Source organism: Agathobaculum sp. Marseille-P7918 (genome assembly GCF_900625105.1).
GTDB lineage: Bacteria > Bacillota > Clostridia > Oscillospirales > Butyricicoccaceae > Agathobaculum.
Window position 1 is genome coordinate 576717 of sequence record NZ_UYYD01000001.1, and the last position, 57671, is coordinate 634387.

Annotated in this window: 53 protein-coding genes, 1 other RNA gene and 2 pseudogenes (1 of these 56 only partly in view); 21 read left to right on the top strand and 35 right to left on the bottom strand. The window is 56.0% G+C overall.

Translation table 11 applies throughout. The features are described 5' to 3' along the window. Position 1 precedes the first annotated feature (1 nt). From EJL02_RS14390 to EJL02_RS02790, 4 genes and pseudogenes are all read right to left on the bottom strand, one after another. Positions 2-664, bottom strand: a complete 663-nt coding sequence (locus EJL02_RS14390; protein ID WP_243114382.1) for a nucleoside triphosphate pyrophosphohydrolase — start codon at positions 662-664, stop codon at positions 2-4. A gap of 3 nt (positions 665-667) precedes the next feature. Next, positions 668-2665 (bottom strand): phospholipase D family protein, encoded by a 1998-nt coding sequence (locus EJL02_RS02780; RefSeq protein ID WP_125114877.1) that lies wholly within the window; start codon positions 2663-2665, stop codon positions 668-670. Between the two features lie 21 nt (positions 2666-2686). After that, on the bottom strand, positions 2687-3076 hold the full coding sequence (locus EJL02_RS02785; protein ID WP_125114878.1) for a (deoxy)nucleoside triphosphate pyrophosphohydrolase: 390 nt from the start codon (positions 3074-3076) through the stop codon (positions 2687-2689). Further along, a pseudogene (locus tag EJL02_RS02790) lies at positions 3077-6037 on the bottom strand (DUF3427 domain-containing protein). Positions 6038-6488: 451 nt separating this feature from the next. Between EJL02_RS02790 and EJL02_RS02795 the strand changes: the two are divergent. After that, positions 6489-6962 (top strand): hypothetical protein, encoded by a 474-nt coding sequence (locus EJL02_RS02795; protein WP_125114879.1) that lies wholly within the window; start codon positions 6489-6491, stop codon positions 6960-6962. A gap of 242 nt (positions 6963-7204) precedes the next feature. On the opposite strand, the gene EJL02_RS02800 is transcribed toward EJL02_RS02795, so the two are convergent. Continuing rightward, the gene (locus EJL02_RS02800; protein ID WP_125114880.1) at positions 7205-7411 is read right to left on the bottom strand and encodes a helix-turn-helix domain-containing protein; all 207 of its coding nucleotides are present in this window, start codon (positions 7409-7411) and stop codon (positions 7205-7207) included. 90 nt (positions 7412-7501) lie between these two features. On the opposite strand from EJL02_RS02800, the gene EJL02_RS14085 reads away from it, so the two are divergent. Next, positions 7502-7669 carry a hypothetical protein gene (locus EJL02_RS14085; protein ID WP_164510242.1) on the top strand — a complete coding sequence of 56 codons (168 nt, stop codon included), beginning with the start codon at positions 7502-7504 and terminating at the stop codon, positions 7667-7669. A 212-nt stretch (positions 7670-7881) separates the two neighbouring features. Here the strand turns inward: EJL02_RS14085 and EJL02_RS02805 are convergent, their stop codons facing one another. The 8 genes from EJL02_RS02805 to EJL02_RS02840 all read right to left on the bottom strand — a co-directional run bounded on the left by EJL02_RS02805 (position 7882) and on the right by EJL02_RS02840 (position 15438). After that, positions 7882-8655: an SDR family NAD(P)-dependent oxidoreductase gene (locus EJL02_RS02805; protein WP_125114881.1), complete on the bottom strand. Its 774-nt coding sequence runs from the start codon at positions 8653-8655 to the stop codon at positions 7882-7884. A gap of 30 nt (positions 8656-8685) precedes the next feature. Further along, a complete protein-coding gene (locus tag EJL02_RS02810) occupies positions 8686-9729 on the bottom strand; it encodes a zinc-dependent alcohol dehydrogenase (RefSeq protein ID WP_125114882.1) in 1044 nt (347 codons plus the stop codon). 32 nt (positions 9730-9761) lie between these two features. Beyond that, the gene (locus EJL02_RS02815; protein WP_125114883.1) at positions 9762-11045 is read right to left on the bottom strand and encodes a TRAP transporter large permease; all 1284 of its coding nucleotides are present in this window, start codon (positions 11043-11045) and stop codon (positions 9762-9764) included. Positions 11046-11048: 3 nt separating this feature from the next. Continuing rightward, the gene (locus tag EJL02_RS02820; protein WP_125114884.1) at positions 11049-11537 is read right to left on the bottom strand and encodes a TRAP transporter small permease; all 489 of its coding nucleotides are present in this window, start codon (positions 11535-11537) and stop codon (positions 11049-11051) included. Beyond that, positions 11521-12552, bottom strand: a complete 1032-nt coding sequence (locus EJL02_RS02825; protein ID WP_125114885.1) for a TRAP transporter substrate-binding protein — start codon at positions 12550-12552, stop codon at positions 11521-11523. The genes EJL02_RS02820 and EJL02_RS02825 overlap by 17 nt, the downstream gene beginning before the upstream one ends. A 17-nt stretch (positions 12553-12569) precedes the next feature. Beyond that, positions 12570-13817 carry an enolase C-terminal domain-like protein gene (locus tag EJL02_RS02830; RefSeq protein ID WP_125114886.1) on the bottom strand — a complete coding sequence of 416 codons (1248 nt, stop codon included), beginning with the start codon at positions 13815-13817 and terminating at the stop codon, positions 12570-12572. 270 nt (positions 13818-14087) lie between these two features. Next, on the bottom strand, positions 14088-14804 hold the full coding sequence (locus EJL02_RS02835) for a FadR/GntR family transcriptional regulator (RefSeq protein ID WP_125114887.1): 717 nt from the start codon (positions 14802-14804) through the stop codon (positions 14088-14090). Between the two features lie 331 nt (positions 14805-15135). Next, a complete protein-coding gene (locus EJL02_RS02840; RefSeq protein WP_125114888.1) occupies positions 15136-15438 on the bottom strand; it encodes a hypothetical protein in 303 nt (100 codons plus the stop codon). A 132-nt stretch (positions 15439-15570) separates the two neighbouring features. Between EJL02_RS02840 and EJL02_RS02845 the strand changes: the two genes are divergently transcribed. Then, positions 15571-15954, top strand: coding sequence for an ABC transporter permease (locus EJL02_RS02845; protein ID WP_243114383.1), 384 nt, complete (start codon positions 15571-15573; stop codon positions 15952-15954). A 57-nt stretch (positions 15955-16011) separates the two neighbouring features. Here the strand turns inward: EJL02_RS02845 and EJL02_RS02850 are convergent, their stop codons facing one another. The 5 genes from EJL02_RS02850 to EJL02_RS02870 all read right to left on the bottom strand — a co-directional run bounded on the left by EJL02_RS02850 (position 16012) and on the right by EJL02_RS02870 (position 21009). Next, positions 16012-16431: an ABC transporter permease gene (locus EJL02_RS02850; RefSeq protein WP_164510243.1), complete on the bottom strand. Its 420-nt coding sequence runs from the start codon at positions 16429-16431 to the stop codon at positions 16012-16014. Between the two features lie 69 nt (positions 16432-16500). Continuing rightward, positions 16501-18348 carry an ABC transporter permease gene (locus EJL02_RS14320; RefSeq protein ID WP_206426938.1) on the bottom strand — a complete coding sequence of 616 codons (1848 nt, stop codon included), beginning with the start codon at positions 18346-18348 and terminating at the stop codon, positions 16501-16503. Then, positions 18332-19027: an ABC transporter ATP-binding protein gene (locus EJL02_RS02860; protein WP_125114890.1), complete on the bottom strand. Its 696-nt coding sequence runs from the start codon at positions 19025-19027 to the stop codon at positions 18332-18334. The genes EJL02_RS14320 and EJL02_RS02860 overlap by 17 nt, the downstream gene beginning before the upstream one ends. A 60-nt stretch (positions 19028-19087) precedes the next feature. Beyond that, on the bottom strand, positions 19088-20311 hold the full coding sequence (locus tag EJL02_RS02865; RefSeq protein WP_125114891.1) for a sensor histidine kinase: 1224 nt from the start codon (positions 20309-20311) through the stop codon (positions 19088-19090). Continuing rightward, positions 20311-21009: a response regulator transcription factor gene (locus tag EJL02_RS02870; protein WP_125114892.1), complete on the bottom strand. Its 699-nt coding sequence runs from the start codon at positions 21007-21009 to the stop codon at positions 20311-20313. The genes EJL02_RS02865 and EJL02_RS02870 overlap by 1 nt, the downstream gene beginning before the upstream one ends. A 213-nt stretch (positions 21010-21222) precedes the next feature. Here EJL02_RS02870 and EJL02_RS02875 point away from each other — a divergent pair, with 213 nt between their 5' ends. From EJL02_RS02875 to EJL02_RS02910, 8 genes are all read left to right on the top strand, one after another. Next, on the top strand, positions 21223-21438 hold the full coding sequence (locus EJL02_RS02875) for a helix-turn-helix transcriptional regulator (protein ID WP_125114893.1): 216 nt from the start codon (positions 21223-21225) through the stop codon (positions 21436-21438). Beyond that, positions 21435-22187, top strand: coding sequence for a DUF3169 family protein (locus EJL02_RS02880; protein ID WP_125114894.1), 753 nt, complete (start codon positions 21435-21437; stop codon positions 22185-22187). The genes EJL02_RS02875 and EJL02_RS02880 overlap by 4 nt, the downstream gene beginning before the upstream one ends. Before the next feature lie 157 nt (positions 22188-22344). Further along, positions 22345-23256, top strand: a complete 912-nt coding sequence (locus tag EJL02_RS02885) for a helix-turn-helix transcriptional regulator (protein ID WP_125114895.1) — start codon at positions 22345-22347, stop codon at positions 23254-23256. 1 nt (position 23257) lies between these two features. Next, the gene (locus tag EJL02_RS02890; RefSeq protein ID WP_125114896.1) at positions 23258-23581 is read left to right on the top strand and encodes a TfoX/Sxy family protein; all 324 of its coding nucleotides are present in this window, start codon (positions 23258-23260) and stop codon (positions 23579-23581) included. 2 nt (positions 23582-23583) lie between these two features. Next, the gene (locus EJL02_RS02895) at positions 23584-24219 is read left to right on the top strand and encodes a GyrI-like domain-containing protein (RefSeq protein ID WP_125114897.1); all 636 of its coding nucleotides are present in this window, start codon (positions 23584-23586) and stop codon (positions 24217-24219) included. Further along, positions 24216-24773, top strand: coding sequence for a DUF3795 domain-containing protein (locus EJL02_RS02900; protein ID WP_125114898.1), 558 nt, complete (start codon positions 24216-24218; stop codon positions 24771-24773). The genes EJL02_RS02895 and EJL02_RS02900 overlap by 4 nt, the downstream gene beginning before the upstream one ends. A gap of 4 nt (positions 24774-24777) precedes the next feature. After that, positions 24778-25203 (top strand): SRPBCC family protein, encoded by a 426-nt coding sequence (locus tag EJL02_RS02905; protein WP_125114899.1) that lies wholly within the window; start codon positions 24778-24780, stop codon positions 25201-25203. Further along, positions 25169-25633, top strand: a complete 465-nt coding sequence (locus EJL02_RS02910) for a GNAT family N-acetyltransferase (RefSeq protein ID WP_125114900.1) — start codon at positions 25169-25171, stop codon at positions 25631-25633. Before EJL02_RS02905 ends, EJL02_RS02910 begins: the two co-directional genes overlap by 35 nt. 59 nt (positions 25634-25692) lie before the next feature. On the opposite strand, the gene EJL02_RS02915 is transcribed toward EJL02_RS02910, so the two are convergent. Both EJL02_RS02915 and EJL02_RS02920 read right to left on the bottom strand, forming a co-directional pair. Next, a complete protein-coding gene (locus tag EJL02_RS02915; protein ID WP_125114901.1) occupies positions 25693-26994 on the bottom strand; it encodes a sensor histidine kinase in 1302 nt (433 codons plus the stop codon). Between the two features lie 3 nt (positions 26995-26997). Further along, positions 26998-27705: a LytR/AlgR family response regulator transcription factor gene (locus EJL02_RS02920; RefSeq protein ID WP_125114902.1), complete on the bottom strand. Its 708-nt coding sequence runs from the start codon at positions 27703-27705 to the stop codon at positions 26998-27000. A 282-nt stretch (positions 27706-27987) separates the two neighbouring features. On the opposite strand from EJL02_RS02920, the gene EJL02_RS02925 reads away from it, so the two are divergent. The 6 genes from EJL02_RS02925 (at position 27988) to EJL02_RS02950 (ending at position 35830) form a co-directional block, all read left to right on the top strand. Then, the gene (locus EJL02_RS02925) at positions 27988-28731 is read left to right on the top strand and encodes an ABC transporter ATP-binding protein (protein WP_125114903.1); all 744 of its coding nucleotides are present in this window, start codon (positions 27988-27990) and stop codon (positions 28729-28731) included. Between the two features lie 5 nt (positions 28732-28736). Beyond that, on the top strand, positions 28737-30860 hold the full coding sequence (locus EJL02_RS02930; protein ID WP_125114904.1) for an FtsX-like permease family protein: 2124 nt from the start codon (positions 28737-28739) through the stop codon (positions 30858-30860). 160 nt (positions 30861-31020) lie between these two features. Next, positions 31021-31707, top strand: coding sequence for a response regulator transcription factor (locus EJL02_RS02935; RefSeq protein ID WP_125114905.1), 687 nt, complete (start codon positions 31021-31023; stop codon positions 31705-31707). An 8-nt stretch (positions 31708-31715) separates the two neighbouring features. After that, positions 31716-32753, top strand: a complete 1038-nt coding sequence (locus tag EJL02_RS02940) for a sensor histidine kinase (RefSeq protein ID WP_125114906.1) — start codon at positions 31716-31718, stop codon at positions 32751-32753. 75 nt (positions 32754-32828) lie between these two features. Continuing rightward, on the top strand, positions 32829-33512 hold the full coding sequence (locus EJL02_RS02945; protein ID WP_125114907.1) for an ABC transporter ATP-binding protein: 684 nt from the start codon (positions 32829-32831) through the stop codon (positions 33510-33512). Further along, on the top strand, positions 33509-35830 hold the full coding sequence (locus tag EJL02_RS02950; RefSeq protein ID WP_125114908.1) for an FtsX-like permease family protein: 2322 nt from the start codon (positions 33509-33511) through the stop codon (positions 35828-35830). Before EJL02_RS02945 ends, EJL02_RS02950 begins: the two co-directional genes overlap by 4 nt. Before the next feature lie 145 nt (positions 35831-35975). Here the strand turns inward: EJL02_RS02950 and EJL02_RS02955 are convergent, their stop codons facing one another. The 3 genes and pseudogenes from EJL02_RS02955 to EJL02_RS14610 all read right to left on the bottom strand — a co-directional run. Beyond that, the gene (locus EJL02_RS02955) at positions 35976-39293 is read right to left on the bottom strand and encodes an S-layer homology domain-containing protein (RefSeq protein WP_125114909.1); all 3318 of its coding nucleotides are present in this window, start codon (positions 39291-39293) and stop codon (positions 35976-35978) included. Positions 39294-39629: 336 nt separating this feature from the next. Beyond that, on the bottom strand, positions 39630-42089 hold the full coding sequence (locus tag EJL02_RS02960; protein ID WP_125114910.1) for an AAA domain-containing protein: 2460 nt from the start codon (positions 42087-42089) through the stop codon (positions 39630-39632). Positions 42090-42328: 239 nt separating this feature from the next. Continuing rightward, positions 42329-42484, bottom strand: a pseudogene (locus EJL02_RS14610) (helix-turn-helix domain-containing protein); the annotation flags it as partial. Between the two features lie 181 nt (positions 42485-42665). Here EJL02_RS14610 and EJL02_RS02970 point away from each other — a divergent pair. Further along, positions 42666-43139, top strand: coding sequence for an SLOG family protein (locus EJL02_RS02970; RefSeq protein WP_125114911.1), 474 nt, complete (start codon positions 42666-42668; stop codon positions 43137-43139). A gap of 43 nt (positions 43140-43182) precedes the next feature. On the opposite strand, the gene EJL02_RS02975 is transcribed toward EJL02_RS02970, so the two are convergent. The 5 genes from EJL02_RS02975 to EJL02_RS02995 form a co-directional block, all read right to left on the bottom strand. Then, positions 43183-44352, bottom strand: coding sequence for a tyrosine-type recombinase/integrase (locus EJL02_RS02975; RefSeq protein ID WP_125114912.1), 1170 nt, complete (start codon positions 44350-44352; stop codon positions 43183-43185). 264 nt (positions 44353-44616) lie between these two features. Continuing rightward, positions 44617-44971, bottom strand: a transfer-messenger RNA (tmRNA) gene (ssrA, locus tag EJL02_RS02980). Between the two features lie 30 nt (positions 44972-45001). Then, positions 45002-45475 (bottom strand): SsrA-binding protein SmpB, encoded by a 474-nt coding sequence (gene smpB, locus EJL02_RS02985; protein WP_164510244.1) that lies wholly within the window; start codon positions 45473-45475, stop codon positions 45002-45004. Between the two features lie 100 nt (positions 45476-45575). Beyond that, positions 45576-45998 (bottom strand): aminoacyl-tRNA hydrolase, encoded by a 423-nt coding sequence (gene pth2, locus EJL02_RS02990; RefSeq protein ID WP_125114913.1) that lies wholly within the window; start codon positions 45996-45998, stop codon positions 45576-45578. A 17-nt stretch (positions 45999-46015) separates the two neighbouring features. Next, positions 46016-46906, bottom strand: a complete 891-nt coding sequence (locus tag EJL02_RS02995; RefSeq protein WP_125114914.1) for a fumarylacetoacetate hydrolase family protein — start codon at positions 46904-46906, stop codon at positions 46016-46018. 178 nt (positions 46907-47084) lie between these two features. Between EJL02_RS02995 and EJL02_RS14090 the strand changes: the two genes are divergently transcribed. Together EJL02_RS14090 and EJL02_RS03000 are read left to right on the top strand one after the other, a co-directional pair. Further along, the gene (locus EJL02_RS14090) at positions 47085-47258 is read left to right on the top strand and encodes a DUF6472 family protein (protein ID WP_164510245.1); all 174 of its coding nucleotides are present in this window, start codon (positions 47085-47087) and stop codon (positions 47256-47258) included. A 12-nt stretch (positions 47259-47270) separates the two neighbouring features. Then, complete coding sequence (locus EJL02_RS03000; protein ID WP_125114915.1) at positions 47271-47852, top strand: sugar O-acetyltransferase; 582 nt, start codon at positions 47271-47273, stop codon at positions 47850-47852. A gap of 47 nt (positions 47853-47899) precedes the next feature. On the opposite strand, the gene EJL02_RS03005 is transcribed toward EJL02_RS03000, so the two are convergent. Genes EJL02_RS03005 through EJL02_RS03020 form a run of 4 tightly spaced genes read right to left on the bottom strand, consistent with a single transcriptional unit; the run spans position 47900 to position 51979 of the window. Beyond that, positions 47900-48520, bottom strand: a complete 621-nt coding sequence (locus EJL02_RS03005) for a hypothetical protein (protein ID WP_125114916.1) — start codon at positions 48518-48520, stop codon at positions 47900-47902. A gap of 36 nt (positions 48521-48556) precedes the next feature. Further along, on the bottom strand, positions 48557-49636 hold the full coding sequence (locus EJL02_RS03010; protein WP_125114917.1) for an alginate O-acetyltransferase AlgX-related protein: 1080 nt from the start codon (positions 49634-49636) through the stop codon (positions 48557-48559). Positions 49637-49648: 12 nt separating this feature from the next. Beyond that, positions 49649-51025 carry an MBOAT family O-acyltransferase gene (locus EJL02_RS03015; protein ID WP_125114918.1) on the bottom strand — a complete coding sequence of 459 codons (1377 nt, stop codon included), beginning with the start codon at positions 51023-51025 and terminating at the stop codon, positions 49649-49651. Between the two features lie 24 nt (positions 51026-51049). Continuing rightward, positions 51050-51979 (bottom strand): DMT family transporter, encoded by a 930-nt coding sequence (locus EJL02_RS03020; RefSeq protein WP_125114919.1) that lies wholly within the window; start codon positions 51977-51979, stop codon positions 51050-51052. Between the two features lie 119 nt (positions 51980-52098). Between EJL02_RS03020 and EJL02_RS14095 the strand changes: the two genes are divergently transcribed. Continuing rightward, the gene (locus tag EJL02_RS14095) at positions 52099-52272 is read left to right on the top strand and encodes a hypothetical protein (RefSeq protein WP_164510246.1); all 174 of its coding nucleotides are present in this window, start codon (positions 52099-52101) and stop codon (positions 52270-52272) included. Between the two features lie 428 nt (positions 52273-52700). Here the strand turns inward: EJL02_RS14095 and EJL02_RS03025 are convergent, their stop codons facing one another. From EJL02_RS03025 to EJL02_RS03035, 3 genes are all read right to left on the bottom strand, one after another. Beyond that, a complete protein-coding gene (locus EJL02_RS03025) occupies positions 52701-53891 on the bottom strand; it encodes a pyridoxal phosphate-dependent aminotransferase (RefSeq protein WP_125114920.1) in 1191 nt (396 codons plus the stop codon). Positions 53892-53996: 105 nt separating this feature from the next. Next, positions 53997-56213 carry a DNA gyrase/topoisomerase IV subunit A gene (locus tag EJL02_RS03030; protein ID WP_125114921.1) on the bottom strand — a complete coding sequence of 739 codons (2217 nt, stop codon included), beginning with the start codon at positions 56211-56213 and terminating at the stop codon, positions 53997-53999. Between the two features lie 17 nt (positions 56214-56230). Beyond that, positions 56231-57671 carry the 3' portion of a DNA gyrase/topoisomerase IV subunit B gene (locus tag EJL02_RS03035; protein WP_125114922.1) on the bottom strand. The gene runs 554 nt beyond the window's last position, so 1441 of the gene's 1995 nt are visible here — the last part of the coding sequence; the start codon falls outside the window, past its right edge — the gene reads right to left on this strand; it ends in the stop codon at positions 56231-56233.

The window sequence follows — 57671 nt, forward strand, 5'->3', positions numbered from 1 at the left end:
ATCACCTGGGTTTTCTGCCAAAATATGTATCTGTGATCTTGCCAAGATCCGCCAATCTGGATTCAATTGCGCCCTTACTTCTGCCATGTTCTTTTGCTATCGCCGATATTTTCATCCCTGAATCAAATTCATCCAACAATTTTTCTTCCTCAATTTCAGTCCATGGTTTTCCTGCATTGCAAGGTAAACTTTTCTTTTTTGTAGGTGGAAGTGCATTCATTACCTCGTGAAATGCTCTTATCATTTCAGGTTGATTACATACATGGTTTCGCGGCAAAATTTCCCCTGTGAATGGATCAACGCCATCCGCCAAAGCAGATAATAACTCTTTTGCTCTCTCAATATCCATCCAGTAATCCTCCTTTACTTCCTTTAGCAAGATTTTTCTTTCAAATCCGCCCCGCTTAGCGGCCTTTTCTGCCCGAACCCGCTCCAATTCTTCCATCGTCCAACCCCGGGCTTTCACAACAGCCTGCATGACCTCCAAAAGGTCGGCCAATTCTTCCATGGATTTACTCTCCTGGTATTCTGCCAGCTCTTCGCTCATCTTTTGATCCAGGAGAACTATGCAGTCCTCATCAGCAAGTGTTTCATAGACACAGATTTTCCCATCTGCTTTGATAATTCCCGGAATTCGGTCACGAACCAATTTGTAATACTTCATGCCTTACCTCTTCTGAAAACGATCCAACCAAGATTTTTTGAACGGGATGCCAAAAAACGCCCGTGCTTCCTCCAAATTCATTACAACCCACTCTCTGGATTTGTGCGCCTCCAGCGTCTCGGGAAGTTCTTTTAAAATACGGTCCGCTTCCCAAATGGCTCCTGCGTTATACCGAATCTCATTACTTCGCTCAGAAATTTCGAAGGATGCCCGGCTGGTGTTCCATGCACTGCGAATGGTTTTGATAGCATAACTACCGGTCACTTTTTCGCTGAAATAATCTTCCAGCGTCAGCAGGCGTATGTATGCCGGAAGAGGTGCATCCGAAAACGCCTGAAAAATTTCGGTCAGCACCTGCGAGGATGTTGCCAGAATATCCGGCGCACTTTCTGATTCGTCACTTTTCATCTCTTCCAGTAAATCAGGCACCAGTTCCAGCATTCGCCGCAAATACTCCCGATACAAAGCGGTCCCTACCTCACGCTGCACTATACGCACCACACTGCTGCGCATAACTTCCGTGTTGGTCAGGCCAGCCTGTACCCGACAAATAACGGTGCGGCGAATCACCTCAGGTGCCACCGCTTTCACATCCTCATTTGCACTAATAACCACTGCAGGATAATGCAAAAGCCGGTCTGCTACACCGAAATCGTCATTTTTGATTGTTTCAATGGCATGTTGATTGAAACGAGCGTTGGTCAAATCATCAACAATGATCGGTGCACCCTTTACCGTGCGTTTGAGCCCTTCAATACTGGAACGAGTGAAATCAGGCGCTGCAATCTTGGTCTTTTGCCCAATCATCATTTTCAAAAGTGTTTCTAAAAAACTGGTTTTACCCGCCTTACTCTGCCCATATACCAGACCAAATACCGGATAGGGCAATAAGTTCTGATTATAATGCACTGCCATATCACGCATACACGCCATAAACGGAGAGCAAAAGAACCAATTGGCAAATTCATAGTACCGCCGCTGCATCCCGGTCACATCGCCATGGAATTTCTCATATCCATCCATATATTTCAGAAACAAAGCAACGTCTTTCTCAATTTCTGTTTTCGGAGAATATAAGTCCAAATTGGTTCCATTGAGCCGCACCAACATCTCATCCGGAAAGATTTCAAGCTGTGGATATTCGCTTTGTAGTTCTTTCTCCTGTTTCTGTGTAGCCACTACCTGACGGCGGATGGATTTTATTTTTTCCGGCGAAAGCATCAGTTTTCCTTTCTTGTCCGGTTTTGGCACAGAGGGTGCAAATTTCCCTGCCAAATTCTTTACATCCAAAGCAAACCGAACTTCAGCTTTTGCTTCTTCCGTTGGCTGCAAAACAAGTGCCTTTTTCACTTTGACGGTCCGTGCAATCGGCAATTCTTCCAAATGTTCCCCGTCGTTGGCGCACAGCAGTGTTTCCTTTGCAATCTGATCCGTACAATCTTCCCGCAGCCGGCAATAACAATCCCTGTACCAGTCATAAGCGGCGTCGCCGTCCACATAGCAGATATTCTCCCGCTGGTATCCGCTGAAAGCAGCGCGGGACATATTTGCCGAACCCATAATTACCCGCTTGCGCCCGTCTTTATCCGACAGAAGATAAATCTTCTCGTGGGATAACGCGTTGCGCGCTACATAAAAATGCAGTGTACCATTTTCGATGCGAGAAACCAAATCCAATTTCCGCTTGCTGGCAGTATCTCGTATCCGCTCCACCATCTTGCACTGGTAAGCCATCACCTCTTGCAAAGAATAGGAAATCACCTCGTCACAGCCAAACAAAATTTCCACCTGTTCAAAGAGATCGATCAGCTGATAAGCAAAATCAATGCCGGAAGAATATGTAATCGCATGCAAAGTATCAAACCCGGAAAACAGCGCCTGCCACGAAAGCGTTTCTGCCCCAACATATTCCATCTTGACAACATCAAGAGATGTCAACGCTGGAATATCAATCTGTTCCTGCACTTGTTCCGGAATATCAAATAGCGACAAATTTTCCACCGTTATCCCCCTATCTGATTGTCAATGAAGTCTGCTCTTTTTCAGCCGCTCTAATATCTCCACATCCGCCGGACAAAACGAATACTGATCAATCTCGTCTACCGTAATCCAGCGAATGTCATTGTGCTCCAGCTTTTGGGGAACACCTTCCCGGATAGTTGCATGAAACAGCGTTAGATGCACCGTTAAATCTGAGTATTCATGCATTACATCCATGAATATTTGGCCTACATCCACCGTGACGGCCAGCTCTTCCTGACATTCCCGAATGAGTGCCTGTTCCTTTGTTTCTCCGGGTTCCACCTTGCCACCGACAAACTCCCACAGCAGTCCTCTGGCCTTATGGGCTGGACGCTGACAAATCATAAACTTGTCCTGATTCCAGATCAGGGCTGCAACTACCTCTGTCATTTATCCCACCACCAATTTATTTGTCTTCCTCAAAAACTTCGCTGGGATCAGACGATCCAACTTCCAGATAATATTCATCGGTTTGCTGCCCTCATGCTTCATATAGTTGGCAGTACCTAAGAAGGTATAGGCTGCTGCGCCTCCGGTAATCTGATCAGTCTTGAACTCCCGGACGAACAGCAGCACTCTGCTCCCGATGGTGAATGTACCGTTGTCCGGTTGGCGAATCCGCCGCTGTGGTGCTCTGGCTTTGCCAGTGAAACAGGCTCTCATTGATGGAGTGGTCGTTATACATGGTGGTAGGCGAGTAGTCCTTATCGGCCTTATTCAGCGTCACAAAGAACACATCCAGTTGCTTCTCTCGCAGCCACTTGACGCCCTCGCGCACCGTGGCCGGTTTCAGAAAGTCCAGCGCTACCAGCAGTTAATCACGGGTATAGGTACAATGGAGGTCCAGTGGGCAGTCAAAGCCCAGGTCCACCGGCTCGTCTATGAAGTCGATCTGCTCATACCGATAGCGAAACAGCTCCAAAAGTTCACCCAGCAGCACGGGACTGTCCGAGAGAGCATATAACTTATCCTGCACTTCATCGGATGCCCAGCTCTCTGCCGTCTTGCCCCAAACCGTCACATAGAACATCTGGAGCATCCGCTGTTCCACTTGATGCAGTGCTGCGAAGTTCACATCATCCAAACGAGACAGCAGATTGAGCAAAAAGCGTATCCAGTGACGGGAATCTACAACGGCAAATCGTCCGAGTGCTTTCGTAAGTACCTCCTCCAGCGGCTCGCAAAAGTCCGCAATCACATCCGCCCGGGCACAAATGCGGGAGAAGGAAGAAAACTTGTAAATTGCCCTGGGGTCCAGGTGATAATAGTCTAGGAAATTTGCCAGTGTCAGCTCCAGTCCGCTGTCCTCGGTAAAGCTGGCCACGCGAGACACCAGTCCAGCGGTATTGCCATAGAAGGCGCGAACGTTATCCAAAATGTACTTGGCAGCTTTCTTTTCCAGCTGTATGTAGCAGCCCTTTGGTGCAGAGACAAATCCGTCCTTGATTTCCCTGGTCACGCTGCGAGTGGTGTTAGACAGCAGAGCTGCAAACTTATCCTCAAAGTTATACCTCTTGTTGCTCTGACCGATAAAATCCAGCACGGTCAGGCATTCTTTATCCTCCGCAAGGCGCAGACCACGGCCCAGCTACTGAAGGAAAATCGTCAAGGACTCCGCGGGCCGCAGGAACAGTACCGTATTGACCTCTGGGATGTCCACGCCCTCGTTATAGATGTCCACCACGAAGATGAAGCGCACCTCACCACTGACCAGCCGTCCTTTGGCGGTTTTTCTCTCCTCATCGGTGGATTTTCCCGTCAGGAAGATGGACGAAATCCCGTGGTCGTTAAAATAGCGGCACATAAACTTTGCATGCTCAATGGACACGCAGAAGCCCAGCCCCTTGACCTCATCAGTATCAGTCACATACTTCAAAACCGAGGACACCACCAAATCGGCGCAGCGATCAGCGACCGCTCCCTGAACAAATATAGATTTTCAAGCTCTTTTGTGTCATACCCTCCCCGGCTCCACTTGAGCGTATTGAGGTCTACGGTATCCGTGACGCCGAAATATTGGAACGGACACAAAAGCTTACGATCGATGGCCTCCGGCAGACGAATTTCCGCAGCGATGCGGTTGTTGAAATAAGTCAGAACGCTCTTACCGTCCATGCCCTCCGGCCGGTAGCTGCCTACAAACAGCTCTCCGAAGTTGGCATCCTTTAAAACTGCCCGAAAAGTGTACAGACTCTGTTGCAGAATTTCTTGCCGATGCGCTACAAAGAGCAGCCAACAGAGTTTCCCAGCGTGTTGCTTGCAAAAACGCTTATAGTCCAGAGCAGAGATCACCGTTTTCCCGGTGCCGGCGGCGGCCACTACCAGGTTGCGGGTATAGCCTTGGACGGTGTGCTCCGCCTCCAGCTTGTCCAGAATCTCCTGCTGATAGGAGTAGGGCTCAATATCTATGGTATAAATTTCGGCGTTGTTGGCGTCGAAGTATTTTTCCGCCTTCAACGCGCGGGCTAGCCGCTCCCTCTGATCCTCGGATTAGTACTCAAACTCTCTGGAATTCCAGTAGCTCTCGAAAGTGGCGGCTATCTTGTCGATGGTCTCAGGCAAATCCCGGCGAGTGACTTTCACATTCCATTCCAGACCGCTGGAGATGGCGGCGTTGGATAGGTTAGAAGAGCCCACATAGGCGATAGTGAAACCGGTATCTCGGTAAAAGACATAGGTCTTGGCGTGGAGGCGAGTACGGTTGGTGTCATAGCTGACCTTGATTTTGGTGTTAGGCAGCTTGCGCAGTTCCTCAATAGCCTTTACATCGGTGGCTCCCATATAGGAGGTGGTGATGATCCGCAGCTCTCCGCCGTTCTGGGTAAACTCCCGCAGCTCATCTATTAGGAGCCGCAGGCCGCTCCACTTGATAAAGGATACCAACATATCGATGCTGTCGGCGGAGACGATCTCCTTTTTGAGCTCGGTATACATCTGAGGCTCATGGACGGCCCCGGTGAACAGGCTGCTCTGGGCAATGGAGGTCTCTGGACGGCTCAGGTCAGCAGCCGTTTTGCCCACCGCCAGCCGTGGGTCTTGCTCCCGTAAAAGCGCAAGAAGCTGCTCTGCCCGCTGGTCAATGCTCAGCGCGGCAAAGTCAGCCTCTTTGGTTATGTTCTGAATGAGGGCAACGATCTGGTTTGCAAGGCTAACCTGCGCAGAGATATCCCCACCGTTGTCCAGCACATTCTCCAGGCCCTTTTGCACCACATTCGCCAGATACTGTGCCAACACCTTGGAGGCCTCCGCCTTATCAATGGGCGCAACCGATTTGCGGGCCTCTGGGATTTCCGAAAGCTCGCAATTCAGGGCAGTATTGATGACTTGCTCGTATAGGCCGGGAAATAACATGTATTTTTCACGCTTCTAATGTTTTATTCGTAGATATATACCATATTTAGTATAGCTGGAATTCCACAATCCGACAAGGACTTATTGGAAAATATCAACAAAGCGATCCTAACTTGTTAATATTTTTACTGTAGATTTGTACCGAATAAGCAACCATCAAAAGCATAGCAATGAATTATAAACAAATTACACATGCGACAAATGTCAACTATGCAAGCGGCATCCGTCGCGTTATAATCATAATAAACTCAGGTTTTCGTATTTTTTTGTCATCGTATCACCGCCCAGGGGGCAGTCTGCCTTCTGAGCCGTTAAAAATGAAGTTGCTACCAAGAATTGACGCGATACCGCAGGTATACGCGCAAAATTCACAGAAAATCAAGAGCTCCAAGGACATAGAACTGCTATGCAGTGCTATGTCCTTTTTTGTACCCAGGAAAGGAAAACACGTATGAAAAAGACAAAATTTACAGACCAACGGGAACCGCTTCCGCGCCACAGACGGGTATCGCGCACGCCAGCACGATGCACGTCGGGAAGCCAAAAAAGCGCCACCTTTGCCCATTCGCATAAGGCGGCCACAAGTGACCACTCACCGGCGCTGCCCATTCGCAGCGTTTTGGTTGAGGACAAACAGATGGAAATTCTCCGGGCGATCCGCACCGTCGGTGTGGCCGCCAAGAGAGGCTGGCGTACCCTCGCCCGTATCCGGCAGGACGGTTTCTCCCCCGCGCACATCGGCTGCGCTGCCGGCAGCCAACCAAGAGCGCACACGCTTCGCGTGACCGGCATTTGTCCGGCGCTGCGCTCGCCGCGCACCCATGGTGCAGCCGTTTTAGCGGCGCACGCGGCAACCAACGCTAACCAAAAATTCAACAGAGACAGAGCGGACAGCTCGCCGTTCCCCTTCCCCATACCGGCATGAAAACACACATTGGTGATAGAAACAGCGTGGTAACGCACACCTAAAATGTGCATTCTTCTGTGCGGTACGGGGAAATCGGGCGGAAATCCGTCCTTTTGCAGACGGGTGAGCTGCCCAGCCGCCGCATCGGCAAGCGAGGACAAATTCGCGTGCTGAAATATGATCTAATTCGGTATATGGAAGGCGAACTATAATCCCATAAAACAGCAAAGCGATACGGAGTGTCCCGTACCGCTTTGCAATCACATTGGATCTCGACGGTCACTAATTCCCAGAATGTAATCCGTCGTAGTTTTATAAAACCCGGCCAGTTTGATCAAAACCTGTGTCGGAATATCGTTTTCTCCGGTCTCATATTTGGAATATCCGGTTTGTGACATTCCTAAAAATTTAGCAACCTGTGTCTGATTCAGGTCGGCATCCTCCCGCAAGTCTCGCAATCTGTTCATGGTGTTCACCTCAAGGTGAGTATGCCATAACCTAAAACAGGTTATTTACTTTTAACCTATTTCAGGTTAATATAAGTTTGAGGTGATTTTATGCCGGATTACAAGGAAATGTATCTCACTCTATTCCGCGCGACCGAGCAGGCGATCAACACACTGATCGAAGCGCAGCGCGCATGTGAGGAATTGTATATCAGCGAGCCGGAGACCGAGTTGCGGGTTGTTCCGCTGCCCGATCGCACAAAGGAGGAAAAGGAATGATCTGCCTACACAAGCTGCTGCAAGCTATGCCGGAACACCAATCGGAATTGCCAAATCGCCGCGCAGCAATCCGGCCTGCGCATGACTTTATCATCTGCATGCACAAAAAGCGATGCGCCCGCGTATGATACGCAGGCGCACCGCTTTTGCATTTTGTGTAAAAATGATTTTCACACTAATGCTATAGAAAGAGAATCACTATGTCGCGCTGATTACTTGACCAGATACCCGCCATCGACCGGGATGGTCGCGCCGTTGAGGTAATCCGATGCGGCAGAGGCAAGGAAGAGCACCGGGCCCTTCAGGTCATCCGGCGTCCCCCAGCGGCCAGCCGGAATACGGACGGTGCACTCGTCCTTGCGCGCCTGCGTCATGTTGGCGCACATTTCGGTATCCATATAGCCGGGGCAGATGCAGTTGATATTGATGTTGCGGCCCGCACAGTCAACTGCAAGACTCTTGGTCAGCTGCGAAACCGCGCCCTTGGAAGCGGTGTAAGCCGGGACAGTCGTGCCGCCAAACCAGGTGACCATCGAGCCGATCGTGATGATCTTGCCGCCAGTCGGCTGCTTGAGCATGATGCGCAGCGCCTTCTGGATCATCAGGAACACAGCATTGAGGTTGATGTTGAGCACCAGATCCCACTCCTCGACCGGGAACTCCTCGGGCAGATGACGGCGCTGTACGCCGGCCGCCGGGATCAGGATGTCGAGCTTGCCGTCCAAAATCTCCATCGCCTTGTCAAAGATGGTGTCGATCTGCGCTCGGTCGGCCAGATTGCCGCACACACCATAGGCTTCGTATCCCATCTTGCGGTATTCCTCGCAGACCGCCTCCAGCTTTTCCTGCTGGATATCGATCAGCACAACCTTACAGCCGTTTTCGAGCAGACCCTCGGCCATGCCGCGGGACAGGCCCTGCGCGCCACCGGTGACGATTGCATGCTTACCAGAAACATCAAACATCGTTTTGTAATCGTATGCCATTTTCAAACGCTCCTTTTCGCTTTGTATGGTTTATTCGTCAAACAGGATGACCATTTTCTTGGACTCCGCGCACGGATGATCCATGTAGTAGAACACCTTTTCGATCTGGCTGAACGGGATGAACATCGTGGCGATGCCCTCGGTGTTGAACGCTTTTTTCTCCATGCGCTCGATGGTCGGCTCGAACTGGTAGCAGGACATACGCGAGCCGATCACATCCAGCTCGCGCTGGTTGATCATGGCCTGCGTGATCTCCTCCTTGGCGGTCGAGAAGCCCATCGGCACCATACGACCGGCATTGCACAGAATACCCGGCTGCATGCACATGGTCAGCGAACCCGGGAAGCAGGCCGAGTCGAACGCCACCGTGACGCCATGGCCTTCGGTGATCTCAGAAATGCGCAGCAGCACATCCTCGGTCTTGGAATTAATGACGTAGTCCGCGCCGTATGCCTTGGCGCGCTCCAAAGAAGCGTCGTCGATGTCGCAGCAGATAACGGTCTTGCATCCCTTGGCCTTGCAGGTCTGCAGGATGATCGAGCCGATCGTGCCCGTGCCGAGGATAAACACCGTGTCATCGGGGACAATTCGCGCACGGGCAGTGCAGTGCGCACCGATCGCGTAGGGCTCAACCAGCGCCGCGTCCTTCCAATCGACACTGTCGTCGATCTTATACACTTCGGAAGCGGGTGCGGTAAAGTACTCGCGCCAGCCGCCATCCGCGCCCGAGCCGCGCACCGAAACATGCTCGCACACGTTCTTGCGACCAATCTTGCACTGATAGCAAGTGCCGCAGGTGTGGATCAGGTCAACGATAACATGGTCGCCTACCTTGACATTTTTGACATTCGCGCCCACCTTAGCAATCACGCCGGCGTTTTCATGGCCAGGGATGCGCGGATAGGTCGAGCAGGGATTGAGACCGTGATAAATGTGATGGTCGCTGCCGCACACACCGGCCGACTTCATCTGGATGAGTACTTCATCCTCGTTTTGCAGTTCGGGCACCGGCACCTCGCGCACTTCAAACTTGTGCGGCTCCGGAATCACGACACAGCGCATGGTTTCTTTCATCATTCATTACTCCTTTTATGTACAACTTACCGTCAGGCAATCAGATTTGGCAAGAAAGTGGACAGTGCGGGGATCATTGCAAACAAAATACCGCAGCCGATCTCCACCAACACGAACGGCAACACCTGTTTGGAAATGCCGCCGACGGTGCGGCCGCTTAAGCCGCAGGAAACAAACAAGCAGGTACCGAATGGCGGCGTCGCCTGTCCCATCGCCAGCAAGAACACGAACACCAGACCGAACTGAATCGGGTCGATACCAAACGCTACTGCAATCGGAGCGAGGATTGGGGCAAGGATCAGGTTGGTTGCACCGACCTCGAGGAACATACCGCAGATGCACAGCAGCACAATAACGATCGCCCAGAACATCGCCACGCTCGATACGTTGGAGACCATGATCTCGGTGACGAACTGCGGGATCTGATAATAGGAGATCAGCCAGCCGAACATCTGCGCGGTGACGACCAGAATCATCAGATTGGAGGTACCGACGGCCGTGCTCTTGATGATCGACCAAACACTTTTGAGCGTGATCTCACGGTAGATCGCAAGGCACACTAACAGGCCGTACACCACTGCGACAACAGCAGACTCAGTCGGGGTAAAGATACCGGCATAGATGCCGCCCAAAATGATAATCGGCATAATCAGTGCCCAGATCGCATCCTTGAACGAGGTCAGGAAGCGCTTGAACGAGAAGTGATCGGCCTTGGGGAAATTGCTGCGCTTTGCCTTGATAAACGCCCACAGGCACAGGAACACGCAGCAGATGATGCCCGGGAGCATGCCTGCCATCAGCAGTTCACCGACCGGCACACCGGTGATGTTGCCGTAAATGACCATAACGATGCTGGGCGGAATGACAATGCCCAGCGTGCCGCCAATGGCCTGCACAGCTGCGGCATAATCCTCAGGATAGCCGCGCTTGACCATTTCGGGGTACATCAGGCCGCCGATGGCTGCGGTCGTTGCGACCGACGAACCGGAAATCGCGGCAAAGAATGTGCAAGCGACGATCGACACGAGCGAGATGCCGCCCGAGATCCAGCCGACCAGCGAGTCAGCAAATGCAACCAGGCGTTTTGACAGACCGCCCTTACTCATTACGTCGCCGGCCAGCATGAACGCCGGGATGGCCAGCATGGAGAAACTGTTGGAATTTGCGAAGATGCGCTGCGCCAGCACGACAAACGTCAGCTTGGGATCGAGCAGCACAGCCACCGCACACGCCAGACCCAGCGACCAGCTGATCTCCAGGCCGAGTGCCATTGCAACAATCAAAACAATAACCAATGCAATCGCTGCCGTTTCCATAAATCAGGTCGCCTCCTTTTTCTGTTCCGTGCAGAATTCATACACGTCGACAATGCTGGCCAGCACGTTCATCAGGTAACCGACCAGGATAATCGCATACAGAAAATCCATTGGGATACCCATGGCCGGACTGGTCTGATAGCTGCCGATCTGCATCAACTTATAGCTGCCGTAAACAAATACGGTGTTGACAAAAATCGCGACAAATTTGCGCACCAGCAGCAGCGCGGTCGCCGCGCCGCCCTTGAGGTAGTTGTCGATGATCTCAATGCGCACGAACATTTTACGCGTGATCGCCAGATTGGCGCCCAGCACGATCACCGCGACGAACAGGTAGCGCGACAGCTCCTCCGACCACGGCAGGCTGTAAAAGATCACAAAGCGGCAAAAGGTCTGCAGAAATACCACCGCGATCATGGCGATCAGGCAGATGCTGACCAGCGCGTCAAACACCTTCTGCACCTTCTGGAATGCGTTACGAAACGTTTTCATCTTCATCCCCCTCGACTGCAAGCGCTTCAATGCGGCTCATGACATCGCCGAACTGCTCTTCCCACTCTTCATAGAGCGCGGCGCCGGCGTCGATAAAGCCCTGCTTGTCCGGATAGGTCACGGTCATGCCCTGCTCCTGCAGTTCGGTGATCGCTTCCTTGTCCATCTGCCGGTTGACCTCGCGCTCGTGGATGCCGCATTCCATCGCGGTTTCGGTAAAGATTTGCTTAGTTTCCTCGTCAAAGCTCGCCCAGGTGCGCGGGCTGACGATCAGAAATACCGTCGAATAGGCGTGCTCGGTGATTGCCAGGCGGTCATTGACCTGCGCAACGTTGTTGGTCAGGATGACCGTGCAGGGGTTTTCCTGCCCGTCGAGCGCACCCTGCTGCATGGCGGTGTAGGCCTCGCCCCACGCCATCGGCGTCGCATCCGTGCCCATCTCACGCCAGAAATTGATGTGGATCATGTTTTCCATCGTGCGGATCTTGAGACCCTGCACGTCGTCAATCGAGTTGACGTCGACCTTGCTGTTGGTCAGGTTGCGGAAGCCGGACTCCCAGATGCCCAGGCCCTGCAGCTGTACAGTGGACAGCTTGTCGAGGAACTCCTGTCCAATCTCGCCCATGAACACCTTGTCAGCCTGTTCGTTCGAGGTGATCAGATAGGGGATGTCGAGCGCCTGAAACTCCGGGATGAAGTTGCCCAGCGTTGACTGGTTAACGACCGAAATGTCGATCGAGCCCATCTGGCAGCCCTCGATCGTGTCGATCTCGGCGCCAAGCTGACCGTTGTGATATACCTCGATCTTATATTTGCCGTCCGTACGTTCGTAAATCAGGTCGGCAAACCGGTTCATTTCCTGTCCGATCGCACCGGTTTCTGATGAAGTCTGCGCCATGCGCAGCGTCACGGTGCCCTCCGGCCAATGGATGGGTTTCGCGTCCTGCCAGATGGCGCCTGCCGCGCAGACCAGCGCGACACAGGTCACAATGGCAGCAATGCCTTTTTTACTCATCGCAGTCTCCCCTCCTGTCAAGGTGTCTGTAACGAGCCGTCACGCTTGCGCGTCTGCGTCCAGGTCGTGACAGTGTTCTCACAGGGATACTTTGCCGCTTCCTTTTCATCCAAATCGACGCCCAGACCCGGCTTATCGTTGGCGTAGACATAGCCGTCGCGGTATTCAGGCAGGCCGGGGAATACCTCAAGCAGCGCACCATGCGGGCCCTTGAGCTCCTGAATGACGAAATTGGGCGGTTCGATACCGCTCCACTCCTGCACGCCGAAGTTCTGGGCGGCAAGGTCGATGTGGATGTTGGCGGCATGCGCCAGCGGGGACATATCACCCGGGCCGTGCCATGCCGTGCGCACGCCGAACTGCTCCGCGAAGATCTGCAGCTTGCGGGCCGGGGTAATGCCGCCAATCTGGCTGATGTGGACACGGATAAAGTCGATCAGATGCTCGGTAATCAGTGTTTTCCATTCAGCCGGATTGTTGAACAGCTCGCCCTCGGCAATCGGGATCGAGGTCTGGCGGCGCAGTTCGCGCAGCCAGGCGGTCTGCTCGATCGAGACCGGATCTTCCAGGAAAAACAGGTCGTATGGCTCGAGTGCCCGCGCCAAACGGATCGCTTCCACCGGCGCGATACGCTCGTGCACATCATGCACCAAGTTGATATCGTAGCCGATCTTGGCGCGGATACCCTCGAACAGCTTGACCGTGTCTCGGATGTACTGCCGCGCGTCCAGATAAATGCCCTTGGGCGCGTTTTCCGGCGCAGTGGCCGGGATGACGCCGTAGCTGTCGCCGCCGTAACCGCCGCACTGGCAGCGGATGGTCTGCAGGCCCATTTCCTTAAAACGCAGGATGTTGTCGCACAATTCCTCCAGATCGCGGCCGTCCGCATGCCGGTAAACCGGCACGCCCTCGCGGCACTTGCCGCCGAACAGCTGGTACAGCGGCATGCCGGCCAGTTTGCCCTTGATGTCCCACAGCGCCATATCCACGCCCGAAATCGCGTTGTTGCTGATTGGACCATTGCGCCAGTAGGCGTTCTGGTGCATCAGCTGCCAGAGTTCTTCAATGGCTTCCGCGTCCCGTCCACGCAGCAGCGGGTCGAGGTACTCTTCCACCACGGTCTTGACCGCCAGATGCCGGTAGGCAAAGGTCGCGCATCCCAGGCCGTACAGGCCGGGCTGGTTGGTCTCCACCTTGACCACCACCAGATTGATTCCCTCCGGCGCTGTGCAGATCACACGAACCTTTTCGATTTTTACTACCATCGTGTTCTCCTCTCTTACCGCCTTACTTGTTTGACGTCTAACAAGTTTGGCCACTAAAATAAAGATAGTCGCTCTTTTTCCTTGAACTTGTCGGACAAGTTATGCTCTTAGTATAGTCCGCTTCGACCATTTGTCAACACCATTTTTGGAAATAAATCGCCCCAAAAAGCATTTCCTGCGTTTTTCACAACACTTTATCACCACTTATGTCTAATATGCACAAAACAGCGCCGCGGCAGGGATCCTTTCCCTGTGCCGCGGCGCCTTGTCTTACTTGTTCGCGGGTTTTTTCTGGCCGTCCCGGCCGGTGCGCGTCTGGAGTTTATCGATCGCGTTCTGCATATGCTCGAACATCAGGTCGTGCGCGGCATCCGCATCACCCGACCGGATCGCGCTCAGGATCAGCGTGTGGTAATACACACCATCGCGATAGCCGAACAATGAGCGCAACTGCGAGTGGTTGCGCCGCGTCTCGTCGAACACCTTGGATACGCTTTTTTCAAGAATGGGGTTCTGCGTGGCCGCGCAGATCGCCTCATGAAACTGCATATCGGCGGTAACGAACTCCTCCTGTGCCTCCGGCCCCTTGTTGGCGGCCATGACGTCCAGATATTCCTGCAGTTTCTCCAGCAGCGCCGGAGTCGCATGCTGCGTGGCCAGCCTTGCTGCCTCGCTCTCAATGATACGACGGAACTCGAGCACCTTGACAATGTCCTTGCAGTCCTCCGAGGTGATCTTATATTCGCTCTCTGTTTTCTCGTCCACCTGATTTTCCAGCAGGAACGTGCCCTTGCCGTGTTGGCTCTCGAGCACGCCCAGCCCGATCAGGTGCTGCAGCGCCGTGCGCACGCTTGCGCGGCTGACGCCGAGGATCTCGGTCAGCTGGTTTTCCGACGGGATCTTCTCGCCGACCTTCCAGTTTCCTGCGTTAATGTTGTCCTTACAATATTGCACAACCTGCTCTGTCACATTGCTGCGCGTAATCATCCAAAAGCGCCTCCCTGCCTTGGCATTGCTTTCCCCGTATACTGCCGGGATTGGGAAGCACCCACCCGGAAACGCGCTTCAGCGCGCCGGACGCACGGGTCTCTGTTCGGTGAAAGCTGCCCTAAGCCATCATTTCTTTTGTAATAATTATACGCAGAAACGATTTCTTTGTCAATTTTGGCGCCGTGTTACATGGCCTCCTGTTTCCCCAATATCATTTTTAGCATAGGGCATTTCCAATATGCAAACCTCTATCTTTTCTCTGCATGCACATGTTTTGTCACAAAAAGATTGCATACCATTCGACAAACAGCAGTAGTTTCGCCTTGTTTCATTGTCCGCATGGTTGTCTACAGAACACAAAAAACCGAACCAGCTTATCGCCAATCAGCACATAGCGGTCAGCCACAGCTCGCAGCGGTACGACCTGCTTTGCCTCGGCGCGTCCGCCGATGCGGATGGCACAGCCGGTCGCGTTGTGCCGCACGCAGTTGGTCAGCAGGTTGTTGACCTCGCGCCGCAGCAGGAACTCGTCCGCTTCAATCTTGGGCAGCGCCGCATCTGGCAGATCGACCCCGACGAAAAGGCCCTCGGCCAGCCCGCCGTCGAGAAAATCCGCCGTCACGCGGCGCACAAAGGCCGTCGGTCTGGATCGCGTTCCTGATCCTGCCGCTGTTCCCCGCCACGCTCGGCATGGGAAAATACCTTGCTAATCTGGACACATTGCAAAGCGGTTGGTACAGCCTATGGACCAGGCACACACTGTTTGCTGCGATGTTTTTCCTGCCTGCCCAGTTCGGGTGTGTTCTGCACCTGGCAGTGGCGACTGGCGCACACCGACCACAACTGGAACAGTCTGATAACCGCGCCCGTCCCCATCCGCGACCTGTATCTGGCCAAACTGCTGCTTACGGCGAGCATTTCAGAGCTGGCGCAGGCCTGCATCGGCGAGATTTTCGGCCTGCTGGTTCTCGGACAGGGCTGGAGCTACGCTTTCCCCTATTCACTGCTCTCCCTCGGCATGCGCGCGAACACCCCGGAGATGACGCTCACGCTTGCGCCCTTCCTGCTCACCTGCGCGGCATACACCGTGCTGTTTGCAGTGCTTTCCATCCGGTATATGCAGCGGCGGGAAGCGACAGAAGAATAGCAATGTTATGCGGCAAAAAGCCCGTCCGCCGGGAACCGGCGGACGGGCTTTGTCTGGTTATTGCGCGCTGATCGTATCCACGACCGACATCTCCCGGATGCGCCGCGCCGGGCTGCAGATGGCAAGCCACGCAGCCAGCAGCATGACCAGTAGGATCACCCCCAGCGCTCCCCACGGCATGTACCATGAGTTACCCCAGTTCGGTGTGATCATATTTTCAAAGCTGAACCGGTTGAGCGGGATACCGGCGGCGCAGCCCACGACGATGCCGCAGGCCACATAGGTCAGCGTTTCGGCCGCGACCATGCGCAGCAGCTGACGGCTGCTCATACCGATGGCGCGCATCGCGCCGTATTGCTTCATGCGTGCGGACACGCTCATCGAAATGCTGTTGACGATGTTGAGCACGGTAATCAGCGCAATCAGCGCGAGAAAACCGTAGAAAAACAGCGCGAAGGCGTAATAGGTGCCGCGCACCTCGCTGTTGCTCAGCAGGCGGTTGGAAAAGGCATAGTCGCTGCCCGCGAGCAGCCGAATCTGCTCGACCTACTCGTCGGTCTTGCCGTGTCGCAGCTGCACATCGATGATCGTGTAATCGCTTTGGCCAGTGATGGCGGTAAACAGGCTTTCCGAGCAGATGACTGTGTCCGAGCTGGTTGCAAACGGCGTATAGTTCAGCGTCGCAGCGACCGGGAGCGTTTTTTCGCCTTGCGGCGTGTCGAACACGACCGTATCGCCCGGTTGATAACCGCTGCCCTCTTTGCAAAACAGCAGCACGCCTGTGCCGTCCCGCGCGGCCTGCAAGTCCCCCTCCCTGACCATATCCTCCGCCCAGCCGAACTGGTTGTCCTCAAAGGAGACCAGCATGATGTTGACCGACTCGCCCGCCACCTGCCCCGGCAGGTCATAGGCAAAGCTGCGGCCGAACGCTCGCTCGACAAAGGGCAGCTCGCTGATCTGCTGCGCGAGCGCCTTGGGCACGTTGCAGCTGTCGTCCTTGCTCAACACCGACGCATCCGGTGTGTACGGCTGCAGCGGCTTGACCGCGTTTTGCATGAAGTCGAGCGTCGGGCTGAAGCCCAGAAACAGGATGATACTGAACGCAAACGAACCGGTCATCAGCAGGATGTTCTTGCGGCTGTGCAGCGCATGGTGCACGCCGAGCCTAACTTCGACCGGCACGCGCCCCGCGCGCACCGCCTTGCCGCAGGCAATGCCAGGCGCGGCGTTGCCGGAAACCGCCGTCAGCGGCGACACGCGCGACGCCCGGCGCGCCGGGGCGCGCGCAGCGAGCAGCACGGTCACAAGGCCAATCACCGTACCGCATATCAAGCTGACCCAGCTGACCGCAACCACCGGCATGTCGCCGAAATAGAAGTCGCTGGCCTGCCGCAGCACGGCGCACAGACCCCAGATCGTCACAACGCTGAGTGCCAACCCCGCCGGGATCGCGCCGACGCATAATTGCAGCGCTTCGCGCCGCACCAGCCGTTTGACCTGTCGGGGCGTCGCGCCGAGGCAGCGCAGCATGCCGAAAAACTCAGTCCGCTGCGCGACGTTACTGTTCAAACTGCCCGCGATCATCAAAATGCCCGCCGCGACGACCAGCACCGCAAGCACCGCTGCGATCAGGTACAGCCGCAGCATGGCAGAGTCATCCGTTTGCAGTGTCAGCGTTAACAGTTCTTTGTTCTGCTGCACCCGCGTTTCGTCCAGCCCATACTCCGCGCAGATCTCGTCGATCGCCTGTGGAATGCGGCAGTGCGGCGCAAAGGCGACATAGAGCATAAAATCCTCCGGCTTGGTGTCGGGCATAAAGTGCGTCCGATACCCCTCGACATTGAAAAACAATGCATACGCCCCGCTTTGCGACAGCAGCGGGTTGTTGCCTGTAAAGCCGGACAGTGTAACCGGCAATGTCCCGGTCGGCGTTTGCAGCGTAATCGTGTTACCCACCGACAAACCGAGCTGGATTTTCATATCCTTTGTTGCAAGTGCTTCGGTCTCGGTCTGCGGAAACGTGCCGTCCTCGATCTCGAGCGCGGGATACAGCGTCAGCATATCCTCGTCCATGCCGCAGATCCCGGTTTTGACGCCGCCAACCTGATATTCCAGATCGAGGTTGTAGTTGGTCACAATATAACGGCTGCTCGTCTCGATTTCAGCGCGCTGGGCGATCAGGCTCTGCTGCCGGTCGTTCAGCCCGGGAAACGCCGCGTGCCACGCGCCCTGCTCGAGAATCGTCCGCTGCGTCATGCTGCGGACCTCCATATCGGCCATACCGAAAATGCCCGCAATCAGAAAAACAGACAGCACAATGCAGAGTCTTGTCAATCGGCTCTGCCGCTGGTGTACCCGCGCCGAAACCGGCACCAAATCAAGATAATGCTTCATCGGTCGTCCCTCCCAGATCGGTCAGCACGCCGTCGGACACCTGCAGGACGCGGTCGACACCGGTTGTCAGATGCCAGTTGTGCGTGATCATCAGAATGGTCTGCTGATAGCGGCGGGACGCCTGCGTCAGCAGCGCCATCACGTCCTGACTATTGCGGCTGTCCAAATTGCCGGTCGGTTCGTCGGCCAGAATCAGCTTGGGCCGGGTGATGAGCGCGCGGCCAATCGCGACGCGCTGCTGCTGTCCGCCGGACAACTGGCTGGGCAGGTGGTGCCGCCGATCAGCCAGACCCAGCAGGTCGAGAATCTCGTCGACCGCCGCCGGATCGGGCTTGCGGTAATCAAGCAGCAGCGGAAATGCAATATTTTGCTCGACGTCAAGCTCGCCGATCAGATGAAACGACTGAAAGATAAAGCCAATACTGCGCCGCCGGAAAATCGTGCGCGCCTCCTCACGCATAGCGAACAGATCCTGTCCATCCATCTCGATGTGGCCGGACGTCGGTGTGTCCAACGCACCGATGCAGTTGAGCAGCGTCGATTTGCCCGAACCGGACTCACCCACCACCGCGGCGAACGTACCCTTTTCGAGCGAAAACGAAACATGACGAAGCGCATCCACCCTCGTCTCCCCCTGCCCATAGGTCTTGCACAAGTCGTCTACTCTCAAAATCTCCATATCAGAAACCTCCTTGCTTACACTCTACCACGCGCGCTTTACAGGCGGGTGAATTTCACCTTACGATTGTGTAAGCGGGAAGGAAATCGTGAACGCCGCGCCTTGCCCCGGCTCGCTCTGCACGGAAAGCAATCCGCCCTGCCCCTCTGTGATTGCCTTGGCAAGCGGCAACCCTAATCCAACGCCGGGCGTGTCCAATGTGCGTTCGCTGCGGTAAAACCGCTTGAAAATATGGTGAATATCCTCAGGCGCAATACCGCAACCGTCGTCCTCGACCTTAATTTGCAGCAGTACAGGCGTGCACGACCACGAAACACAGACGCTGCCACCTTGTTCGGTGTGGTCGAGCGCGTTTTTGACGAGATTGCCGACGGCCTCCGCTGTCCATGCCGGGTCGCAGGCAAACCGCTGTGCCAGCTCCCCCTCCATACGGATGGTCTTACCCTCGCACTGTGCGCGCGTTGTCAGATCCTGTACCGCACGCTGTACGAGCGCGGCCACTGTGACCTCCTGCCGCACAAACCGGACGCTGCCCGCATCCAGCCGCGCAATCTTGAGCAGCATCTGGATGAGCCCTTCCATGCGGCGCAGCGATGCACCCATTTTTACGGCAAACTCCCGCACGACGGCGGTGTTTTCCGGCTCATCCGCAAGGATCTCCTGATACATCATCATGGCCGCGAGCGGCGTCTTGAGCTGGTGCGAAATGTCTGAAATCGTCGTCTTGAGCTGTTCCTTGGCCTGCCGTTCAGCCTGTTGCTTGGCCTGCAATACCGTCGCCAGCTGCTCAACCGCCGCGAACAGCTGGAACAAGCTGCCCTCGCGGTTCTGCGGCAGCCAAATGGAAAAGTCACCGTCCAGATAGCGGCGCACGATTTGCGCCGCGCGGTCATACTGTGCCCGGCGCGTACGCAAAAAGCAAAGCGTCCCGACAAACAGAAAACAAACAAGCGCGGCACACACAGCTAGCACCGCGCCGTTCATCATCCACCGAAATGCGCCCAGCGTCGGCAGCAAGGCAGCGGGCGTCTGCTCGGTCATACCAAGTAAGTCGAGCAAATGTGTACCCTCTTGGGTCGTGCTGTCACTTTGCAGCGCGGTTGCTACGACAGACTCAGACACGCCTTGTTCGAGCAGTGCGGACGCGATCTCGGCGCTGCGGGTAAGATACAGCGCCCGCGCTGCGTGACTATATGCCGTACCAAGCATCATCCCTACTGCAAGCAGCAGCGCCGCAAACAACAGCAGGAACATCACAAACTGCCGTACCTGTCGGTCGCACATTATGTCCCCTCCTCCTTCCACTGGTAGCCGAACCCGCGCACCGTGCGCAGACGGCGCGGTTGGGACGGATCGTCCTCGACCTTTTCGCGCAGCCGACGCACATAAACCGACAGCGTGTTATCATCCACAAAGTCCCCGCCGTCATCCCACAGCGCACGCAGGATGCTTTCGCGCGTCATCACGCGCCCGGCATTGCGCACCAGCAGGCAAAGCAGCCGGTATTCCGCGCCGGTCAGCTCGAGCAGTCGGCCATCCAACGTCACACGGCTGCCCAGCAGGTCGATTTTGAGTGCGCCGCTCTGCAAATACTGCCCCTGCGCCGCTGTCGCCCTGCCCGCCCGGCGCAGTAACGCCCGAATACGCGAGCATAGCTCGCCCAGCCGGAACGGCTTGGTCAGGTAATCGTCCCCACCGCAGTCCAGCCCGCGGATGATGTTTACCTCCTCATCGGACGCGGTCAAAAACAAAATGGGTACAGCACTGCCTGCTGCGCGCACCGCTTCGCAGACCGCAAAACCCGTGCCGTCCGGCAGCGTCACATCCAGAATCAGCAGATCGAACCGGCCGATCTCGGGCAGGCGCGCCCGCGCCTCGGCTACCGTGCGCACCACCTCGACCGCAAAACCGTTCTTTTGCAGCGAATACGTCAGGCCGTCGACCAGACTCCGGTCATCCTCCAGCAACAGCAGTTGGTTCACGAAAATCCCCTCCATTCCAGGTTGCTGACGTCATTATAGCATACCCGGCACCCGTTTTGCGCCGGCTTACGAAATTGTAAGGCAAAGGTTTTCCCAAAAGGTGCGGTATCCTCTCATCTTTCTATTGACAACAATCCTTGTCAATGTTACACTATATGTGACAATGATAGTTGTCATCCTGACATGGATATTTGTCAGAAAGGAGAGGACGCGATGCCGCTTGGAAATCGCTTGAAGGAACTGCGGGCGGCCAAGGGCCTCAATCAGCAGAGCTTGGGCTCGCTGGTCGGAGCCTCCCGCCAGACCATCAGCCTGATCGAGCGCGGCGACTATAACCCGTCGATCACGCTGGCGCTGCGCATTGCACAGGTTTTTGAGACAACCGTGGAGCAGGTGTTTTACCTGACTGAAGAGGAGGAAGAGAAATGACCAAGGAACGCAAAAAATCGACTATTTACATTCGTTTTGCCGTGGGTATGCTGGTCTGCGCCGCGCTGGGCGCCATCGGCGGCTGGTACGTCGGCGCGGCAGAGAACGATCTGTTTGCCGCCCTGAACGCGTTCAACCGCACCCTTGCAGCGCCCGGCCTATGGTGGTTTGCCCCCGGCTATCTGCTGCTGGCGGTCGGTACGGTTTATTTTTTCCGTGCGAAGTCGCTGCTGCCGCAGGCCGAAGCGAACGACCACGCATTTGAAGAAGCCGACCGGCGGCTTTGTCTGGCGCTCATTCTATCCGGCGTCTGCATGGTGCTGCTGTTTATCGCGCTCGGCATCAGCGGTCACGCCATGCTTGCCGGGCCGGTCGCCATTCTGTTCATGGTACATACCCTCGTGCACTTGGTTTGGATCGTTGCGCTGCAGGCGGTCACGGTCAAAGCCACCAAGGCCATCCATCCGGAAAAGCGCGGCAACGTGTTCGACACCAAATTTCAGAAGGACTGGTATCAAAGCTGCGACGAAGCTGAACAGCAGAAGATCGGCCAGTGCAGCTATTTCTGCTTTCGCCTGATGTCCACCATTTTCCCCATTGCGATGCTACTGTTGTTCTTCCTGTCCAGCAGCAAAATGGTCCAGCCCGGCTGGGTTCTACTGGTCGGCCTGCTCTGGCTGGCGCAGCAACTCAGCTACCAATGCATGGCCTATCACCTGGATCATGGCAAAAAGAAAGGCGCGCGGTAAGCCTGCCCCCTGCCCGAACAAAGCCGAAGCGGCGGAACCACACCCGGTTCCGCCGCTTTCGTTTTGTTTCTACTTTCTGCCGCCTTTCTCCGGCAAACATGACACACAGCTGTCGCGTTCCTGTGCTATAATACAAGCAAAGAAAGGCGGTGGCGTGATGAAAATGGATCGGCTGATCGGCATTCTGTCCCTGCTGCTTCAGCGGGACAAGGTCACCGCCCCGGAGCTCGCGGCACACTTCGAGGTGTCCCGCCGGACCATCCAGCGGGACATCGAATCCCTGTGCCGGGCGGGCATCCCCATCGCCACCACGCAGGGCGCGGGCGGCGGCATCTCCATTCTGGAAGGCTACCGCGTGGATCGCACCGTACTGACCGCACCGGAGATGCAAGCCATCCTCGCAGGTTTACGCAGTCTGGACAGCGTCAGCGGAACGCGCCGCTACGCACAGCTGATGGAAAAGCTGTCCGCCGGGACGAGCGGGCTGGTGCCCGGCGGTGCCCATATGCTCATCGATCTTTCCTCTTGGTATAAGACCAGTTTGCCGCCAAAAATTGAACGCATCCAGCATGCCATCGAACAGCACCGCACCATCCGCTTTACCTATTTCTCGCCCAAGGGGGAATCTGAGCGCACCGTCGAGCCTTACTATCTGGTGTTCCACTGGTCGGCGTGGTATGTGTGGGGCTGGTGCGGACTGCGGCAGGATTTCCGCCTCTTTAAGCTGAACCGCATGACGGACCTTGCCTCTGGTGAGCCCTTTGTTCCTCGTTCCGCCCCCTTGCCCAATCTGGAACCGGAGCGCATCTTTCCAGCAAAGTATCAGGTCACTGTCCGCTTTGATCCGGCATGCCGCTGGCGGCTGGTGGAGGAATACGGTGCGGACCGCTTCACCGTGGCGTCGGACAGCTGGCTGTGTTTTACCGGCGGCTTTCCGGACGCGGACAGCGTCCTCAGCTGGGTCTTGACCTTTGGAGACAATGCAGAGCTGCTGGAGCCGAAAGAGCTGCGGGACCGGTTGGGGGCGTTGGCCCAAACTTTGGCTGACCGTTACCGAAGGAGGGATTAGCATGGCATCTCATCGGGATTTTGTAAACTTTGTGGCCGAACAGCTGCGGGAGGCCGGCGTAATTCGCAGCCGGAAGATGTTCGGCGAATACGGTCTTTACTGCGACGATATGTTCTTCGCCGTTATCTGTGACGACCAGCTTTTTGTGAAGATTACGCCACAGGGAGAAGCGGCGTTCCCAAGCCTGCCCAAAGCCCCGCCCTACGAGGGAGCAAAGGATTACATCTGGGTAGAGGATGTGGACGACCGGGACACCTTGACCGCGCTTACTCGTCTCACCTGTCTGGCGCTTCGGGAGCAGCTGCTGAAAAAGCGGAGGAAATGATCATGGCTTTTGACTACAAGAAAGAGTACAAGGAATTCTATCTGCCGCCCAAAGCGCCGGGCATTGTCTCCATACCCGTCATAAACTTTCTGGCGGTGCGTGGGCAAGGCGACCCCAACGAGGAGGGCGGCGCATACAAGCAGGCCATCGGCATGCTCTATGCCGTGGCGTTCACCATCAAGATGAGCAAGATGGGCAAACACAAGCTGGAAGGGTACTTTGACTATGTGGTGCCGCCGCTGGAAGGACTGTGGTGGCAGGATGGCATCCAAGGCGTAGACTACGCGCGCAAAAAGGATTTTCAGTGGATCTCGCTCATCCGGCTGCCGGAGTTTGTGACAAAAGCAGCCTTTGACTGGGCAGTCCGGAAAGCAACGGAGAAAAAGCAGCAGGATTTCTCCTCGGTAGAGTTTTTCTCGTGGCAGGAAGGACTATGCGTCCAGTGCATGCACATCGGCCCCTATGATGACGAACCCGCCACCGTGGCCGCCATGGAGCAATACGCCGAAGCGCAGGGCTACGCGACGGACTTCGGAGAAAACCGCTTTCACCACGAGATTTATTTAAGCGATGTACGGCGGTGCAAGCCGGAGCGGCTGAGAACCGTGATCCGGCAGCCGGTCAGGAGGATAACATGAAAGGTTTTACACGAACAGAAACCCGTTTTTCGCTGTGTGGGCTGCAATGCGGTCTGTGCACCATGCACTTGGGCGGCTACTGTCCCGGCTGCGGCGGCGGAGTGGGCAATCAAAGCTGCGCGATTGCCCACTGCTCCCTCGAGCACGGTGAAATACAGTTTTGCTGGGAATGCCCGGAATACCCCTGCTCCCGCTACGAGGGCTTTGACGACGGTGATTCCTTTGCCCCTCATCGGAACCGACGGCAGGATATCGTTCAGGCCCGCGAACTAGGGTTGGAGGCCTTCGTTGCGCGGCAAGCCGAAAAGCGGACGATTTTAGATGAACTTCTGGCCCATTACAACGACGGTCGCCGCAAAACGCTTTTCACCACAGCAGTCTATCTGCTGCCGCTCGAAGAACTGCTCACCGTGATGAATGCGTTGGAAAGCCGGCCAGAGCTGACCGGAAAATCCATCAAAGAACGCGCGCTTGCCGCTGTGGACTTGCTGCAGAAAACGGCTGACCGTCAGGGCATCAAACTAAAGCTCAACAAAAAACCGAAAAAGGGGTGATCGCATGTCAACTTCCAAGGTAACAGTCCACTTTTCCTGCTCGGTGGAACGGGTGTGGCAGACGGTAACCGACCTCACCTGCACCGCGTGGCGCAGCGACCTTGAGCGGGTAGAGGTCGTGGACGAAACCCACTTCATCGAACACACCAAAAGCGGCTATACCACCAATTTTACGGTTATTGCCTTAGAGCCTCCCTACCGTTGGGCCTTTACCATGGAGAATAACAACATGTCCGGCTCTTGGGAGGGCATCTTCGAGGCAACAGCGGACGGCGCCCGGCTGACCTGCACCGAAACCGTGAACGCCAAGCACTGGTGGATGCGCCCTTTTGTTCCCGGATATCTGAAACGGCAGCAGAAGCTGTATCTGGACGATTTGCGAAAGGAACTTGACCATGGAAATCAGGCTGGCACAAGCACAGGACATTGACGCTTGGATGACGCTGGTGGAGCAGGTGCGAGATGTCTTTCCCGGCTTAGAGACCACTGAAGCTATCGCCGAACACCGGGTAACCGTGCTGCACTTTATTGCGCAGTCCTCAGCTATCTGCGCGATTGATGCAGATCGTATCGTCGGCATCTTACTGTTTTCCAAGGAAACGGGCGAACTGTGCTTTCTGGCGGTTGACCCAGCCTGCCGACGGCAGCATGTCGCGCAGCAGCTGGTGACCCACATGCTGACACAGCTGGATGCAGACCAAGGCATCACCGTAACCACCTATCGGGAGGACGACCCGGATGGACAGGCGGCGCGGGCGTTTTACAAGCATTTAGGCTTTACGGAGGGACGGCTGACTGAGGCGTTCGGCCATCCCGTCCAAGAACTAATCCTGAAGCGGAAGCCTACCAGACAAGCGTGAATCAAAGTAAGCCCGGATGAAGATACTTCATCCGGGCTTACTTTGATTTGTCCATCTTTTTACCCTATCATCCGGGGGCACTGTCCGGCTTTCGCAACCGGAATACAGATCAGCAGTTCAAACCATCCATCTTTCGCGCCGACCTGCAATGTACCGCCGTTGCGCAAAGCGACCTCCCGCATACTGGGCAGCCCCAGTCCGTGCGCGGATGAGTCTTCCTTGGTTGTTGGCAATCCGGGCAGCACTTCCCCATCCAAAGTATTTTTCACCCGCAGCATGAACAGCCCTTTGTGCACCTTGCACCGAACGATGACCGTTTTCTCTTCTGCCCGCACAGCCGCTTCCATCGCGTTGTCGAGCGCATTGCCCAGCAAGGCACAGAGATCGGTATCGGAAAGCGGCAGCGGCTCCGGCAGCGCAACGGCAAAATCCGGTGTAATTCCTGCCTGCCGCATGGCTTCCGCCTTGGCGGTCAGCACAGCATTTGCGATTTCATTCTCGCACATGCGCTGTGCGCCCTGCAAGGCAGGGGACGCCGAAAGCGCATCCAGATAATGAAGCGCCCCGTCCGTGTCGCCCTGTTCCAGCCGCACACGGATCACCGTCATATGATTTCGCAGGTCATGGCGCAGCGTGCGCACCTGCTGCACTTGCCGCTGCAAGCCCTGATAATACACCTCACGCACCGAAGCCAAGCGACTTGCCTGCTCCAGCTTTTCATGGTCTAACATCACCAATACCGCCCGCAGCAGCATGACCGCGGTCAACAGCACAAAGGGCAGCACAACCAAACCCAGATTCATCGCCTGCGTATAGGCGGCAGAAGAAAGATATTTATTATACGTCAGCAGCACCACAGCCACCAATGCGCAAAACGGCATCACCGCTAGACCCAGCATCAGCCGCCACAGTCCTGCAGATAAAACCACCGGCTCCTGCGGTAGACGGTGACGCAGCGCAAGATACAGTCCGCCGAACGCGACAGACCGCAGCAGCCGTGTCAACACATCATATCCCTGCACATACTGCAAATAGGTGTCCAGCATGGCGCAAACCGACATCACAAGGCAGAAAAAGATCAGACACATTGTCAGCCGCCCGATGCGGTCGCCGCGGGTGCACACGAAAAACGCCGCCAGAAAAAACGGCAGCGTATAGAGCAGGTTGGGGTCGCCCACCCAGATCACCATACCGCTGCTGCCGGCAAACAGCAAAAGCAGCAGCGCGCCCCAGCCTTTTCCCCGGATCGACAAAAAAGGGCACGCCAGACGGTAGATGAGCCACCCATTGAACAGAATCAGCGCCACCCAAGCCCCATTGCTCACCAGCTGCGTGAGCCACTCCAAAAGCCGCTCCCCCATTGGCTATCCCTCCAGTTCCGCACGGGTCAGCGCCAGCAGCGCGTCTGCGAAACAGGCACGGCTGATTGGGAGCCGTGTGCCGTCTGCCAGCACTGCCTCACTGCCCTCCACCCGCTCGACCGCCGCCGCGCGCGCCAGATAGCGCTGGTGAAGCCGAACAAAGCCGTCGACCTCTGCCGCCACCTGATCGAGTTTACTGTAAAAGGTGTATTCTCTTTCGGGCGTGACGCAAGTCACCTTGCGCCGGTCGGAGACAAAATACAGAATGCGGCCGACCGGGATGCGGTAATGCGTATCTCCATTGCGGCAAACAAAGGTGTGTTCCATGCCCCGGCACAGCGCCGCCTGCGCCCGGTTCAGAATATCCTCGATCTGTTCCGGTTTCGGCGGCTTGAGCAGATAGCCCAGCGCGCCGACGCTGTACCCGTCGAACACGTACTCGGCATAGCCGGTGACAAACACCAGTTGCAGATCCGGGTCAGCCGCGCGCAGCCGTCTGGCGGTCTCCATGCCGTCCAGCTGCCCCATCTCGATATCCAAAAACACCAGATCCAGCTCCCCTGCGTGCCGCTCCAGCCATTGCAGCAGCCCTTCGCCGGACGAAAAAGCAAAAAACTGCGCCTCACACCGCCGCTCCAACACCCGCTCGAGCGCGGACTGGAGCGCCAGTCTGGCATCCGATACATCATCACAAATGCCGATCCGCAGCATCCCTATACCCCCATTCCCTCTGCCCTGCCGCAAGGCGGGGCTTTTTTCATGCCGTCATGGTCACTGGGGCTATTCTACCACGGCTGCCCGTTTTCATCAAACCAAACTTGACAGCAAATCCGCCGATTATGACAAGTTGGAACGAAGCGTCCCTAAACTTTCCCGTTTTGGCGTGGAAAATGACGGGGCAGTTTGCCCGCTCCCCTGCCATACGGTACGCTGAAAGCAGAAGTGCCGGACACCAGCCCGGCGATATGCCAATGCAGAAAGGAAGGGGTCGCTATGCTGACCGTCAAAGACTTACACAAATCCTATCAGGTGGGAAACGCCACCTATGAAGTGCTCAAAGGGGTGTCCCTCACGGTGGACGAAGGCGCGTTTGTCGCCGTGATGGGGCCGTCCGGTTCGGGCAAAACCACGCTGCTCAACTGCATCTCCTGCTATATCCCCGCGGATCACGGCAGCATCCTGCTGGGCGACACCGAACTCGCCCGGCTGGACGAGGACACGCTGGCCATGGTGCGCAACCGAAAGCTGGGCTTCGTGTTTCAGGAGTTCCTGCTGCTCGACGGGCTGACCGTCCGGGAGAACATCCTGCTGCCTGCCATCATCGGCGGCACGGTTTCCGAGGCAACAGAAAACCGTGCGGACCAGCTTTGCGACGTGTTCGGCATTGCCGCCATCCGGGACAAATACCCGGCAGAAATCTCCGGCGGCGAAAAGCAGCGCACGGCTGTGGCACGCGCGCTGATCAACCACCCGCTGCTCATCCTCGCCGACGAGCCGACCGGCAATCTGGACTCCAAGTCCTCGCGCGCGGTCATCCGCTCCTTTGAACAGGCCAAAGCCGCATTGGGCGCGACGATCTTTATGGTGACGCATGACTCGTTTGCCGCATCCTTCTGTGACCGGGTCGTCATCCTCCGTGACGGCGTGGTGTGGCAGGCGCTGGACAGGGGCACGCTCGGGCGGAGCGCCTTTCAGGATCTGCTGCTGGACGCCATCCGCGAAATGGGCAAGGAGTGATTGATATGCGGACATTTTCTCAAGTCTACGCGGTTCTGCGGCGCAAAAGCATCGGGCAATATGCTCTTTTAACAGGCTGTATCTTCTTCTCTGCGCTGCTGATGACCGCCTATACATGTATGATGCGCTCGCCCACCATCCTCACGGTGCTGCCGGAGGGCGGCGACAGCCGCAAACAGGTGATGATGATTTTTGTGCTGGCAGTCATCGGCTGCGCCGTATTCACCACCTACGCCGCCGGGCTTTTCTTCCGGCAAAAGTCCCGGGAAACCGGCGTGTTCCTCGCCTTGGGCGCCTCGCGCAAGCAGCTGCGCAGCGAACTCTGGAAAGACCTCGCTGTGATTTCACTCGGCGCCTGCGCGGCCGGTGCGATACTGGGCGGGCCGCTGGCCTGGCTGATCTGGACGCTGTTTCGGCTGTTTCTGGTCGATTCCCAGCAGATGGCGCTCTCCTTTACGCCCCAGTCCTATCTGCTGCCGCTGGCCTTTGCGGCCTATGTCATCGTCATGCTGTTTTTTCTATGCGCGTGCTTTATCCGCAGAACAAACATCATCGACATCGTGCAGGAATCCCACCGCTCCGAACCCATCCGCGCGGTCAAACGCTGGTATGGCCCGGTCGGCATCGTGCTGCTCGTGATCGGCGGCGCGGGCGGTTACCTGATGCCCTCATTTTTCATCAGATTCTTGCACTGGTATGCACCTGCGGTTGTGAGCGGCATCTTTTACCTGCCCGCCCTGATCGGTATTTATATGATCCTGCTGCACACGGTGGTCAACGGCTGGCACGGGAAACGCCAGAAGTATAAGAATATCATCTCCGTCTCCCAGATGCGCTTTCAAGGGCGGCAAACCGTCCGCAATATGCTGGTCATGACGCTGCTGATCGCCGGCGCCTACTTTGCCAGCTTCTATGCCCCCATACTCTCGACCAACTCGACCTATGGCATCGACCAGCGGCCAGTGGACTTCGCCTATCACTGGCGCAACGACCAGTCTCTACCACAGCAAAGCGAGGTGGAAGAACTGGCCGCAGCGTATCATGTCACGATTACCTCGTGGACGCAGCAAACTGCCGCTTATCTGGGTACCGACGGCACCTATTCGGTGGAAAAAGAAAACGGCGCGCTCGGCACGACCTATTCCACCGAATACGCCGAACTGCTGGACGGGGCTTGCTTCTTTTCGGAAAGCGCATGGAATGCCCTGACCGGGCAGGAGATCGACCTCGCGCCCAGCACCTGCGCCAATGTGCTCGATGACGACGGCGGCAGCAACTATCTGTCCGGCGGGGACGTGACCATTGTCACCAACATGGTCACGCGCAAGCAGCTGCATGTCACACCGGCCGAGCCCCTGCGATACACCATGCTGCTTGGCAGCTATGTGCTGGATGACAGCGATTATGCCGTCATTTCCGCAGGGCTGACCGATCTCTGGCAGGAAACCCATGTCTTTTTCAATGTTTCCGACGCAGATTCCAGTTATTCCTTTGCCAAGGCGCTGTTCAACGAGATCGTTGACCGCTCGGATCTGGAGGTCATGCAGCTCGACGCCTATGATCTGGTCAGTGCTACACTGGCAGCGGAAGCCGGCCAATCCTACACTTACAGCCGCGAGAATGTTGCCGCCAGCGGATTTCCCGTCATCGATCCAGCAGACCGCAACTCCTCTGATTTCCGCTCCTATTGGCTGTATATGCCGCAGTTCCGCGTGCTGGACAAAAGCGACTTCGTCACAACTATGGCGGTGTTCCTGATGCTGTTTGTCTTTATCGCGCTGATCTGCTTTGCGGCGGTGTTTGTCATTGCCTATACGCGGTGCATCACCATTGCCCTGACCAGCCGTCAGGTCTACGACGACCTCCGGCACCTCGGCGCACCGAAAGCCTACCTGTTTCAATCCATCAAAAAGCAGCTGACACGGGTGTTTTTCGTCCCTGCGCTCGTGGGCACCAGCCTGATTTTCGCTTTTTACAGCATGATCCTGTACTTCAACGACAACCGGTTCACCGCAGGTGAATTTGCCGGCATGGCGGCCTGCGTGATCGTGGTCGCGGTGCTGTCCGCCGTGCTGTATGCCATTTACCGTCTAACCCGCCGCGATGTCTGCCGCAGGCTGGGCATCTGATGCGTCTCCGCGTACAAAAATGTACTGTGCTTCTCCTACAGCCGCCGGGCACTTCCCGGCGGCTGATCTGCTTTGTCCTGCTGCGTCACTTGTAATCTGCGCATAAAGCCCTATAATAGAAACGGTAAAAGCAATCCCACTGCAAGGACGGTGAACGCCCATGAAACGTATCTTTTTTGTCGAAGATGATCTGAGCTTAATCCACGGCTTGTCCTTTGCCCTGCGGCAACAGGGCTATGAAGTCATTATCGCCCGAACCTGTCTGGAAGCCGAAACCCTTTGGCAGGCAGGCGGCTTTGATTTAGCCATTCTGGATGTGACCCTGCCCGATGGCTCTGGCTTTGACCTTTGCCGCCGGTTCCGTCAAAGCTCCAAAGTACCTATCCTGTTTCTAACCGCGGCGGACGAGGAGACCGATGTTATCATGGGGCTGGACATCGGCGGCGACGATTATATCACCAAGCCGTTCAAACTGGCGATCTTCCTGTCGCGCGTCAACGCCCTGCTGCGTCGCAGCGGGGATTTCCGCCAGCCGGACGACACGCTCCAATCGGGCGGCATCATCGTGCATCAGCTGACGCGCGAAGTTATCAAGGACGGCGCACCGGTCGAACTGACCGCCAGCGAATACAAATTGCTGTGCTTTTTTCTGGAACACCCTAACCTTGTGCTATCACCCGAACAGATTCTAAGCAGACTGTGGGACTGTGAGCAAAACTATATCGACAGCAGCACGCTGACCGTCTACATCCGACGTCTGCGCGCCAAGATCGAGGATGACCCCAGCAATCCCAAGCGCATTATTACCGTGCGCCGCATGGGCTACAAATGGAATGCTGCGAAATGAGGTGCGCCATGAAAACGCTGGCTGACCGGCACATCAAGCGCCTGTTTTGCCTTGTTCTGACCCTGACGGTTGGGTTTACCCTGCTGTCTGCCGTGCTGCTCGCGGCAGGCGGCGAACGAACCGCGCGGTATCTTCCGGTGGCGTTCGCCGGCATGGGGCTTCTGGTGCTGACCGTCATGTACCGCTATTTTCAGAAACAACACCAGACTATGGCGCGCGCGATTGAGCAATTGCATGTGTTTCTCGCGGGCAATACCACCGCGCGCATTGAATGCGACGACGAGGGCGAACTCAACCGTCTGTTCCACGAGGTCAACTCGCTGGCTGCGATTCTGAATGCCCATGCGGAAAACAAAGGGCGTGCTAAACAGTCTATGAAGGAAACGCTGTCCGACATCTCGCACCAGCTCAAGACCCCATTGGCAGCACTGAATATCTACAATGGCATTTTGCAGCAGCAGCCGGCCGATCCGGACACCGTTCGGGAATTCACCACCCTGTCAGAGCAGGAGCTTGACCGCATCCAAACGCTGGTGCACAATCTGCTGACCATCACCAAGCTAGACGCAGGCACACTCGTGCTGGACAAATCCGAGCACAACCTGTCCGACCTGATGACGGAGGTCGGGCGGCGCTTTGCTGTGCAGGCTCAGCAGCAGGATATCCTGCTGTCTTGTTCCGGGGAGGACGATATTTCCCTGTCCTGCGATGCGCACTGGTTGAGCGAAGCCATCGGCAATCTGGTCAAAAACGCGCTCGACCATACCAAGGCAGGCGATACGGTCACAGTCACATGGCGCACCTTTGCGTCGATCGTCCAGATCACGGTGCGGGACAGCGGCAGCGGCATCCATCCGGAGGATTTGCCGCACATCTTCAAGCGGTTTTACCGCAGCCGTTTCTCCAAAGATACACAGGGTGTCGGGTTGGGATTGCCGCTTGCCAAAGCGATCATTGAAGCGCATGGCGGTACGATCGAGGCGGACAGCGCCTTGGGCTGCGGCACGGTTTTTACAATCAACCTACTGATTCCTACAACATTGTAGGCTTCAAGTCATGTAATCGTAGGGTTACCGTGGTACCCTTTTCCTATCGCAACAGAAAGAAGGTGCCATCACAACATGGATTTACTGGAAGTCCAAGATCTTTGCAAAACCTACGGCAGCGGCGAGACCGCCGTGCACGCCTTGCGGCACGCGACGTTTTCCGTCCCCAAAGGCGAATTTGTCGCTGTGGTTGGCGAGTCCGGCTCGGGCAAGTCGACGCTGCTCAACCTGATTGGCGCGCTCGACACGCCGACCAGCGGCCGGGTGCAAATCGACGGCAAGGACATTTTCTCGATGAAGGAACGCAATCTGACCGTGTTCCGCCGCCGCAACATCGGCTTCATCTTCCAGAGCTTTAACCTCATCCCTGAACTGACCGTTGAGCAAAACATCGTCTTTCCGGTGCTGCTCGATTACCAGAAGCCGGATAAAACCTATCTGGAGGAATTGCTCACGGTGCTCGGCCTGCGCGAGCGCCGTCACCATTTGCCAAGCCAGCTGTCCGGCGGCCAGCAGCAACGCGTTGCCATCGGACGCGCCCTGTTCACTCGACCCGCGCTCATTCTGGCCGACGAGCCGACCGGCAATCTGGATACGCAGAACACGAGCGAGGTCATCACCTTGCTCAAAGAGGCGTCCCGCCGATACGAGCAGACCATTTTGATGATCACTCACAGCCGTGCCCTCTCTCAGACAGCTGATCGTATTTTACAAGTGTCCGACGGCGTGCTGACCGATTTCGGGAGGTGCCGGTCGTGAAACACTATCTGAGCCTGATCCCCATCTCCGCTAAGGTACGGAAACGACAAAATCGGATGACCTTGCTGTGCATCATTATCTCGGTTTTGTTGGTCACGACCATTTTCAGCATGGCGGATATGGCCATTCGCATGGAAAAAACACGCGTCATCCAAAGTCATGGCAATTGGCATGTGATGCTGAAAGAGCCCTCCGACCAGCAAGTGGAGGAAATTGCCCAGCGACCGGATGTGGTCGCTGCCCAGCGATACGACGGCTTGAACTTTGATTTATCCCAAGACTATTCCATTCAGGGAAAAACCTGTGTCATTGTCGGTGCAGATGATCAAATTCTGACGAAGATCTATGACGATCTGACCGAAGGCAGTTGCCCCTCAAACGAAGGGGAAATTTTGCTCTCCAACCGATCCAAGGAACTGCTCGATGTGAAGGTAGGCGATCAAATCACCTTCCACACCCCTTCGAAAGAGTATCACTATACGATTTCCGGTTTTGGCGGAGATGTCACCATCAGCACCGACGCCGATGTGGTGGGAGCGTTTGTCAGCTGGGACGCCTTTCAAAACCTTGCCAAAGCGGAGGGGTATGAATCCGTGCCGGTTTGTTTTGTGCGATTCTCCGAAAACGCTAATCCCCGCAAGGTGATCACAGAGCTGCGTCAAACCTACGGCTTTACGGCAGAAAATCTGTCCGAAAATACCGCTCTTCTGGGGCTGACCGGATTCAGCAGCGATCCGTATGTGATGGGACTCTATCTGGTAGCCGCCATCCTGTTCGTGCTGGTTTTGGCTGCTGGCGTCTTTATGATCGCCGGAAGTCTGAACAGCCGCACCGCGGAGCGGACCCAGTTTTTCGGCATGCTCCGCTGTATCGGCGCAAGCCGGGCGCAGATCATGCACATCGTCCGGCTGGAGGCGCTCTTCTGGTGCAAAACAGCAGTCCCCGTTGGGGTGGTTTCGGGTATTCTGATCACTTGGCTGCTTTGCGCCCTCCTGCGGTTTGGCGCTGGCGCAGAGTTTGTGCAGATTCCACTCTTTGGGGTCAGCATCATCGGCATTTGCAGCGGTGTGGTTGTAGGCATTTTGACCGTGCTGCTGTCCTCCCTTTCCCCGGCCAGACGGGCAGCGTCTGTCTCCCCGATTGCTGCGGTTACCGGAAACAGTAATCAAGGAAAGTCCGTGTCCCGTCCGGTGCGAAAGAGTTTTTTTCACATCGAGACAGCTCTTGGCATACACCACGCGGTCTCCTCACCGAAAAATCTGCTGCTGATGACCGGCTCCTTTGCACTCAGCATCATCCTGATTCTGAGTTTTTCCGTTCTGGTACAATGGGTTCAACTTGCCCTCAATCCGCTGCAGCCATGGGCGCCGGACGTCTTTTACAGCAGCCCGGAAAATCAGTGTGAGATCGATCCATCTTTTGCCGCTGAGGTGGCGCAGCAGCCCTATGTCAAGCGCGCCTTTGGCCGGATGTATCAAAGTCTCCCCGCAGAATATGAGGGAAAATCAGGAACAATCGATCTCATCTCTTATGATGCGCAGCAATTCCAGTGGGCAGAGGAGGATTTAGTGTCCGGGGATATGGACGCGGTCCGGAACGGCCGCGGTGTCCTGACGGTTTTTGACAAAAGCAACACCCTGCAAGTCGGTGATGTCATCCAACTGGACAGCACTTCCCTCACGGTGGCCGGTGTTCTGGAAGATAGCCCTTTTGACACGTCGGATCAACCCACGGTAATCTGCTCGGAAGCGCTGTTTATCGCCATCACCGGTGAAAATGCCTATGCCATCCTGGATGTACAGCTGACCAAAGACGCCACACAGCAAGATATCAATCAACTGCAGGCTTTGGCCAATGGGCAGTATGATTTTTATGACCGTCTGTCCCTAAACAAGGACACCAAAAGCACCTATTTTATGTTCTGCCTGTTTGTGTACGGTTTTCTGGTGGTTATTACCCTGATCACCATGATCCATACCGCGAACAGCATTTCCATGAGTGTGTCGGCCAGAACAAGGCAATACGGCGCCATGCGTGCCGTGGGCATGGACGAACACCAAATCCAGAAGATGATCACCACAGAGTCTGCCACCTATACCGTGCTGGGACTAATTGCCGGCTTCGGGCTGGGCCTGCCGCTGCACTACTTTCTCTACGGGCAGATGATTACCAACTATTGGGGCACCGCCTGGCGGCTTCCCCTTTCCTCTGTGGGTGGGATTCTGGTGCTGCTGATATGTACCGCTTTGCTTGTTCCTTTGGTCCCCGGAAAAAGAATCTGTAATATGGCTGTGTCCGAAACAATCAACGAATTATAACAATTTTCATGCCGGCACACAGCGAATTCCTTTACAGGCTTGTACACCGCCATGCCAAACAAAGCAGAAAGGCCATGCAGGGCATATCGCCCCGCATGGCCTTTTACACGAAATGCAATTTTTTGCTACTGTCTTTCGATGATGCCTATTCGTTCGCCAGCCGCTGCAAAATAAGCACTGCCTGCTGGTGAGTGATCGGCGCCTCTGGGCGGAAAGTCCCGTCTCCATACCCTTTCAAAATCCCTTGCGCTGCCATGCCAGCAATCACATCATGCGCCCAGTGGCTATCCGATACATCCCGGAATGACTGCTCACCTACTTTCGAGTGATCCTTTGCCAATGCAGACGCAATGACACAAAACTCTGCACGGGTGATTTTTTCCTGCGGACGATAGCTGCCGTCCGCATAGCCATTGAGCAGACCGCGATCGTGCAGCTTGGCCAGCGCATCCGCCTGCGTACTGCCCGGCGTTATGTCGGTAAACCGCGACAGATCCGGTTGCTCCGCCGCGCTCTGGTCTACCAAGCTGTCCGCCAGCAATGCCGCGACTTCGCCGCGGGTGATCGGCGTTTTATCACTCGACGCCGGAATATCGTTTCGCAGCTGCGGCGTCACCTTGCCCGTATCTGCGTCTACATACGCAGAAAACGGATATTGCACGCTAGCTGCCGCCGACTTGGTTGTCTGCGCAAACACGGCCGCCTGCTGAAGCATATGCTCCAATTCGTCCGCACACGCTTTGAGGTCATCCTCAGTGACAGCGAGAATGGCGGCGCGTTCCGCTGCGTAATCCGCCTGCGTTCGTCCTGCGCGCGCCAGCCCTAAGCCGCTCGCGCGCTCCCATTCCGCGTTGCTGTCAAACTCACTGACCGCGCTGACCTTGAATCCCGTCAATTCGCTCGGCGCCAGTTGCAGCGTACGCAGAAATGCCGCTGCACCTCGAAATACCGCGACTGCTTCATCCACGCTCACGCCGCCGGAAGACACCATAGTCACGCCGTTTGGTTCAAAGCGCAGCCCCGCACCGTACGCACCGCGCCGATCGCGCAGCTCGGGCAACATATACTTTGCCGTCAAAGCCGCGCTCAGCACATCGTATACCGCCATATTGTCCGGCTTGTTTTCAAATGCCCCGACCAACATCACATGGTTGGAAGCCTGCGTATTGGTGGATATCACCAGCGCGCTCGGCCAGCCCTGCGGCAGCCATTGGCACGAAGATGCTCCCGTCCCTGCGGGCAGCGCAGCAAGGTAAGCCGCAGCGGCTTGCCGGAAATCACTGTAATCCGCACGACTGCCGGTGAACTCAGCTGCAACACCGGTACGCTGCAGTGCGCCATCCAGCAAAGTACGCATGCTCGTGAGCAGCGCCGCATCGCCGTCCGGATTGGCCGCCGCCGTATCAATGAAAGCCTTATATGACATGGATGCACCGACGAAGCCCGCCGGAATGCTGTCCATGAACCGGTTGGGCTGAGTGCTAGCCTGCAACATCATACTGTATTCATAGTAGTAGGGGTCACTGTACAGCGCACGCAGCGCGCTCTTCCGCTCGCTCAGAAAGTCACGCAACGCAGCCGTATCTGTAAGCGGCGGGCTTTGCAGCCACGCGGTAAGTGCCTGCACAGTCTCCCCCATCTTGCCCGCTTCCCCAGATCCACCGAGGATCAGCGCTGGGTGCAGCGTATCCGGATCGTCATACCGCTCGCCCGAAGTCATCCCCAGATAACCGGACAGACCCGCCGCCTGCATGCGGTCGTTCAGGAATTCACACAACAGGCACCACAGCGTGGCATCCTCGTTTTTGACCTCAACCGGAAAGTATAACGAAAAGGACGGTGTCTGGCTCTGTGCTTCCTCGTTAAGATAATACGTCACACCATCTACAGTCTCGTTTATCTGGTTCATCGAGAACGGATCATCCGCAAAATCTTTCAGATCCAGCATCGGCAGGCGGGCAAGCACAGCCGGATCATCCGGCTGGTCCAGCCACGCGTTAAAATCCTCGGTGTCCCGCTTGACCCGTTCCAGTTCCGACGCGGTCAGCTGCGGGTCGTAAGTTTTCGATTGCGTCGCGCCGTTACCCGAAACCACAAGGGTCTGATACGAGCTGTCCATCCATTCAGCAGCCAGTGTCTTGAAGTAGTCTGGATCGTTCCGCAGGCCGGTGATCACATCCGCACGGCCAACACAGGCCAGCGGTTTCTCCGCATAGGCAAAGCCCGTAAACACTTCCTCGCGTCCGAACTGCTGCGCCTCTTCCTGTTGGTCGAGCGCGTCGTTCAGCATATCAGACGGGATGCCATTTTGCGCGATATCGGCAAGCACCTGCTGCATCGCCGTGGCTGCCGCATCTTTCTGCGCGATCGGCACCTGCGACAGAATGACACCGACATTGTAGACTCCGCCCGCATTGCCGCCTACGGTATAGGCCAATGCGTCCGGAAATTGCGTGCGAAGCATTTGCTGCATACAGGTTACCAGCGCGCCCCATGCCTCGGACTTTTTGCTGTCCAGCAGACTTGGGCCATGCGCCATAAAACCAATATCGACCGTCTGTGTCGTTTCGGTGACATAATACTCCTGCACCAGCTGAGGCGGCGCGATTGGCGCCACGTCAATTTGGATCTTCGGGCGGTTCCGCTCACCCGCTTGGTCAAGATACTTGTCCAGCATGGCGAGCGTTTTATCAATGTCCTGCTCGCCCGCTGTATAGACCAGCATATTGGAAGGCGTGTAATAAGTATCGTAAACCCGCATGACATCCTCATAGGTCAGATCGAGAATGTCCGGGATCGCTCCACCCGAATCAAACGTCGGCGAGGTATCCCCGTACAGGTTTTCGTACAGTTGACTGGATACAAAGTTCAGTGAGTTCTGCGCGGTATCCAAATTGCGCAAGCGCAACTCGCTGTACACAATGCCATTATATTGCGCTTTGCCGGTCACCCATTCGGTGCGGATGCCCTGCTGCTTGAAAATATTCGGCTCGGTGCGCAGGCGTGGAAACAGCACGCAAGTGGTGTAGATATCTGCAAGGTTGTAGAAATCCTGCTCATCCGTAGTGGAGAACACATAAGTCGTATAATCCTCACTTGTATAGGCGTTGATTTCCTGTGCAACCGAGCTATTCTGCAAAATATGCATTAGGTCGTTTAAGGGATACTGTTCGCTGCCGCACAGCAGCGAATGTTCAAGGACATGGTTCGCACCTTTGCTGTCCTCAGGCGGCGTGCGGAAGCCGACGGCAAACTCGCGCGTTTCGCTGCCATTGTCCAGCCACACTACCTGAGCGCCCGTATCTGTGTGCTCGAGCAGATGATAGGTGCCGCCATCCGCTTGCTGCGTCCGAAGTTCTGTAAAATCATTATCTGGCCCCCTACTAGCTGCAAACGCCCGCGCCGGCCATACCGGCACAAACAATGCTGCCACAAGTACCCATGCTGTCATCTTTTTGAACATGCAATCCACCCCATTCTCTAACTGTATTATTTGTAATAGTACAGTTAGTATATTATCATAAGAGCGTATGCCTGTCAACTGCGATAGCCAGCGTCATCCCGTTTACGGGCCATATCCATGCCGCATACATGCAACGCCTCTGTTTATAAGAGCCGCTACATCAAAAATGGTTCATTGGATCGCTTCCAGGAAGTATCCTATCATAAGTTCTGTTTACCCATAAAACCAGAATCAACAAAAAGAAGGAGCCATCAGGCTCCCTCCTCATCACTGTTTCGTTTCCGGAATCCCACGATCTCTAACATTCCTTTTCTTCACATCCTATCTGTTCTTAATTTAAACCTTCGAAATGTCTGACTGCAAAAGACCATCATATCTCTCTGCAACTCCCAGTAACTGCCCAATCAGTTGAGTATGCTGCATCCCCCAATACTCTGCATCGCACACAAGAATCAAACGCCGTTTTGCGCGACTGACAGCGGTATTGATGACACATTTTCCATTGCTCTCCAACCGGTCGGAATCAGTAAACCATTTATCCAGAGTATCTACAACGCTGAATAATACTGTATCCCATTCTCTTCCCTGCGAGCCATGTACCGTTAAAACCTTATCTTCCCAACCTGACGAACGCGGTAACAAATTCCGTATCGCATCCCGCTGATTTTTGTATGGCGTAATCACCCCGATCTGTTCATTGGGATGCGATTGGATGTAAGAAGCGATTGCACGGCATTCCGCCGGACTGGTACGCTTTTTCACTTTTTCCTGCGAAGCTGCAGCGTGCAAAACGAAAATATCCGTCTTATGCGCAGGGTTGCCATAAAACGAACTGGAATATACCGTTTTGGCCAGAACCTTAGCCAGCGCTTCCCCAAAACGGTAAGTATGTGTCAAATCAAAACGCTTCAATTGTTCAAACCGCGCAGGCAGATGCATTAAATATGTATTCGCAATCTGTAAAATTGATTGTGTGAAAATTTCCTCTGCAAACAACGCAGATTGTGCCCACAAGCAAACATTTGGCTCCCCGCCTTCCTGCATATCTGCATCAGGCATTTCACAAACCGGCGGTAGCTGCATATGGTCTCCCAAAAATGTCACCGGACAAGCGTAAGCAAGCAGTGCAGCACCTTTGATTAGCGAGCAGTACCCTGCCTCGTCCAAAAAGATATGGGCAGGAGCCAATTCTCCATTCGGCGGCATCCGATATAGACAAGTATCCACAGTTCCCGCCAGCACCAAGCATTCGCGCCAGCGTATGCCATTACCCTGCTCTTCCAAATTTTCTTTTTGTTGTAGGCAACTGGTTTTTTGCTGCTCTAAGTCTTTTTTGCTCTCCAACAGCGCGGTTTCAGACCACTCACTGCACTCTTCATATTGCGGCCGTTTGTCCTCCAAAATATTGCGTGCTCGTTCAAGTTGGGTACAAAAAGCCGCCAAATCTGCTGCAAACCATGTTTCCCGCAACTTCTTGGCGGACTGCAGCAATGGTTTCCAATACGATGCCCACATCTGCAGTTCTGTTTTGCTATGCGCAATCTCGTTCAGAACCTGCTTCTGTTGCTGCCGGGCATCGGCTTCTTTCTGGATATACTCCTTGCGTTCTGCAATCAACTGATGGCTCTGCGCACGCACTTCATCCAACTCGTGCATTTCTGTTTGAAGCGACTGCATCAATTTTTCCCTACGCCCAGCGAATAGCCATTTTCGCCAACCGTTGTTGTATAATCGTACCTGTCTTGTGAAATCTACCACATTTGCTGTATGCTTTTTCTCTTTTGTCTGGCAGGTCTCCAGTTCTGCAAGTGCCAAATATCCTCTTCCCTGCCATTCGATACATTCCTGTTCTAATCTATCGAGTTCCGATATTTGCTGCTGCATTCGTTTCTGCCAATCCGGCAATGCACGTTCTAGAAAGTCCTGTGCCTTTTCAAAGGATAAAAAATTGCGATATGCTTCTAATTTGTCCAGTTGTTCTTGATTTGCAGCAATTTCAGCTTCTATCTGCAATAACTGCGCCTGTACTTCCCCATGCAATTTCGCTTTATCCGTTTGTTCGCACACTTCACTGTATTGACTTTTAAACGCCCGAGAAGGCACTCCTAAGCGAAGCACCTTTCGCAATGAAATTCCAGCTTCCTGTAAAATCGGCAAGACACCATACAACATCTGCTCAACTGCATTATTGGTCGGTGCCGTAATCCAAATTCGCTTTTGAGCCTGAACATACGCCAGAATACACCGTGCTAAAACAAACTGTGTTTTCCCCGTACCCGGCGCACCCCAAATGTAGGAAAATGGCTGCGATAACGCTGCTGCAACAGCATTTTTCTGTTCCTCGGAAGCCTGAGATGACAAAGCTGCATCCTTCGGCATCGGAACCGAACAGGATTGTGTAGGCAGCGCAATTCGCAGTCCATAACTGCGATACCAGTCTTCCACCCGTTTCACCAAAAACCGCAAATCCGAGATTACAGTTATCTTATGTATCGGAGTATCTGCCAACACTTGCCGCAACTCATCCAATGGACGCACGATTAACTCATTGGTTTGCTCACAATATTCTGTTGGCTTGATTTGCTCTTGTGTGTATATCTTATTCTCGATCCGCACCTGCACCGTATCCGCATATGAAAGCAAAGATCGCAAAGTTAGCACAAAATGCGATCCTTCTTGTCTTATTTTCAAAACTCGATACTCAATCAATCCGCGCTGATGTTCCGTCAGGTATTGATAATAACTTTTAGAGCCTTGTATCGCAGCTTGCGCATAAGATTTCAAGTATTCCTGCACACAAAATTCCTCCACACCCCGGTCGTTTTAGTAACTTTCTCAGCAAAAATCCGATTGTTGTCGCTATCGACGCATCGCATAATTTACGCGCATCGGCATTCCTGATGTAATCACGGTTTTAAAAATATGCCCCTTCTCCCAGACAAAGAATTTGTTTTCATTTAGCATAGCATAAACTAGTTGATTTTTCCAGACAAAGGCAAAGCGGCCTGAACAATCATGTTCAGGCCGCTGTTCTTTCAGATAAATAAGTCGTCATAAGAAACTGCCAAAATATCCTTCAAGGCTTTCAATTCATCTGGGTAGATATGCCGTTGCCCAACTTCGATTTTTGCAAAAGCGCTGCGCGTCACATCACAACCATGAATCTGCAGCTGTGCAGCTACTTGTTCCTGTGAAAGATTGCGCTACATACGCAGTTTACGAATGTTTTGTCCCAAAGCCTTTTCATAGTCCTCATTCACCGCCAACACCCCTCGCACTTATATTGGTGCAATACATATTGTATTTTATTCGATGAATGCGTTAGAATTGCACTTATATAAGTGCAATTCTAAAATATAGGGAGACACAGAAATGAATAGATTACACGCCTGCTGCTTCACCGGTCATCGCGACATCCCACCAGAAATCCTACCAACACTCGCCGCAAAATTGGAAGCTATAGTTCTTGAACTGATTGCAGATGGCATTCGATACTTTTACGCTGGCGGAGCACTGGGTTTCGACACACTGGCCGCCGAGACCGTACTGCAACTGCGTGACCAATTTCCGCAAATCCGGCTTATTTTGGCGATTCCCTGCCGCGAGCAAACCCGCGGATGGTCTACTACGTCAATCAACCGATATGGACACATCTTGCACCGCGCGAACGAAGTGATTTACACCTCCGAACATTACACCCGCGGCTGCATGCAGCGCCGCAACCGATTTATGGTTGACCACAGTGCTGTTTGCGTGGCATACTGCACCCGCTCGACCGGCGGCAGCGCATATACGCCGCAATACGCCCGCAAATTCGGTCTGCGCATCCTGCTGCTCAACATGTAAAAAAGCAGTCTCCCAACACTGGTTGGAGAGGCTGCTTTTTGCTCTATTTCACTTGTTTTCGCTTTTTCCGCCCACCGCCCTGCCGCAGACTCTGCGCGACCGCCTCGATCGTCTGCTCGTGCGTCGTATCCAGCAGATGCGTGTAGATCATGGACGTTGTCGCGACCGTACTGTGCCCCAGTGAGCGGCTGATGTTGTAGATCGTCGCGCCGGAGTAGTTTGCAAGCGTCGCAAAGGTATGCCGTAATCCATGCAAGGTCAGCTTGGGCAGATGGTTCCGGCGGATGAACGTGCTGAACGTCTCGGTCAGATAATTCGGCCGATACGGCTCGCCGTTTGGCCAAGTCAGCACATAGCCCGTATCCTGATACTCCTTGCCAAACAGCAGCCGGTTCTCGCGCTGCCGCCGCCGTTCAGCCTGCAGTACGCGCACGACTTTCTCCGGCATGTGCAGCAGCCGGGTCGAGGAACGGTTTTTGGTGTCCTTTTCGATCACTTGCGAACCGGCCATGGTGCGGGCGCGGTGCACACACAAGGTTTTGCCCTGAAAATCCACATCCTTCCACCGCAGGCCGCACATTTCCTCGCGGCGCAGGCCGAGATACCCGGCCAGATACACGACCGGCTCGAGCTTATCGCCCTCAACCGCATCCAGCAAGCGACGCAGCGAGGCGACGTCGTAAAACTGCGGTTCGGGCCGCTTGAATTTTGGCGGCTCGACGCGGTCGGTCGGGTTGCGGGCGAGCACGTCCTGCATGACCGCGATGCGAAGCGCATTGCGCAGCAGATCGTAGTGCTTGCGTGCGGTGTTGGGCGACAGGCCGCAGTCATGGCACAGGTAGGCGTAATACTGCTGGATGCGCTGCGGCGACAGCGATTGCAGTGGGATCGCGCCCAGCTGCGGGATGATGTGGTTGACGATCATCTGGCTGTACCCATGCACGGTGGTCGCGGCACGGTTGGGCCGCACAACCGCGTCCATCCAGTAATTCAGCCACTCGGCAACGGTCGTGTCGTTCGGCTTGGTCAGCGCGCCGAAGTCGCGCTGCACCTCGTGCAGCCGCAGCGCCTTGCGGGCGTCTGTCAGCCGCGCGAATGTGCGGGTCTTTTTGATCTGGTGTCCGTGCGCGTCGCGCCCGAAATCCAGATTGACATAGTATTTCTTTTTCTCCTCATCGTACGAAATATTGCGCTCGACGCGCGTACGGGACATATTGTTTCACCGTGCTTCCCTTATCAAATTGGGAGCCCGGTGCGGCGGTGCACAGCCGCGCCGGAAAGACGGATACCGGTATCGTCAGGCGCCGGGTTTGTGGCTCTTTCGCCCCGCTCCCCTTGCCTGTTTATAGTGTAGCATAAGTTCAAAAAGTAAATCTACCGGAATATCTACCGAAATTTCAAAACAGCGTTTTCTGTTGCAAAAACCGGTTAAAAACAAAAGATACCGCCCGGTATCAGGCGGTATCTTTTGGTATTTTGGTGGAGCCGAGGGGAGTTGAACCCCTGTCCGAAAGCACATTCACCGTGACTTCTCCGGGCGCAGTTTGTCTTTTTGCATTCCCTCCATGACACGCCGGCAAACAGGCTGGTCACTTCAGTAGAGTCATGTTACATGACGGGGGCAACTCTTACCCCGTACACGTTCACCACTAATCGACGCCGGGTCTCAAAGCCGTGGTCCTCTCTGAGCCGACGGGCTAAGCCTTAATTAGGCAGCCTGAAGAGTATAATCGTTGTTGTTTAATTTATAAACAGTTGGAGCTTTTTACGCAGATCCCCGCTGCGGCCCGCTATCCCGGCTTCAACACCCCCGTCGAACCCGTTACGGCCCCATTTCGGGTGCATCCATCGGATGCGAAAAATCAACGATTCCGTTCCTTCATCGCGCGGTCCATCTCCCGCTTGGCGTCGCGTGCCGCGATGCTGTCGCGCTTGTCATGCAGCTTTTTGCCCTTGCAAAGGCCAAGCTCGATCTTGACGCGCGAGTTCTTGAAATAGACCGAAAGCGGAATGAGCGAGTATCCGTCCTGCTTGGTCTTGCCAAACAGGTTCGCGATCTCCTTTTTATGCATCAGCAGCCGACGCACGCGCAGCGGGTCCTTATTGAAGATATTTCCCTTTTCATAGGGGGAAATATGCATCCCGCGCACAAAAAGCTCGCCGTCCTTGAAAGTGCAGTAGGAATCCTTCAGATTGATCTGCCCCTGCCGGATCGACTTGACCTCGGTGCCAAAAAGCTCGATGCCCGCTTCGTATTTTTGCTCGACAAAGTAGTCATGCCATGCTTTTTTGTTGGCCGTGACCTGTTTGGTGCCTTGCTTGGACACTGCGCCCATGGCAATCCCTCCTTTTCGTGGCTTTGTTTATCATATCACGCAATACTGCGTTTGTAAAGGCACAAGAATGTTACAAATTGCGACTAAAACAGACTGCCGCTCAAAAGAGCGGCAGTTCACCGGTGATCGGATCAACTTTTTCGGGCAGCGCAGGCTCAAACGCCAGGCAGGTATAGGTCGGCTGGCCGTGAAATTCGGTGATGCCGTTGTCGCAGATGAGTGCGGACAGGATGCCCGCCTCCTTTGCCTTGCGGTCGATCGCCAGCAGCTCCTCTTCCGAATCGACATACACGCACACCTTGGCAACGCCGCGCGAAAACCATTCGCTGAGCGGCGTGACCGGCTGCCCGCTCTCGGCCAGCGTCACGCCGTCTGCATCCGCCCGCACCTGTGCCAGCCGATTTTCCCGGTCCAGCGCGGCCAGAACGGCCGTGACGCAGGCGTGTCCCGCCTGCGCCGCGATCTTGCCTTTGCGCATTTTCAGATCGCGCCGCATCACGATCATCTGCTTGGGTTTATCCATGCCTGCGCCTCCCCTGCTCATTCCACCGTATTGGTCAGCTTGCCGATGCCCTCGATCTCGCAGGTGACGACATCGCTCTTTTTGAGGAACTTGGGCGGCGTAAAGCCCATGCCGACGCCCGCAGGCGTGCCGGTTGCGATGATGGTGCCCGCCTTGAGCGTCATGCCCTGCGACAGCTCGGAGATGATCTCCGCCACCGAGTGCAGCAGATGGTCGGTGTTGCTGTTCTGACGCGGCTCGCCGTTGACCGTGGACGAAATCTCCAGCGCCGGCGGGAAGGCAATATCGTCCGCCGTGACGATGCACGGACCCATCGGCGCAAAGCCGTCAAGCGACTTGCCGAAGTACCACTGATTGTGCGCGGTCTGCAAATTGCGGGCGGAAACGTCGTTGACGATCGTATAGCCGAAAATATGGCCGGGCGCTTCGGACACGCTGACCTTCTTGCAGTCCTTGCCAATGACAACGCCAAGCTCTGCCTCATAGTCCAGGCTGTCCACCAAGCCTTCGTATGCCGGGATCGGGTCGCCGCAGCCGGACGCCTCGCATACGCGCTTGCTGAAATACACCGCCTTCTTGCGGTTGACCAGAAACGCATCCTCGTGGAAGCGCGCAGATTCGACCGCATGGTCGGCATAGTTGATGCCAAGACAGATCAGATCCTGCGCCGGATACGGGATCGGTGCGCGCAGACGTACGCTGTTCAGGCGCAGCGCAGCGCCCTCGGTCGCCTGCTCCGCATCCGCCAGACGCGCCATCTGCGCGGGAGAAGCCCGGCGAATCAGCTCGGTCATATCGGGGAACGACACGCCAAACGCCTCGATCGGCCAGATCAGACCCGGCCACTCTTTATAGCCGATGCCGATGCGGTCCACACCGTCATTGTTCTGATATGTATATAATTTCATGGAAAGGTCACGCTCCTATTGATATTTGCCACCTGTATCATATCACAAACTGCACAAAAATCAAAGCACATGTTTGAACTTTTAGACAAAGTATGGTATGCTTTTACCAGAGCGAATGACCGGAATCCCGCTGCTTTGTCATTTCGCACTACACCTGTATGAATGGGGGAAAACCGTCATGACCGGCACCTGTGAGGACTGCGCATACAGCGTATACGACGACATGCTGGACGAATATGTCTGCGAAGCCTATCTGGATGAGGACGAGTTCTACCGCCTGTCACAGAGCAGCGGTCCTTGTCCCTATTACCGCTCCGGCGACGACTATGAGCTGGTGCGCCATCAAAACTAAGGAGAGAGCACGATGACAGAACGAGAAAAAGCAGCCGCAGGGCTGCTGTATGACGCCAATTCCGATCCTGCACTGCTGCAAGCCCGTGCGGTTGCCCAAGACCTCTGCATGGACTACAACCAGCTGCGCAGCACGCAGCAGGAAGAACGCCTGCAGCTTCTGCGCAGGCTGCTGGCTTCCTGCGGCGAGGACATCATCATCGAGCCGCCGTTTTTCGTCGATTACGGCAGCAATATGCGTGTCGGCAAAGCGTTTTACGCCAACCACAATCTGGTCGTGCTGGACGGCGCGCCGGTCACCTTCGGCGACCATGTATTCATCGGCCCGAACTGCTGCTTTTCCACGGCCGGACATCCCTTCGATCCCGCGCAGCGCAACGCCGGACTGGAATACGCCAAGCCCATCACGATCGGCAGCAACGTCTGGATCGGCATGGGGGTGCAGGTGCTGCCGGGCGTGACCATCGGGGACAACGCGGTCATCGGCGCGGGCAGCGTCGTCACCAAGGACATCCCCGCCGGTATGCTGGCGTATGGCGTGCCCTGCCGTCCGATCCGCGAAATCGCGGCCAAACCGCGGCGCGTCATCCTGTAAAACCGCAAAGCAAAACCCTCTGCCAAAAGGCAGAGGGTTTTTCATGCTCAGGAAACGGCTTCCACCGTCTCCACACCGTTTTCACGATAGGTATACACGGTAAAACCGCTGTACTGCCATACGCCGTCCTCGCCCTCGCCCATGCAGCTGGGCGAATAGCTCTTGGAGCTGGGCGAGCCGAGCGCGCTCTCGAGCGCAGAAGCAGACGAACCGATGTAGCCGGACGCCTGCGATGCCGTCGGTTTAGCGGGTTCGGGCGCCGGCTGCGGCGCGGGCGCGGGTGTGCTCTGCTGCGGCTTGCTGGTCGTGCTGCCAGAAGAGCTGCTGCCCGAAGAGGTCGAGCCCGACGACGTGCTGCCGTTCGACTGCGGCTTGCTGGCCGTCGCATTGCCGGTCGGAGACGAGGTGCTGCCCGACTGCGGCTTGCTCTGCGCCGTGGTGCTCGAGGTCTGGCTGCCGGAAGCGGCATCCTTGTCCGCGTCGGTCTTGTCCTCCGCAGCGGTCGCGTCCTCCGCCTTGTCCTGCTCCTTTTCGGCCTCATCCTTCACCGTTTCCACGGCCGCATCGTTCTTCTTGGTATCCTCCTGCTCGGCCGATTGGCCGCCGCAGGCTGCCAGACTGCCGCACAGGATCAGCGCCAGCAGCAGGGCTGTCATTCTTGCCTTCATATCTTGTCCTCCCGATAATTTCTGATTGTTTCTGATTTATTCGACGGATTCCGCCGCCGGGTTGTTCCCCAAATCGGGCGGATATTTGAGTAAATTTTCAAGATTTCGCTCGACGATCTCGACGATCACCGTATCGCCCGCCTGCACCTGCGTGAGCGGATACGGCATCTGCCGGGTGATGACCGCCTCGCGGAAATCCGCGGCCAAAAACGGGTGCAGCGCATTGCCGAACGAATCACGGCACAGGATCAGGCGGCCGTTGGCTGCGTTTTCGCTTGTGGTCTGGATCAGGATGTCCTCGGCCGTGCGCGGCGGTGTGACATAGGAAAAGTCGATCGCATACTGCTGCTGCGCTTCGAGCGCCTGTCCCTTGGGGTACAGCATCTCATACAGGTCGCCGCGGTGGGTGTTTTCGGTCGTGTAATCTACCTCGCCGAACGCCGTGTACGGCAACCCCAGCGACTCCATCAGAAAATCATGCGCGAGCGCCGCGCCGCGGTTAGTCCAGTGCGAGTCGGTATGCAGATAGAGCGTTTCGTCCTGCTGCGACAAAAAGGTGAACAAATCGGCATAGTTCACGCCATACTCCTGCAAATACGGCAAAACCAGCTCGTAATTGCCCGGGGAATCGCTTTGCAGATAGCGCGCGGGCATATGCTCGGGATAGAGCGAATTTTTATTGGGTGCAATCGTGAACAAAAACCGTGCGCCGCGCGCTTGGCAAAACGCCTGCATGTCGGCCACCGTCTGCGCAACCTGCCGCGCTTCGTCCTCGGTCAGCGTCGCGTGGTTCTGATAGTCGTCCAACGTCTCGGCATAGTACAGCCAGCCGTCCGAACCATAAATGACGTCCTCCGCCGGCGAAGTGTGCAGCAGTGTGGTCTGCAACGCGGCGTTCGCCGTGACCATCTCCTGCCGCAGCGCAAAATGGTCGGCGATGTAGTCGGTCACCTGATCGAGCACCGCCGTGTTCCAGCCGCCGTCCTCGTTTTGCAGGGTGGGCTTGGGCGACAGGCGCTCATTTGCCGCCGCCTGCGTCGGCGGCAAAAACAACATGCCCGCCGAGGGGATCAGACAAAGCAGCACGAAGGCTGCGGTAAAGATTTTGTATTTCATGGCAGCCTCCTTTTAAAACTGGAAGTAAATAAACGGGTTAAACGTGCCGGCCGACAGGTTGAACATGCACAGCACCAGCAGCGCCATCGCGCCTGCAAGCGTGACCGACTCGTTTTTCGGCTGCAACCGTTTTGCGGTCGGAACACAGAGCAAAAGCGCCAAAACCAGCGCCACCAGGAACGCAGGCGTCAATAATGAACATACGGTCTCGGTTCCTGTCCAGCCGAGACCGACGCCGGTGAACATCGCCGCGAACATCGCACCCGCTTGCGAAAGCGACTCCGCGCGGAACAGTGTAAAGCCGAGCACGACCACCAGCATGGTATACACATGCCCAAGCGCCCGGCCGCGCAGCCGCTCCTTAGGCACGACGCCGCTGTCCTCGAGCACGGAAAACAGGCCGTGCCACAGGCCCCACAGCACGAACGTCCAGTTCGCGCCGTGCCACAGACCGGTCGTGAAGAACACGATCACGCGGTTGATCCAAGTGCGTCCCCTGCCCTTGCGGTTGCCGCCCAGCGGGATATACAGATAATCCCGGAACCAGGTGGACAGCGAGATATGCCAGCGCCGCCAGAACTCCTGAATCGTGGTGGATGCGTAAGGGTAATTGAAATTTTCGAGGAAGTGGAAACCGAACATGCGGCCCATACCGATCGCCATATCGCTGTAACCGGAAAAATCAAAGTAGATCTGCAAGGTATAGCAGATCGCGCCCATCCATCCTGCGAACATGCCGATCTCGCCCGCGGGCAGCGCGAACACCGCGTCCGCCATCTGCCCCATCGCATTGGAAATCAGCAGCTTTTTGGACAGGCCGCAGATGAACCGGCGGATGCCCAGCGCGGTCTCACGCGGGCTGGTCTGCCGTTGGTCGATCTCCTTTTCGATGTCGTGATACTTGACGATCGGGCCCGCGATCAACTGCGGAAAATACGAAATATAGAGCAAAACCTTCACGAAAGAACGAGAAACGACCGACCGGTCACGATACACGTCGATGACGTAGGACAGCCCCTGGAAGGTGAAGAACGAAATGCCGATCGGCAGCGCAATGCCGGTCAGCGGCAGATTCGTTCCGAGCAGATGATTGACCGTTCCGATCGCGAAATCCGCATACTTGAACACCGCGAGCAAGCCGATCCCACCCGCGACCGCGATGCCCACGCCCAGCTTGGGATGCCTGCCTGCCGCCAGCAGGCCGCACCCATAATTGAGCACTACGCTCAGCAGCAGCAGCGGCAGATAGACCGGCTGCCCGAACGAGTAAAAGATTAGGCTCGCGATCAGCAGCAGGATGTTTTTTGCCCGGATGCCGCGCAGCAGCCGGTCGAGCACAAACACCACCGGCAGAAAGACGAACAGAAAAATTGCCGAACTGAAAACCATGTTGTTTTTTCCTTTTTCTCTTTATTATGCCTGCCCGCCCTCTGTTTTAGTCTCACGCACATAGTTTGCGATCGCAATACCGCCGCTGACAAGCACCAGCGCGCTCAGATTGCTCACGGTCAGGATCTGCTCCCCCAGCACGATCGCGGAGATGAGCGCACCGAACACCGGGATCAAAAAGCCGAACAGGCTGACCTTGCCGACCGGGAACTTGCCCAGCAGCGCCGTCCAGATCGTGAACGCCGCCGCCGACAGCGCCACCATGTACGCCAGCAGCAGCACACCGGGCAGCGAAACCGCGCCCAGCTGTCCGCCGCCGACCCGGCCGACCACCAGCAGGAACACGCCGCCCATCAGCAGCTGCCAGCCGGTCAGCAGCATGGGGTCGCGGCCCGGCGTGTAGATGCGCGAAACCAGCGCGCCCGCGCCGGACGACACGGCCGACAGCAGCACAAGTCCGTCGCCATGCAGATGAAAGCCGTTCAGGCCGCCCAGGCCGAGCGCCAGCACGCCCGCAAAGCCGCACAGACAGCCGATCGCCTTCTGCCGGTTCATTTTGTCGTTCTTCAAAAACAGATGCGCAAAAATCAGCGCAAAAAAGGTCTGCGTACCGGACAGCACCGCGCCTTTGGTGCCGGTCGTGCCGGACAGGCCGATGTAGTAGCAAACATACTGAATCATGCTCTGGAACAGGCTGATCCAGAAAATCGGCTTCCACTCGCTGCGTCTGGGCAGAACGCGGTGCCCCAGGAACCACGCCACCAGCAGAACGACCAGACCCGCCAGCGCAAACCGCCAGCCGGCAAAATACAGCTGGGAAAACGGCGCGTCCGACGCAATGCCGAACCATTCATATCCTTTTTTGACACAGGGCGCCGCACTGCCCCACAGCGCGGTACAAAAGACCGCAGGCATATATAACCGACGAAGCAGCCCCGCTTTTTGTTCCTTCATTTGCTTTCCCCTTCTTTCCTGACGTGATGCCAGTATAGCATTTTTTCCCTTTTCCCGCAACCAAGGGACATTTATGGGACACCTGCTCTGGTATGCTATACCCAAGAGAGGTGAACGGCATGATTTACAGCTGTCAAACCAAGTGCTGCCACTATATCTTCCTCGGCAGCGAACAACAACGCGCCTGCCCGGACTGCGGCAAAACGCAGCTCCGTCCGGCAAACGCAGCGGAACGTGCCGAATTCTTCCGCCGGTACACCGCCGCGCTGCCCCCACGCCGCCGCTCCGGCTGAGCGCACAGCAAAAGACCTTCCGAAACCATTCCGGAAGGTCTTTTACATGCCGTTTTCGTTTGTCATTTGTTTTCTGACTCCTCAAGGCAGCCAAACCAGCCACCGTAATGATTTAGCATTACTTGGCGGTATGACGCGCCTTGCGGGACATCGTCTTGACGCGGCTCGAGTCCAGATCCAGCATACGCGCTGCAACCAGATCATTGAAGAAACCCTTCATCATAATTTGTCACGCTCCTTTTCGTGCTATTGTTGTGAGATCCTTTTCTCGATCTCTGCTATTATAATACACGGAGCGCAGCAGAAAAACAAGCGGCAGGTTTTATGAATATCGCCCAACCAGCTTCATTTATTTTTGTGAATATTGCACGTCGCTTGTTAACAATTTGTACATATTCATCAGAACTTAATTATAAGTTTTCACCAACTTAATCATTTTGGTATTCTTTGGCGAGTTCTGCGAAAAGAGGCAGCGCGCGGCGGATGGTTTCGGTCTGCACGCAGTAAGAAATGCGCATATGGCCCGGCGCGCCGAAGTCCGCGCCCGGCACGACCAGCAGGTCGTATTTCTTGGCGCGCTCACAGAAGGCACGGTCATCCGGCTCGAGCGTCTGCGGGAACAGATAAAACGCGCCCTGCGGCTTGACACAGGAATACCCCATACTGGTCAGTCCCTCATACAGCAAGTCTCGGTTGGTCTGATAGACCGAAATATCGCTCGTCTGGCCCGCGCAGCGCGCCGCGACGCGCTGGAACAGGCTGGGCGCACATACATAGCCGAGCGCACGGCCCGCGCCGCACACGGCCGCATACAGGTCAGCGCTGTCGGCCGCCTGCGGCGGCACCAGCACATAACCGATGCGTTCGCCCGGCAGCGAAAGCGACTTGGAATAGGAATAGCACACAATCGTGTCGTCATAATAGTTGGGCACGAACGGCACCTGTACGCCGTCATATACGATCTCGCGATAGGGTTCGTCCGACACCAGATAGATCGGATGACCGTACTGCGCTTCTTTGTCGCGCAGCAGCGCGGCCAGCTGCTTGACGGTCTGCTCGGAGTATACCGCACCCGACGGGTTGTTCGGCGAGTTGACCACGACCGCTTTGGTGTGCGCATTGAGCGCCTTTTCCAGCGCGTCAAAGTCGATCTGGAAATCTGCAATGGACGGCGGTACGATCACCGCCTTGGCACCGGCGCCGCTTTCGATAAACATCAGATATTCCGGGAAGTACGGCGCGAGTACCACAAACTCGTCCCCCGGGCACGCAATCGCCTGAAACGCACAGGACAGCGCCGCCGCCGCACCCGCCGTCAGGTACAGGCTGTCGCCCGTGTACGACGTGCCGAACCGGCGGTTCAGGTCATCCGCCAGCGCCTTGCGCGCGTCCGCCGCGCCCTGCGCGGAGGTATAGCCGTGCAGCGAGACCGGATCGCCCGCGGCCTCAGCCAAAATCGCCTCGCGCACCGCGTCCGGCGCGGGCACATTGGGATTGCCGATCGAAAAGTCAAACACATTTTCCCGGCCGACCACTGCTGCGCGCTGGTTGCCGTATTCAAAGAGCTCGCGAATGGTGGAACGGTTATTCCCCAACGCGACCATATGCTGATTGAGCATTACAAAATCGCCCCTTTCTTATAGAGTTTATTATAGCACAGTGCAAAAGCACGCGCAAGAACAAAGCCCGCCGCACAACCGAGGTGCGGCGGGCTGTTTTCCCGTTTAGCCAAACTTGATCTGCTTTTCCGGCAGGTCCTCGTCGGTCAGCAGCGCGCCGATCGACGGGATGCTGCGGCAGCGGTAGCGGCCGTTATCCGAAAGTCCCGCGTCCTCCATGCGGCAGGCGCGCGTGATCGTGTGCTTGCCGCGCAGCACCATGGCCTGCACGCCCTGCGTCGAGCGGCTGGCCTTGATGTCCAGCATGTTGGCGCGGAAGGTCAGCGCGCGGTTCGCGGTCGAGAACATGGTGATCTCGGTCTCTTCATCGACCGGGTGGAAGAACGCCACCGCGGGCGATTTGGCCGAATACGCGCCGGTCAGGCGGCGGCGGTTGGTCTTGGTCTCAAAGCTCTCGAGCGAGAAGCGCGCAGCCTTGCCGTTCTGGAACACAATGACCATATTGCCCTTGTAGTCGCCCGGCAGCATGGCATATACCGGCGCTTCGCCTTCGTCCATGCCCAGCTTACCGGCCAGATAATCGCCCAAAACGGACGCCTTGCAGTCGTCAAAGTCGTACAGGTGCGCCTTGTAGGCCTGCTGCATGTTGGTGAAGAACACGATCTCGGCCTTGTTGGTCGTCTCGGCCTGCCAGATCACCTCGTCGCCTTCCTTGAGCTTGTGCTCCTGCGACATGCGCCATGACTGCGGCGTGATCTTCTTGAAATAGCCCTCGCGCGTCAGGAACAGCAGCACCGGATAATCCTCGATGTGGTCCTCTTCATCAAACTCCTGCACCGCTCCGGCGGTCACCAGACGGGTGCGCCGCGGCGACGGGTACTTCTTGATGACCTGCTCGAGCTCCTTGACGATGATGTTCCGGATCTTCGCCTTGGATTTGACGATTTCCTCGAGCTTTGCGATCTCCTTTTCGAGATCCTCGGTCTCCTTGGTGCGCTTGAGGATATATTCCTTGTTGATGTTGCGCAGTCGGATATCCGCGATGAACTCGGCCTGGATCTGGTCAATGCCGAAGCCGATCATCAGGTTGGGGATAACCTCGGCGTCCTCCTCGGTCTCGCGGATGATGCGGATCGCCTTGTCGATATCCAGCAGGATCTTGGACAAGCCGTGCAGCAAGTGCAGCTTATCCTTCTTCTTGTTCAGATCGAAGAACACGCGGCGGCGCACACACTCGGTGCGCCATGCTGTCCACTCGTCGAGCAGCTCGCGCACGCCCAGCACGCGCGGCATGCCGCCGATCAGCACGTTGAAGTTGCAGGAAAAGCTGTCCATCAGCGGCGTCAGCTTCATCAGCTTGGCCATCAGCTTGTCCGGGTCAGTGCCGCGCTTGAGGTCGATCGCGATCTTGAGGCCGGACAGGTCGGTCTCGTCGCGCACGTCTGCGATTTCGCGCAGTTTGCCGGACTTCGCCAATTCTGCGATCTTGTCGATGATCGCCTCGATCGTGGTCGTGTACGGGATCTCGGTGACCTCGATCAGGTTGTCCTTTTTGTCATACGACCATGTCGCGCGCACCTTGAACGAGCCGCGGCCGGTCTCGTAGATCGCGCGCATCTCGTCCTCGTCATAAATCAGCTCGCCGCCGGTCGTGAAATCCGGCGCGGGCAGCGTCGTGAGCAGATCGTGCGCGGGGTTTTTGATATATTCGATCGTCGTGCGGCACACCTCTTCCAGGTTGAAGCCGCAGAAGTTGGACGCCATGCCGACCGCAATGCCCGTGTTGGCCGACACCAGAATGTTCGGGAAGGTGGTCGGCAGCAGGGTCGGTTCTTTCATCGTGCCGTCGTAGTTGTCCACAAAATCGACCGCGTCCGTATCGATGTCGCGGAACAGCTCCGCGCAGAACGCATCCAGCTTGGCCTCGGTGTAACGCGGCGCGGCGTAGGCCATGTCGCGCGAGTACACCTTGCCAAAGTTGCCCTTGGAATCGACAAACGGCATGAGCAGCGCCTCGTTGCCGCGCGTCAGACGCACCATCGTCTCATAGATCGCCGCGTCGCCGTGCGGGTTGAGCTTCATGGTCGCGCCGACGATGTTGGCCGACTTGGTGCGGTTGCCATTGAGCAGCCCCATCTTATACATCGTATACAACAGCTTGCGGTGCGAGGGCTTGAAGCCGTCGATCTCCGGAATCGCGCGCGAAACGATGACGCTCATCGCATAGGGCATATAGTTCTCGCGCAGCGTGTCCGTGATGCGCTGATCGACCGAAGGATGCTCTTTATATACTTTTGGCTCGTCGTTTTTCTTTTTTGCCATCCGAATTTAACTCCTTATCAGGATATATCCGCCAGATCGAGGTACTGCGCGCCGTTTTCCGCGATATACTCCTTGCGGCCGGACAGGTTGTCGCCCAGCAGCAGGTCGAACATCTCGCTCGTTGCCTTGGCGTCCTCGGGCTGGATGCGAATCAAGCGGCGGGTCTCGGGGTTCATCGTGGTTTCCCACATCATGTCCGCTTCGTTCTCGCCCAGACCCTTGGAGCGCTGAATCTGCACCTTTTTGCCCTCGAGTTTTTGCAGGATTGCCGCCTTTTCGCTCTCGTCGAAGGCGAAATAGCTCTTATCGCGGTAGGTGATCTCGTAAAGCGGCGACTCCGCGATATAGACATAGCCCTTTTCGATCAGCGTCGGTACCAGCCGGTACAGCATGGTCAGGATCAGCGTGCGGATCTGGAAGCCGTCCACGTCGGCATCCGTGCAGATGATGATGCGCCGCCAGCGCAGCGCCTCGAGGTCGAACGCAGACAGGTCTTTCGCGGCCTTGCCGCGCACCTCGACCCCGCAGCCGAGCACTTTCAAAAGGTCGGTGATGATGTCGTTCTTGAAGATCTTGCCGTAATCCGCCTTCAGGCAGTTGAGGATCTTGCCGCGCACCGGCATGATCGCCTGAAATTCGCTGTCGCGTCCCTGCTTGACCGAGCCGAGTGCGGAATCGCCCTCGACGATATACAGTTCGCGACGCGTCACGTCCTTGGTACGGCAGTCCACGAACTTCTGCACGCGGTTGGCCAGATCCATGCCGCCGGACAGCTTCTTTTTGATATTCAGACGCGCCTTTTCCGCCTGCTCGCGGCTGCGCTTGTTGATCAGGATCTGCTCGGCGATCTTGTCCGCCTCGGCCTTGTTCTCGATGAAGTAGATCTCCAGCCCTTGCTTGAGGAAATCGGTCATCGCCTCCTGAATGAACTTGTTGGTGATGGCCTTTTTGGTCTGGTTCTCGTACGAGGTCTGGGTGGAGAAGCAGTTGGTGACCAGCACCAGACTGTCCATCACGTCCTGAAACGTGACCTTGCTCTCGTTCTTGGTGTATTTGTTATTCTGCTTGAGATAGCCGTCAAGCGCGGAAACGAACGCCGAGCGCACCGCCTTGTCGGGCGCGCCGCCGTGCTCTAGCCACGAAGAGTTGTGATAATACTCAATGCGCGATACCGCGGACGAAAAGCAGAACGCGCAGGAAAGCTTTACCTTGTATTCCGGCTTGTCCGCGCGGTCGCGGCCGCGCCGCTCGCCCTCGAGGAACTGCACCGAGGTCAGCGGGTTCTCCCCCACCAGCTCGGTCACATAATCGACAATGCCGTTCTGATATAAAAACTCGGTCGTCTCAAACTTGCTGCCGACCTGATTGCGCAGCACGAATTTGATGTGGCTGTTGACGACCGCCTGCCGCTTGAGCGTGTCCAGATAATACTCGACCGGGATATTGATATCGGTGAAC

Excerpts from the sequence above, each read along its gene's own strand:
- EJL02_RS14390 (WP_243114382.1), bottom strand. The coding sequence starts at position 664 with ATGAAGTATTACAAATTGGTTCGTGACCGAATTCCGGGAATTATCAAA.
- EJL02_RS02785 (WP_125114878.1), bottom strand. The coding sequence starts at position 3,076 with ATGACAGAGGTAGTTGCAGCCCTGATCTGGAATCAGGACAAGTTTATG.
- EJL02_RS02795 (WP_125114879.1), top strand. The coding sequence starts at position 6,489 with ATGAAAAAGACAAAATTTACAGACCAACGGGAACCGCTTCCGCGCCAC.
- EJL02_RS02800 (WP_125114880.1), bottom strand. The coding sequence starts at position 7,411 with ATGAACAGATTGCGAGACTTGCGGGAGGATGCCGACCTGAATCAGACA.
- EJL02_RS14085 (WP_164510242.1), top strand. The coding sequence starts at position 7,502 with ATGCCGGATTACAAGGAAATGTATCTCACTCTATTCCGCGCGACCGAG.
- EJL02_RS02805 (WP_125114881.1), bottom strand. The coding sequence starts at position 8,655 with ATGGCATACGATTACAAAACGATGTTTGATGTTTCTGGTAAGCATGCA.
- EJL02_RS02810 (WP_125114882.1), bottom strand. The coding sequence starts at position 9,729 with ATGAAAGAAACCATGCGCTGTGTCGTGATTCCGGAGCCGCACAAGTTT.
- EJL02_RS02815 (WP_125114883.1), bottom strand. The coding sequence starts at position 11,045 with ATGGAAACGGCAGCGATTGCATTGGTTATTGTTTTGATTGTTGCAATG.
- EJL02_RS02820 (WP_125114884.1), bottom strand. The coding sequence starts at position 11,537 with ATGAAAACGTTTCGTAACGCATTCCAGAAGGTGCAGAAGGTGTTTGAC.
- EJL02_RS02825 (WP_125114885.1), bottom strand. The coding sequence starts at position 12,552 with ATGAGTAAAAAAGGCATTGCTGCCATTGTGACCTGTGTCGCGCTGGTC.
- EJL02_RS02830 (WP_125114886.1), bottom strand. The coding sequence starts at position 13,817 with ATGGTAGTAAAAATCGAAAAGGTTCGTGTGATCTGCACAGCGCCGGAG.
- EJL02_RS02835 (WP_125114887.1), bottom strand. The coding sequence starts at position 14,804 with ATGATTACGCGCAGCAATGTGACAGAGCAGGTTGTGCAATATTGTAAG.
- EJL02_RS14320 (WP_206426938.1), bottom strand. The coding sequence starts at position 18,348 with ATGAAGCATTATCTTGATTTGGTGCCGGTTTCGGCGCGGGTACACCAG.
- EJL02_RS02860 (WP_125114890.1), bottom strand. The coding sequence starts at position 19,027 with ATGGAGATTTTGAGAGTAGACGACTTGTGCAAGACCTATGGGCAGGGG.
- EJL02_RS02865 (WP_125114891.1), bottom strand. The coding sequence starts at position 20,311 with ATGTGCGACCGACAGGTACGGCAGTTTGTGATGTTCCTGCTGTTGTTT.
- EJL02_RS02875 (WP_125114893.1), top strand. The coding sequence starts at position 21,223 with ATGCCGCTTGGAAATCGCTTGAAGGAACTGCGGGCGGCCAAGGGCCTC.
- EJL02_RS02880 (WP_125114894.1), top strand. The coding sequence starts at position 21,435 with ATGACCAAGGAACGCAAAAAATCGACTATTTACATTCGTTTTGCCGTG.
- EJL02_RS02885 (WP_125114895.1), top strand. The coding sequence starts at position 22,345 with ATGAAAATGGATCGGCTGATCGGCATTCTGTCCCTGCTGCTTCAGCGG.
- EJL02_RS02890 (WP_125114896.1), top strand. The coding sequence starts at position 23,258 with ATGGCATCTCATCGGGATTTTGTAAACTTTGTGGCCGAACAGCTGCGG.
- EJL02_RS02895 (WP_125114897.1), top strand. The coding sequence starts at position 23,584 with ATGGCTTTTGACTACAAGAAAGAGTACAAGGAATTCTATCTGCCGCCC.
- EJL02_RS02900 (WP_125114898.1), top strand. The coding sequence starts at position 24,216 with ATGAAAGGTTTTACACGAACAGAAACCCGTTTTTCGCTGTGTGGGCTG.
- EJL02_RS02905 (WP_125114899.1), top strand. The coding sequence starts at position 24,778 with ATGTCAACTTCCAAGGTAACAGTCCACTTTTCCTGCTCGGTGGAACGG.
- EJL02_RS02910 (WP_125114900.1), top strand. The coding sequence starts at position 25,169 with ATGGAAATCAGGCTGGCACAAGCACAGGACATTGACGCTTGGATGACG.
- EJL02_RS02915 (WP_125114901.1), bottom strand. The coding sequence starts at position 26,994 with ATGGGGGAGCGGCTTTTGGAGTGGCTCACGCAGCTGGTGAGCAATGGG.
- EJL02_RS02920 (WP_125114902.1), bottom strand. The coding sequence starts at position 27,705 with ATGCTGCGGATCGGCATTTGTGATGATGTATCGGATGCCAGACTGGCG.
- EJL02_RS02925 (WP_125114903.1), top strand. The coding sequence starts at position 27,988 with ATGCTGACCGTCAAAGACTTACACAAATCCTATCAGGTGGGAAACGCC.
- EJL02_RS02930 (WP_125114904.1), top strand. The coding sequence starts at position 28,737 with ATGCGGACATTTTCTCAAGTCTACGCGGTTCTGCGGCGCAAAAGCATC.
- EJL02_RS02935 (WP_125114905.1), top strand. The coding sequence starts at position 31,021 with ATGAAACGTATCTTTTTTGTCGAAGATGATCTGAGCTTAATCCACGGC.
- EJL02_RS02940 (WP_125114906.1), top strand. The coding sequence starts at position 31,716 with ATGAAAACGCTGGCTGACCGGCACATCAAGCGCCTGTTTTGCCTTGTT.
- EJL02_RS02945 (WP_125114907.1), top strand. The coding sequence starts at position 32,829 with ATGGATTTACTGGAAGTCCAAGATCTTTGCAAAACCTACGGCAGCGGC.
- EJL02_RS02955 (WP_125114909.1), bottom strand. The coding sequence starts at position 39,293 with ATGTTCAAAAAGATGACAGCATGGGTACTTGTGGCAGCATTGTTTGTG.
- EJL02_RS02970 (WP_125114911.1), top strand. The coding sequence starts at position 42,666 with ATGAATAGATTACACGCCTGCTGCTTCACCGGTCATCGCGACATCCCA.
- EJL02_RS02975 (WP_125114912.1), bottom strand. The coding sequence starts at position 44,352 with ATGTCCCGTACGCGCGTCGAGCGCAATATTTCGTACGATGAGGAGAAA.
- smpB (WP_164510244.1), bottom strand. The coding sequence starts at position 45,475 with ATGGGCGCAGTGTCCAAGCAAGGCACCAAACAGGTCACGGCCAACAAA.
- pth2 (WP_125114913.1), bottom strand. The coding sequence starts at position 45,998 with ATGGATAAACCCAAGCAGATGATCGTGATGCGGCGCGATCTGAAAATG.
- EJL02_RS02995 (WP_125114914.1), bottom strand. The coding sequence starts at position 46,906 with ATGAAATTATATACATATCAGAACAATGACGGTGTGGACCGCATCGGC.
- EJL02_RS14090 (WP_164510245.1), top strand. The coding sequence starts at position 47,085 with ATGACCGGCACCTGTGAGGACTGCGCATACAGCGTATACGACGACATG.
- EJL02_RS03000 (WP_125114915.1), top strand. The coding sequence starts at position 47,271 with ATGACAGAACGAGAAAAAGCAGCCGCAGGGCTGCTGTATGACGCCAAT.
- EJL02_RS03005 (WP_125114916.1), bottom strand. The coding sequence starts at position 48,520 with ATGAAGGCAAGAATGACAGCCCTGCTGCTGGCGCTGATCCTGTGCGGC.
- EJL02_RS03010 (WP_125114917.1), bottom strand. The coding sequence starts at position 49,636 with ATGAAATACAAAATCTTTACCGCAGCCTTCGTGCTGCTTTGTCTGATC.
- EJL02_RS03015 (WP_125114918.1), bottom strand. The coding sequence starts at position 51,025 with ATGGTTTTCAGTTCGGCAATTTTTCTGTTCGTCTTTCTGCCGGTGGTG.
- EJL02_RS03020 (WP_125114919.1), bottom strand. The coding sequence starts at position 51,979 with ATGAAGGAACAAAAAGCGGGGCTGCTTCGTCGGTTATATATGCCTGCG.
- EJL02_RS14095 (WP_164510246.1), top strand. The coding sequence starts at position 52,099 with ATGATTTACAGCTGTCAAACCAAGTGCTGCCACTATATCTTCCTCGGC.
- EJL02_RS03025 (WP_125114920.1), bottom strand. The coding sequence starts at position 53,891 with ATGCTCAATCAGCATATGGTCGCGTTGGGGAATAACCGTTCCACCATT.
- EJL02_RS03030 (WP_125114921.1), bottom strand. The coding sequence starts at position 56,213 with ATGGCAAAAAAGAAAAACGACGAGCCAAAAGTATATAAAGAGCATCCT.